Annotated in this window: 45 protein-coding genes (1 of these 45 only partly in view); 28 read left to right on the top strand and 17 right to left on the bottom strand. The window is 36.4% G+C overall.

Going from position 1 to position 57,671, the window contains the following annotated elements; genetic code table 11:
* A protein-coding gene (locus BBBE_RS04755; RefSeq protein WP_035464673.1) for an SIMPL domain-containing protein crosses the window boundary here: on the top strand, window positions 1-624 show its 3' portion. 117 nt of this gene lie to the left of the window's left edge; the window shows 624 of its 741 coding nt (coding positions 118-741); its start codon lies beyond the left edge, outside the window; the stop codon is at window positions 622-624.
* Window positions 625-671: 47 nt separating this feature from the next.
* Here the strand turns inward: BBBE_RS04755 and BBBE_RS04760 are convergent, their stop codons facing one another.
* The 3 genes from BBBE_RS04760 to dnaG all read right to left on the bottom strand — a co-directional run bounded on the left by BBBE_RS04760 (window position 672) and on the right by dnaG (window position 6,093).
* Window positions 672-1,133, bottom strand: a complete 462-nt coding sequence (locus BBBE_RS04760) for a YcgN family cysteine cluster protein (RefSeq protein WP_010701421.1) — start codon at window positions 1,131-1,133, stop codon at window positions 672-674.
* A 679-nt stretch (window positions 1,134-1,812) separates the two neighbouring features.
* Entirely contained in the window at window positions 1,813-3,816 is a 2,004-nt protein-coding gene (gene rpoD / locus BBBE_RS04765) for an RNA polymerase sigma factor RpoD (RefSeq protein ID WP_010701422.1), read from the bottom strand.
* Between the two features lie 339 nt (window positions 3,817-4,155).
* On the bottom strand, window positions 4,156-6,093 hold the full coding sequence (dnaG, locus tag BBBE_RS04770) for a DNA primase (protein WP_010701423.1): 1,938 nt from the start codon (window positions 6,091-6,093) through the stop codon (window positions 4,156-4,158).
* Window positions 6,094-6,225: 132 nt separating this feature from the next.
* Between dnaG and BBBE_RS04775 the strand changes: the two genes are divergently transcribed.
* The 4 genes from BBBE_RS04775 to carA all read left to right on the top strand — a co-directional run bounded on the left by BBBE_RS04775 (window position 6,226) and on the right by carA (window position 11,081).
* Complete coding sequence (locus BBBE_RS04775) at window positions 6,226-7,452, top strand: mechanosensitive ion channel family protein (RefSeq protein ID WP_010701424.1); 1,227 nt, start codon at window positions 6,226-6,228, stop codon at window positions 7,450-7,452.
* Between the two features lie 540 nt (window positions 7,453-7,992).
* Window positions 7,993-8,244, top strand: coding sequence for a GlsB/YeaQ/YmgE family stress response membrane protein (locus tag BBBE_RS04780; protein ID WP_010701425.1), 252 nt, complete (start codon window positions 7,993-7,995; stop codon window positions 8,242-8,244).
* 560 nt (window positions 8,245-8,804) lie between these two features.
* Complete coding sequence (gene ubiC, locus BBBE_RS04785) at window positions 8,805-9,323, top strand: chorismate lyase (RefSeq protein WP_010701426.1); 519 nt, start codon at window positions 8,805-8,807, stop codon at window positions 9,321-9,323.
* Between the two features lie 558 nt (window positions 9,324-9,881).
* A complete protein-coding gene (gene carA, locus BBBE_RS04790) occupies window positions 9,882-11,081 on the top strand; it encodes a glutamine-hydrolyzing carbamoyl-phosphate synthase small subunit (protein ID WP_010701427.1) in 1,200 nt (399 codons plus the stop codon).
* A gap of 98 nt (window positions 11,082-11,179) precedes the next feature.
* On the opposite strand, the gene BBBE_RS04795 is transcribed toward carA, so the two are convergent.
* The gene (locus BBBE_RS04795) at window positions 11,180-12,463 is read right to left on the bottom strand and encodes a TCR/Tet family MFS transporter (protein ID WP_010701428.1); all 1,284 of its coding nucleotides are present in this window, start codon (window positions 12,461-12,463) and stop codon (window positions 11,180-11,182) included.
* Between the two features lie 625 nt (window positions 12,464-13,088).
* Here BBBE_RS04795 and carB point away from each other — a divergent pair.
* The 3 genes from carB (at window position 13,089) to BBBE_RS04810 (ending at window position 18,656) form a co-directional block, all read left to right on the top strand.
* Window positions 13,089-16,574 (top strand): carbamoyl-phosphate synthase large subunit, encoded by a 3,486-nt coding sequence (gene carB, locus BBBE_RS04800; protein ID WP_010701429.1) that lies wholly within the window; start codon window positions 13,089-13,091, stop codon window positions 16,572-16,574.
* A 253-nt stretch (window positions 16,575-16,827) separates the two neighbouring features.
* A complete protein-coding gene (locus BBBE_RS04805) occupies window positions 16,828-17,037 on the top strand; it encodes a cold-shock protein (protein WP_010701430.1) in 210 nt (69 codons plus the stop codon).
* A 416-nt stretch (window positions 17,038-17,453) separates the two neighbouring features.
* Entirely contained in the window at window positions 17,454-18,656 is a 1,203-nt protein-coding gene (locus BBBE_RS04810; protein WP_010701431.1) for a pyridoxal phosphate-dependent aminotransferase, read from the top strand.
* A 277-nt stretch (window positions 18,657-18,933) separates the two neighbouring features.
* Here the strand turns inward: BBBE_RS04810 and BBBE_RS04815 are convergent, their stop codons facing one another.
* Window positions 18,934-19,839: a LysR family transcriptional regulator gene (locus BBBE_RS04815; RefSeq protein WP_010701432.1), complete on the bottom strand. Its 906-nt coding sequence runs from the start codon at window positions 19,837-19,839 to the stop codon at window positions 18,934-18,936.
* Window positions 19,840-19,891: 52 nt separating this feature from the next.
* Complete coding sequence (trxB, locus tag BBBE_RS04820; protein WP_010701433.1) at window positions 19,892-20,845, bottom strand: thioredoxin-disulfide reductase; 954 nt, start codon at window positions 20,843-20,845, stop codon at window positions 19,892-19,894.
* A 308-nt stretch (window positions 20,846-21,153) separates the two neighbouring features.
* Between trxB and BBBE_RS04825 the strand changes: the two genes are divergently transcribed.
* A complete protein-coding gene (locus tag BBBE_RS04825; RefSeq protein WP_010701434.1) occupies window positions 21,154-22,542 on the top strand; it encodes a TrkH family potassium uptake protein in 1,389 nt (462 codons plus the stop codon).
* 605 nt (window positions 22,543-23,147) lie between these two features.
* Here BBBE_RS04825 and BBBE_RS04830 read toward each other — a convergent pair.
* Both BBBE_RS04830 and greA read right to left on the bottom strand, forming a co-directional pair.
* Window positions 23,148-24,206, bottom strand: coding sequence for a glycosyltransferase family 4 protein (locus tag BBBE_RS04830; RefSeq protein WP_010701435.1), 1,059 nt, complete (start codon window positions 24,204-24,206; stop codon window positions 23,148-23,150).
* 5 nt (window positions 24,207-24,211) lie between these two features.
* The gene (gene greA, locus BBBE_RS04835; protein ID WP_010701436.1) at window positions 24,212-24,685 is read right to left on the bottom strand and encodes a transcription elongation factor GreA; all 474 of its coding nucleotides are present in this window, start codon (window positions 24,683-24,685) and stop codon (window positions 24,212-24,214) included.
* A 325-nt stretch (window positions 24,686-25,010) separates the two neighbouring features.
* On the opposite strand from greA, the gene BBBE_RS07245 reads away from it, so the two are divergent.
* The 3 genes from BBBE_RS07245 (at window position 25,011) to BBBE_RS04845 (ending at window position 29,455) form a co-directional block, all read left to right on the top strand.
* Window positions 25,011-25,322, top strand: a complete 312-nt coding sequence (locus tag BBBE_RS07245; RefSeq protein ID WP_081632656.1) for an SH3 domain-containing protein — start codon at window positions 25,011-25,013, stop codon at window positions 25,320-25,322.
* 315 nt (window positions 25,323-25,637) lie between these two features.
* Complete coding sequence (uvrB, locus tag BBBE_RS04840) at window positions 25,638-28,103, top strand: excinuclease ABC subunit UvrB (RefSeq protein ID WP_010701437.1); 2,466 nt, start codon at window positions 25,638-25,640, stop codon at window positions 28,101-28,103.
* Between the two features lie 779 nt (window positions 28,104-28,882).
* On the top strand, window positions 28,883-29,455 hold the full coding sequence (locus tag BBBE_RS04845) for a BA14K family protein (protein ID WP_010701438.1): 573 nt from the start codon (window positions 28,883-28,885) through the stop codon (window positions 29,453-29,455).
* Window positions 29,456-29,515: 60 nt separating this feature from the next.
* Here BBBE_RS04845 and BBBE_RS04850 read toward each other — a convergent pair whose 3' ends face one another.
* Window positions 29,516-30,160 (bottom strand): MBL fold metallo-hydrolase, encoded by a 645-nt coding sequence (locus BBBE_RS04850; RefSeq protein ID WP_010701439.1) that lies wholly within the window; start codon window positions 30,158-30,160, stop codon window positions 29,516-29,518.
* Window positions 30,161-30,306: 146 nt separating this feature from the next.
* Here BBBE_RS04850 and BBBE_RS04855 point away from each other — a divergent pair, with 146 nt between their 5' ends.
* Window positions 30,307-31,011, top strand: a complete 705-nt coding sequence (locus tag BBBE_RS04855; RefSeq protein WP_010701440.1) for a response regulator — start codon at window positions 30,307-30,309, stop codon at window positions 31,009-31,011.
* An 8-nt stretch (window positions 31,012-31,019) separates the two neighbouring features.
* Window positions 31,020-32,360: an ATP-binding protein gene (locus BBBE_RS04860; protein ID WP_010701441.1), complete on the top strand. Its 1,341-nt coding sequence runs from the start codon at window positions 31,020-31,022 to the stop codon at window positions 32,358-32,360.
* Between the two features lie 53 nt (window positions 32,361-32,413).
* Here the strand turns inward: BBBE_RS04860 and BBBE_RS04865 are convergent, their stop codons facing one another.
* Together BBBE_RS04865 and BBBE_RS04870 are read right to left on the bottom strand one after the other, a co-directional pair.
* Complete coding sequence (locus BBBE_RS04865) at window positions 32,414-32,914, bottom strand: type III secretion system chaperone family protein (protein WP_010701442.1); 501 nt, start codon at window positions 32,912-32,914, stop codon at window positions 32,414-32,416.
* Between the two features lie 409 nt (window positions 32,915-33,323).
* A complete protein-coding gene (locus BBBE_RS04870) occupies window positions 33,324-33,563 on the bottom strand; it encodes an accessory factor UbiK family protein (RefSeq protein ID WP_010701443.1) in 240 nt (79 codons plus the stop codon).
* 221 nt (window positions 33,564-33,784) lie between these two features.
* Here BBBE_RS04870 and lgt point away from each other — a divergent pair, with 221 nt between their 5' ends.
* The 6 genes from lgt to pth all read left to right on the top strand — a co-directional run bounded on the left by lgt (window position 33,785) and on the right by pth (window position 39,410).
* Complete coding sequence (gene lgt / locus BBBE_RS04875; protein ID WP_010701444.1) at window positions 33,785-34,642, top strand: prolipoprotein diacylglyceryl transferase; 858 nt, start codon at window positions 33,785-33,787, stop codon at window positions 34,640-34,642.
* The gene (locus BBBE_RS04880) at window positions 34,642-35,730 is read left to right on the top strand and encodes a class I SAM-dependent methyltransferase (protein ID WP_010701445.1); all 1,089 of its coding nucleotides are present in this window, start codon (window positions 34,642-34,644) and stop codon (window positions 35,728-35,730) included. Before lgt ends, BBBE_RS04880 begins: the two co-directional genes overlap by 1 nt.
* 71 nt (window positions 35,731-35,801) lie before the next feature.
* Window positions 35,802-36,587 carry a peptidoglycan editing factor PgeF gene (pgeF, locus tag BBBE_RS04885; protein WP_010701446.1) on the top strand — a complete coding sequence of 262 codons (786 nt, stop codon included), beginning with the start codon at window positions 35,802-35,804 and terminating at the stop codon, window positions 36,585-36,587.
* Between the two features lie 300 nt (window positions 36,588-36,887).
* On the top strand, window positions 36,888-37,820 hold the full coding sequence (locus BBBE_RS04890) for a ribose-phosphate pyrophosphokinase (protein ID WP_010701447.1): 933 nt from the start codon (window positions 36,888-36,890) through the stop codon (window positions 37,818-37,820).
* 313 nt (window positions 37,821-38,133) lie between these two features.
* Window positions 38,134-38,748 carry a 50S ribosomal protein L25/general stress protein Ctc gene (locus BBBE_RS04895; protein WP_010701448.1) on the top strand — a complete coding sequence of 205 codons (615 nt, stop codon included), beginning with the start codon at window positions 38,134-38,136 and terminating at the stop codon, window positions 38,746-38,748.
* An 86-nt stretch (window positions 38,749-38,834) separates the two neighbouring features.
* Window positions 38,835-39,410 (top strand): aminoacyl-tRNA hydrolase, encoded by a 576-nt coding sequence (gene pth, locus BBBE_RS04900; protein ID WP_010701449.1) that lies wholly within the window; start codon window positions 38,835-38,837, stop codon window positions 39,408-39,410.
* A 205-nt stretch (window positions 39,411-39,615) separates the two neighbouring features.
* Here pth and BBBE_RS04905 read toward each other — a convergent pair whose 3' ends face one another.
* A complete protein-coding gene (locus BBBE_RS04905; protein ID WP_010701450.1) occupies window positions 39,616-40,269 on the bottom strand; it encodes a L,D-transpeptidase in 654 nt (217 codons plus the stop codon).
* A 307-nt stretch (window positions 40,270-40,576) separates the two neighbouring features.
* On the opposite strand from BBBE_RS04905, the gene ychF reads away from it, so the two are divergent.
* Window positions 40,577-41,680 (top strand): redox-regulated ATPase YchF, encoded by a 1,104-nt coding sequence (gene ychF / locus BBBE_RS04910; protein ID WP_010701451.1) that lies wholly within the window; start codon window positions 40,577-40,579, stop codon window positions 41,678-41,680.
* 124 nt (window positions 41,681-41,804) lie between these two features.
* On the opposite strand, the gene BBBE_RS04915 is transcribed toward ychF, so the two are convergent.
* Window positions 41,805-42,242: a PRC-barrel domain-containing protein gene (locus BBBE_RS04915; RefSeq protein ID WP_010701452.1), complete on the bottom strand. Its 438-nt coding sequence runs from the start codon at window positions 42,240-42,242 to the stop codon at window positions 41,805-41,807.
* A gap of 604 nt (window positions 42,243-42,846) precedes the next feature.
* Between BBBE_RS04915 and BBBE_RS04920 the strand changes: the two genes are divergently transcribed.
* Window positions 42,847-43,323 carry a tRNA (cytidine(34)-2'-O)-methyltransferase gene (locus tag BBBE_RS04920; protein WP_010701453.1) on the top strand — a complete coding sequence of 159 codons (477 nt, stop codon included), beginning with the start codon at window positions 42,847-42,849 and terminating at the stop codon, window positions 43,321-43,323.
* A gap of 36 nt (window positions 43,324-43,359) precedes the next feature.
* Here BBBE_RS04920 and BBBE_RS04925 read toward each other — a convergent pair whose 3' ends face one another.
* On the bottom strand, window positions 43,360-44,613 hold the full coding sequence (locus tag BBBE_RS04925) for a CCA tRNA nucleotidyltransferase (protein WP_010701454.1): 1,254 nt from the start codon (window positions 44,611-44,613) through the stop codon (window positions 43,360-43,362).
* A 248-nt stretch (window positions 44,614-44,861) separates the two neighbouring features.
* Here BBBE_RS04925 and BBBE_RS04930 point away from each other — a divergent pair, with 248 nt between their 5' ends.
* The 4 genes from BBBE_RS04930 to BBBE_RS04945 are packed head-to-tail and all read left to right on the top strand — an operon-like array spanning window position 44,862 to window position 51,698.
* Complete coding sequence (locus BBBE_RS04930; protein ID WP_010701455.1) at window positions 44,862-45,893, top strand: AAA family ATPase; 1,032 nt, start codon at window positions 44,862-44,864, stop codon at window positions 45,891-45,893.
* Window positions 45,893-46,804 (top strand): DUF58 domain-containing protein, encoded by a 912-nt coding sequence (locus BBBE_RS04935; protein WP_010701456.1) that lies wholly within the window; start codon window positions 45,893-45,895, stop codon window positions 46,802-46,804. The genes BBBE_RS04930 and BBBE_RS04935 overlap by 1 nt, the downstream gene beginning before the upstream one ends.
* Complete coding sequence (locus BBBE_RS04940) at window positions 46,801-49,605, top strand: DUF4159 domain-containing protein (RefSeq protein WP_010701457.1); 2,805 nt, start codon at window positions 46,801-46,803, stop codon at window positions 49,603-49,605. Before BBBE_RS04935 ends, BBBE_RS04940 begins: the two co-directional genes overlap by 4 nt.
* The gene (locus BBBE_RS04945) at window positions 49,602-51,698 is read left to right on the top strand and encodes a glutamine amidotransferase (RefSeq protein ID WP_010701458.1); all 2,097 of its coding nucleotides are present in this window, start codon (window positions 49,602-49,604) and stop codon (window positions 51,696-51,698) included. The genes BBBE_RS04940 and BBBE_RS04945 overlap by 4 nt, the downstream gene beginning before the upstream one ends.
* A 65-nt stretch (window positions 51,699-51,763) precedes the next feature.
* On the opposite strand, the gene BBBE_RS04950 is transcribed toward BBBE_RS04945, so the two are convergent.
* Window positions 51,764-52,315, bottom strand: a complete 552-nt coding sequence (locus BBBE_RS04950; RefSeq protein WP_010701459.1) for a GNAT family N-acetyltransferase — start codon at window positions 52,313-52,315, stop codon at window positions 51,764-51,766.
* A 258-nt stretch (window positions 52,316-52,573) separates the two neighbouring features.
* On the opposite strand from BBBE_RS04950, the gene BBBE_RS04955 reads away from it, so the two are divergent.
* Window positions 52,574-53,470 carry a metallophosphoesterase family protein gene (locus BBBE_RS04955; RefSeq protein ID WP_010701460.1) on the top strand — a complete coding sequence of 299 codons (897 nt, stop codon included), beginning with the start codon at window positions 52,574-52,576 and terminating at the stop codon, window positions 53,468-53,470.
* A 278-nt stretch (window positions 53,471-53,748) separates the two neighbouring features.
* Here BBBE_RS04955 and BBBE_RS04960 read toward each other — a convergent pair whose 3' ends face one another.
* Window positions 53,749-54,657 (bottom strand): cation diffusion facilitator family transporter, encoded by a 909-nt coding sequence (locus tag BBBE_RS04960; RefSeq protein ID WP_010701461.1) that lies wholly within the window; start codon window positions 54,655-54,657, stop codon window positions 53,749-53,751.
* A gap of 854 nt (window positions 54,658-55,511) precedes the next feature.
* Between BBBE_RS04960 and BBBE_RS04970 the strand changes: the two genes are divergently transcribed.
* Complete coding sequence (locus tag BBBE_RS04970) at window positions 55,512-56,327, top strand: TrmH family RNA methyltransferase (RefSeq protein ID WP_010701462.1); 816 nt, start codon at window positions 55,512-55,514, stop codon at window positions 56,325-56,327.
* 52 nt (window positions 56,328-56,379) lie between these two features.
* Here the strand turns inward: BBBE_RS04970 and mnmA are convergent, their stop codons facing one another.
* Window positions 56,380-57,609 carry a tRNA 2-thiouridine(34) synthase MnmA gene (mnmA, locus tag BBBE_RS04975; RefSeq protein WP_010701463.1) on the bottom strand — a complete coding sequence of 410 codons (1,230 nt, stop codon included), beginning with the start codon at window positions 57,607-57,609 and terminating at the stop codon, window positions 56,380-56,382.
* Window positions 57,610-57,671: the final 62 nt, after the last annotated feature.

Consider the following 57,671-nt stretch of genomic DNA (forward strand, 5'->3'; position numbering starts at 1 on the left):
AATTCAACTATTGTAGTTACTGCAATAGGTGAAAGCCAAGCAACACCAGATATGGCAATTATCAATCTATCTATTGTTACTTATGACAAAACCGCTCAAAAAGCATTAGCAGATAATAACAAATTTATGAATAATGTTATGAGTTCTTTTAAAAACAACAACATTCAAGAACATGACTTACAAACATCAAATTTATCTATTTATCAGTCTAGCTCGGATAAACAGAAAGAACAAAAAAACCATGAAAATCTTTATGAAGTTTCCAATTCTTTAACAGTGCGTATCCGTGATCTTTCTAACGTTGGTAAAATATTTGACCAAGCAATATCTCTTGGTATTAATTCTGTTCATGGCATTACCTTTACCAATGCCGATACAAAACCTTTTTATAAAGAAGCACGTAAAAAAGCTATTGCTGAAGCTATTGAAAAAGCAAAAACTTTAGCACAAGCAGCTAATTTAAAATTGGGTAAAATCATTGAAATTAATGAAAATAATAATAGCTTTCACCCAACACAGCGCTTAAACAGAAGTGCACAATTTGCAAACTATGCAGATACAAATTTCTCAAGTGGTGAATTGAACTATAATGTCAGTGTAACTGTAACATTTTCTATAGACTAAAGTATCGTCTTCAATTCCTACATAAAACGCATACATAAAAAATCACATCACCGGCCCTCATATAAAATGCCGGTGATATACTGAAGATAAGCCTCTTCAGATGATAATTCATCTTCGTGAATTTCAATCTTTTCGCGTGCAGAAAATTGCGCTTGATGCACCGTTTGACGATTTCCTGATATCAATGGATGCCACCAATGAAGATCTTTTCCTTCATTAATTAACCGATAAGCACAATTTTTAGGAAGCCAATGAGCTGTTTTTACTGTTGCAATATCTAATAATATACAGTCTGTAACTATTGATTTACGATGAGCATAATCTTGACACTGACAAGTTTTCATATCTAAAAGACGACAAGCAACACTGGTTGTATAAATATAACCGGTGTTTTCATCCTCTACTTTATGCAAACAACAAAAACCACAGCCATCACAGAGACTTTCCCATTCAACAATGGACATTTCTTCTAATTTTTTAACTTTCCAAAAGGGAGCTTCTTTACTCATAAAATTGGCTATATTCTTTTTCTAAAACACAAGAAAATCTACGCAAAACGCAAAATAAGTACAATTTTGTTTCTGTAACATTATACATCTTCCACCTAGCTTAATACCATCCATATGCGACTTTATCTTGGAAGAATCTTTCCAAAGATTAATTCAACAAAGATAAAAGACATCTCTAAAAAAATCTCATATAAAAAATAATGTTATACAAATATCTTTGTCACAGATAAAATAAACCTTTGAAATAATACCCAATTGTAAATATCCTACAGCCTAGAACACTGAAAAAACTAAATGAAATTTCTCATACAGCCTTATACTTGTATAAGCCACTTTTATGAATTTTTTTGTAAAAAAGAGATTTTTTGCGTTTATCTATAATTTGACACACTTCACAAGCATCTTCAATACATCACCCCCATTGATTCACATACATGTATAAGTAATGGTTTACAATGCCACTTATTTCTTCGCAGACTATCTTCACGACTTTGTACTACCCTTTTTTTACAAAGCCGTAGTAATAAATATTTAAGTTATTATATTACTTGAGCAATGAGTTTTCTTTAATTGTTCGGTATGCTTTCTTTTATCTTTTTCTAAAAAGCTCCTCAAAAATGAAACAGTAAACCTTTCACCTACAATAAACGGCGCATTTTTAAAACGTGTTATAGTACTATTAAGAATCAAGAAAACTGCGTAATTTCCGTGAACGGCTAGGATGCTTTAATTTACGAAGCGCTTTTGCTTCAATTTGACGGATACGCTCACGTGTAACTGAAAACTGCTGACCAACTTCCTCCAACGTATGATCAGTGTTCATCCCAATACCAAAACGCATTCGCAAAACACGTTCTTCACGCGGCGTTAGTGAAGCAAGTACGCGAGTTGTTGTATCCCGTAAATTAGCTTGAATGGCTGCATCAATCGGCAATAATGCATTTCTATCCTCAATGAAATCACCTAAATGAGAATCATCCTCATCACCGACTGGTGTTTCAAGTGAAATAGGCTCTTTTGCAATTTTTAGCACTTTTCTCACTTTTTCTAATGGCATAGAAAGTTTGCTAGACAATTCTTCCGGTGTAGGTTCTCGCCCAATTTCATGTAAAATCTGACGTGATGTACGAACAATCTTATTAATAGTTTCAATCATATGAACAGGAATACGAATGGTGCGCGCTTGATCAGCAATCGAACGCGTAATTGCCTGACGAATCCACCATGTTGCATAAGTTGAAAACTTGTATCCACGCCGGTATTCAAATTTATCGACCGCCTTCATCAAGCCGATATTGCCTTCTTGAATAAGGTCAAGAAACTGTAAACCACGATTGGTGTATCTTTTGGCGATTGAAATCACAAGACGTAAATTAGCTTCCACCATTTCCTTCTTAGCGATTGTTGCTTCACGCTCACCTTTTTGTACTTGCGTAACAATTCGACGAAATTCCCCAATTGAAATAGCAGTTTCTTGTGCAAGGCTTTGTATTTCACTTCGCAAACTTTGTATTACCTTGGCTTCACAAGTTGAAAATTCTTTCCAACCAGATCCCGGCAAAGTCGCAATATAATTAATCCAATCTGCATCTAATTCACGACCTTGATATTCCTTCAAAAAATCTTCGTGTCCAACTCCGTAATTGTTAGCAAGCCGCTTCAATTTACCTTCATTATGAACCAACCGCTTATTGATGTCATAAAGCTGTTCAACCAATGCCTCAATACGATTTTGGTTCAAAGAAAGAGACTTTACCGCTTCAATTAAATCAGCTTTTAATTGAGAGCACTTCTTCTTTTGAGAAGAGGAAAGAGCGTCCTCTTTACAATCTGCTAAACTACTTTCAACATGCTGATCTTGTAATTTTCGCAATTTTACATACGTCTCAGCAATAAAATCTAAAGTTTCCATAACCTGAGGACACAATTCATTTTCCATTGCTGCAAGCGATAAGTTAACTTCATCCTCCTCATCATCTTCAACACAAATGTCTTCTGCAAGATCATCTACATCATGCATACTAGAATGCGGCATTTCTTCTTTTATCTTTTCTACTTCACTACGTTCAATAGCAGGAGCCTGCTTGGCTTCTGGACCAGCATAAGTCATTTCAAGATCAATAATCTCACGAAGAAGGATACGCTTTTCATTTAATTCTTCACGCCATATAATTAAGGCTTGAAATGTTAAAGGGCTCTCACATAACCCTGCAATCATTGTTTCACGCCCCGCTTCAATACGCTTAGCAATAGCAATTTCACCCTCACGTGAAAGCAGTTCAACTGCTCCCATTTCACGCAAATACATGCGCACCGGATCATCAGTCCGATCTGTTGCCTCACGTTTCGATATCGTCGCAATTGATCGGTTGGTGGCTTCCACCAAATCACCACCTTCTATCGTAATTTCTTCCTCATAAGGCTCAGAATCGATCTCATCTTCATCGTCTACAACATTAATCCCCATTTCAGACAGCATGGCCAATGTATCTTCAATTTGCTCAGATGTAACTGATTCAGAAGGAAGAACTGCATTCAATTCATCCATTGTCACATAACCATTTTTCTTGGCGAGTTTAATCATCTTTTTGATGGCATCATCGGAAAAATCAAGAAGAGGACTGTCCAAACTTACTTGGTCCGTTTCTGCCACGCTATCTTTTTGTTTAACCTTTGTTGCCATACCATTAACTCCACTTGATCACTACATAGATTTCATGTGACCAGCTTTTTGCGTTTTCATTTAGCGCGTCAACAATTTCTCATATGCACTTCATCCTAGGATAAAATCCTTACTTTCAAAGGCACATTATATACACTTTTATCCACATAAAAACACGGGAAAACTGCAGAAGTTTCCCCGATACTTTCAGCCCTTTTGAGATAATCTCTATTCTCCATAGTAAGAATCAATTTCCGCTCTTTTTAAAATTCATTCGCCATTCTTCACAAAAATGCCGTCTCTTACAATAGATTTTTTCATATTAGGGCTTTGGTGACTGATTCGCTTTAAAAAAGCGAATCATTTTATCTCATTTGGCTTAATCTCATCTGTTTCTTCATCAAACCAACACCCAAATCCTTCAATTAAAGCTTCCGTTGCTCGCATTTGCTCTAACTCAGTTTTAGTCTCACGCAGTAGATCAAAAACCTCATTGTTAGGATTTTTCATGAGTTGTTCCTCAATATCCTGTAATCTCTTATGTAGGTGGTGTTCTCGAAGATGCAAGTAGATAGCTTGTTTTAATACAGCGCGAGCATCTTTTATGGGAGCTTTAGTAAAAGTAGTACGCATACCAACGCTTTGCACAAGATTTCTCATACGTTCTAAAATAGCCTTTTGCCCTTTTTCTTCTAAAAGCGTAATCATTATCGTTTTATCGTGAATCTGCTGGCTTCCAAGAATTTCTAGCATCGATTGATGGAAATTTATTAATTCAGTATTTTTTAATTCTAGTTCAGAAAGAACTTCAAAATTCTCATAACAAAGATCAGGATAGTGAGCTAAAATTAGTAAAATAACTGCCTCACGCAAAGGAATAGAATGTGGCAAATTGCGCACCATATCAGAATTTTCTAAAATGGAAAAAGAGTGTCTCTTAAACATCTCATCTTTTTGATTTCTATCATATCCTCCTACATTCTTTTTTTTCAAAAAAGGGGGACAAAAAAAATCATAAAGCCGTTTTTTTATATCTTGAAAATAATAACGACGTACATCTTCATCCTTAATTGTAAAAATCTCTTGTTTAAGCCTTCTTTCCAATGCTGCTCGTGTTTCTGGTGTTTCAAAACGTTGTCCATAGGTAGCACGCCACCATAAAAGCTCAATTAATGGCATTGATTTTTGCAAAAAAGAATCAAAAAGAGAGACACCACCAGCACGAACAATTTCATCTGGATCTTTACCTTGCGGCAATAAAATAAAACGTACAGACACCCCCACCCTTAAAAGAGGTAGCACACGATCAGCCACACGAAAAGCAGCTTTTAAACCAGCATCATCTCCATCAAAACAAAAAACACAATCAGGTTCTATCTGCCATAAAAGCGCAATTTGTTCCTCTGTTAATGCTGTACCCAAAGGAGCTACCACCTTCTCAAAACCAGCCTTCGTTAACGCAATCACATCCATATAACCTTCAACGACAAGAATAGAACGCGCTTTTTCTTCTCTCATGGAATGATTGCTTTTGCGAGCAGAAGCTGCATTATAAAGCATATTCCCTTTATGAAAAAGTACCGTTTCAGGACTATTGAGATATTTCGCCCGCATGTTTTTATCTAAACTGCGACCTCCAAAAGCCACCACACGTCCACGTAAATCTTCAATAGGAAATATGATACGATTTCTAAAACGATCGTAGGGAACTACAACATCCTCACCCGATATAAGAAGACCACAATCTTCCATCTGCTTTATTGAAATACCATGTGTACTTAGCATTTCTTTTAAAGCTGTACGCCCTGCCGGAGCAAAACCAATGCGAAATCGTTTTATAAGTTCTGGCGTAACACCACGCTCATTAAGATAATAACGCGCCTGTTCTCCTCCTTTATCATGTAAGCTAGATTGAAAAAAATCCGCAGCTATTCCCATCACATCATAAAGACTAGCTCTCTGCATTTCACGTTCATGACTTTGTGGATCAAGGAGAGGTAATTTCATACCTGCAAGATCAGCCAAACGCTCTACAGCTTCCAAAAACTGCAATCCATCAAATTTACAAAGAAAAGTGAAAATATCACCGCTCACACCACAACCAAAACAATAATAACAGCCTTTACGATCATTACAGTGAAAACTAGGAGTTTTTTCACCATGAAATGGGCAACAAAACCAAAAATCTCCTCGTGCAGGCTTGCTTTTTTGAGGATCAAATGTCACCCTTTGGCTAATAACCGTTGAAATTGGCAATCGGCTGCGGATCTCATCAAGGAAATCAGGTGGAAAACGCATTATCTCTCACAGAGTTTAAAATTCTTTTTTATATGTTTAACTACTTTGAAGCATAATTCCAATATTTCTCTTAAATGGTTGATAAATTTCAAATGATCAACCCAAAATAATTTGAGAAATGGAGATAGAAAAGTGACTGAATTTCTTGCTCAACATCCATTGCTAGAGGCTATTTCTTGGCTTGTTATCCTTACTCTTATTGCTCTTTTAATTAATATTTTAGCGCGAAAACTGCTTATTCATAAAGCAAAACAGCTTTTTTCTTTTCTTCCTGCAGATACAACTGATGACACTGAGTATATCATTCGGCACATGGCTAATACTGCTTCAGCCTTTATTTTTTCAATCGGTGTTAATTTTATCCCTACATTGCCAAATCCACTTAGTACCATTATTCGCAATGTTTCTAACGCCTTTATTATTTTTGTTATTGTTTTAATAATTTCTGCGCTTCTCAATATTGTTAATACTCTTTATGAACAACGGCCAACATCGCGGTTAAAACCGATAAAAGGTTATATTCAAATCGCTAAAATTGCACTTTTTACTGTTGCCACTGTTTTAATATTAGCTAAATTGATTGACCGCTCCCCTCTTATTCTTTTTTCCGGTCTTGGTGCGATGGCGGCTGTTTTGATTTTGGTCTTCCAAGATACGCTGCTTTCTCTTGTTGCAAGTATTCAAATTTCATCTACCGATATGGTGCGTGTTGGCGATTGGATTGAAATTCCCAATCTCGGTGCAGACGGTGATGTAATTGAAATTGCACTTCATACTGTTAAAGTTCAAAATTTTGATAAAACGATTACCACCGTTCCTATTCGTAAACTTGTAACCGATCCTTTTAAAAATTGGCGCGGTATGGAAGAATCAGGTGGAAGACGTATCAAACGATCTCTTTTTATTGACCAATCCAGCATCCGATTTCACAAGGAAGAAGAACAAGAATATCTGATGCAATTTAATCTGTTAGAAAACTATTTTGCAAAAAAAATACCAGAAATCAATGAATGGAATGCTAAATTAGACAAAAACCGCGATATACCAGCCAATATCCGCTATTTAACCAACATTGGAACCTTCCGCGCTTATGTTCTATCCTATTTACAAAATCATCCAAATATTAAAAAAAATATGACTTGCATGACACGGCAATTATCCCCTACGCCGAATGGTTTGCCTTTAGAAGTTTATTGTTTTACTAACACCACTATTTGGATAGAGTATGAACAAATTCAAGCTGATATTTTTGACCATCTTTATTCCATTCTTCCCAGTTTTGGTCTTAAGCTTTTTCAAAACCCAAGCGGTTATGATTTTATTCATGCATTTAAAACCACGCAGAATCATAAGTTCTAATTATATCAATTCTTTAAATCAAACCCCATTCTTAACGTAAAGAAGAAAGTAAAATATCATGAATAGTTTATCGATACACTCCTTCATCTTGCAGGTGCTATTTCTCTACCTTCTGTGAATTTACATTCATGGTGTGAACAAAAATTGAACGTGTCTACTATGATAGGTTGAAATATAAATTACGCCATGTCTTATTCTAACTCTAGCCTAATTTGCATATTGTATTTAATGCTTTTGTCTTACGTGATACTCACCATGCCGCACATTCATTAATATAGAAAGATAAGCTCCGTAATTTAGAAAAATGAGTTTAAAACATTTCAAAAGTAATGTCCTAAATATAGAAGCATTTCATCTGCACTTTGATACTGTATGTGATCTAAAACAAACTAATTCTCTTCTCACTTCTATAGTCTATTCCATTTTAGAAGATCTAAAGTTCCCGCCTGCATAACTTTTCTGAACAACAAACGAGACTTGACCTTTAAAAAGCTTACCCTAACTAGAGTTTACAGTTTAATTCAGGCAAAGGAGAGCGTAATGGAAGATGCAAACATCGGCTGGGTTGCAGCTATTATTATTGGTGGTCTTGCAGGTTGGGCTGCACAATATTTTATGAATAGTAGGACAGGAATATTTTTAAACATCATCTTAGGAATTATTGGAGCATCATTGGCTAGCTTTCTTTTCGGCCTTTTTGGTGTCACTTTCGCTGGTATATTTGGCTACCTTATTTCAGGTTTTATTGGCGCCTGTATTCTCATATGGATAGGTCGAAAAATCCGGTCATAAAGCATTTAATTTAAAAAGGCACCACAAGGTGCTTTTTTAAGCGGCCCAAAATTTTATTGTAATTTTAAAAATTGTAACCTAGATACAGGCAAGTAACCATTCATTACAATAACCCTTCTGTATTATCATTACAGTGCTTAGCAAATGATCAGCAAACTATTGTAGATTCATTTCTAATATATATCTAAATTGAATGATACATTAACACTTGCAACAACTTCTACTACAATATTTATGTGTTATATTTTAATGTACATCAAAATTGTGGTTATAAATCGTAGAAATACAATCAAAATAATTTAAAGCTCAATTATTAGTACAGCAGTAGCAACTCAATTTCAGCTTTGGCAAATGCTATAAGGCTGCTTAAACAGTGACTATGTCCAGAAAGTTTTCTATTTCCAAAACACTAAAAACTGTAGTCATAAAATCCAATAATTCGCTTTTTATGCAACATCTTTAGTAGCTTGCTGCTTTTGTATTTCTACACTATAATTAGAAAGCTTTATAATAGGCATTTAACAATCTGTATTATCTAGCACAACATACAGTTTTAAATCATGTCGAGTACTAGAACGAGCAATTCCATTTTACCACCGCTCAAGTGGTTATCTGATCGAGATCGTTCAGTGCCTATTAATGTCAAAGATTGGTTGATGGAACCAGGCTCTATGACCCGTCGTTTTGAACGTCATTGTGCTCAAATACACATTGACCCGCAACGTGAATGCTTCATTACTTATGATAAACTAGAGGAAGAGGCTGAGCATTTACCTAAAACCTCCCGTTATTGGCTACGCGAAATTGTACTGAGAGGAGACAATCAGCCGTGGCTTTTGGGGCGCACAGTGATCCCACAAGAAACTCTAGATGACCACAATCAACTAACAAACTTGGGGAAATTACCCCTGGGGCGTTATTTGTTCAACAGTAAAGAGCTAACCCGTGATTACATTCATATTGGTCGAAAAGATGCACTGTGGGCGCGTCGTTCTCGTTTGCGGTTAGCAGACAAACCATTATTACTGACTGAGCTGTTTTTAATTGCTTCACCAATATACAAAACTGATCCTATATAAATTAGAAGAATCAATGTATTGAAAAATATAGTGTACAATAAATAACAAATATCTTATTCGTTGTCCTCTATCAATAAAAATCACTAATTTGACTAACTCCTACCGAGTCTCCCGTAATATTTTATAGCCTAGTATTGATTTCTAATAACGTTCCATCATTTTTGTTAAAATAGAATGTTTCTGGCTATCATCCACTTTTAGTTTTTCTTCACCATCATTAAATACTTTGATAATCCTTAATCACATAATATCCATTAAATGAAATAGAATAAAATGCGTTGTCTCTTTCTTCTACAAAATTATTTGGAAGTACTCTATTAAGCTAATCAACAATATAAATTTATCTAATTTTTTCAAATGGATACATATTTTTTCAGCATTCTTTAATATCTTATAATGCATAATAATAACAAAAGTATTAGAAAATCTAAAAATGGGGCTTTACCTATCTATGGAATAGACTTATACCTTTTTAATTAAGCAAAACATTGCAAGAGTAATATACAGCGTCTGCTATAGCTGCGGTTTTCGTATGACGTCGAACTGTGAGCGCACACTATGACACAGCCCACCCTATCTCCCAAACCTTGGTGTACGAGCAAGCCTACAGCTCTTTTAATATTAGCTGATGGGACCGTTATTGAAGGAAAAGGTGCAGGGGCTACAGGTATTGTTGAAGCAGAAATATGTTTTAACACTGCCATGACAGGTTATGAAGAAATTCTCACCGATCCATCATACACTAAACAAATCGTTAATTTTACCTTTCCTCATATAGGCAATGTAGGTATAAATAGTGAAGATATTGAAGATCTTATACCAATCAATCACCATGGTGCAGTTGGTGCTGTTTTTAAAGCAGACATTACTCATCCCTCTAATTACCGTGCAAACGAAAATCTAAATCAGTGGCTTAAAGCGCGTCAAATCATTGCAATTTGCGGTGTCGATACACGTGCACTAACCGTCCTCATCCGTGAAAAAGGTGCGCAAAATGCCATTATTGCGCATAACCTAAATAGCAATTTTGATCTCAATGCTTTAAAGAAACGTATGCAAAAATGGTCAGGAATCACCAATCTCGACCTTACAAAAAAAGTGACATCACAGCAGTTGATGGAATGGAATGAAAAAGCATGGACTTGGAATCAAGGTTACAGTGCAAACAGTAAATGCAATTTTCATATTGTTGCGATTGATTATGGCATTAAGCGCAATATACTCCGCCTTATGGCAACACAAGGTGCACGCGTTACTATTGTTCCAGCACATACAAATGCAGAAGAAATTCTGGCAATGAATCCTGATGGCGTTTTTCTTTCCAATGGGCCAGGAGATCCGTCTGCCACAGCCGCATATGCAGTCCCGACTATAAAAAAGCTAATTGACTGTAATGTCCCACTTTTTGGCATATGCCTTGGCCATCAGCTCCTTGCTCTTTCTGTTGGAGCTAAAACCATAAAAATGCATCAAGGACATCATGGAGCAAACCATCCTGTAAAAGACCTTACCACTGGAAAAGTGGAAATTACGTCAATGAATCATAGTTTTACCGTAGATGCAGCATCTCTACCAAAACATGTTGAAGAAACACATATCTCTCTCTTTGATGGCTCAAATTGTGGTATTCAGATTATTGGAAAACCTGTTTTTTCTGTTCAGCATCATCCTGAAGCTTCTCCTGGACCACAAGACAGTCAATATCTCTTTCAACGTTTTCATAATCTAATCGTAGAGTATAAAAAACAGCCTAATTAATTTGAATTTTCTGACAAATATTTTGCTTTTTTACTGCATTCAAATACATCAGCTCTTAAAATAACAAAATGGTTAGATTCGTTTATAGAGTACAAGAATTATATTTTATCGAATTGTCTCGGTAAAATATTTTCAGGAAGCTCTTTTAGAGACTGTCTCACCCAAAAAGCAAACACTAAAATTGCTAAAAAAAGTACACAGAAACTCCCCGCAAAAGGTGCACCAGAAAAATGAAATACTGCACCTTTATGTGTAAATTGTTCAAAAAGAAATGTATAAAAAATGGGCCCAATTATCAAGCTTAACGAAGTAATAGATGTCATTGCTCCCTGTAATTCCCCTTGTGCATTCGCCGGCACCTGTGCTGCAGCAATAGAACGCATAGGTGCATGAACAAGATATTCAAGCGCCGTACACACAAAAACGACATAAACCATCCACCCTTGCGCCGCAAACATATAGCCAAGCATAGCAATTAACGCAAAAAGGAGTCCTACCATAGTCATGCGCCAATCACTCCAGCGCTTAGAAAGATACGGTAAAATAAGAACCATTACACAAATCTGACCTACACCGAAAACACTGTAAGATAATCCAATAGAAAATGTGCTCCAATCATAACGTTCTTTAGCAATAAATGCCCAAACACTCGGCCATACGGCTTCTGCAAGCCAATAAAGAAAAAAAGCTAATAATACCCAAATAACCGCTGGATATTGTCTAAGTTGCAAAAATGCACCTAAAGGATTAGCACGTTTTATATCAAAGCAGCGTCTATCACCCACAGCAAGAGTTTCTGGAAGCATAAACCATGCAAAAACAAAATTAACAAATGAACAAGCAGCTGCAAAATAAAAAGGCAACCGCAACTCAAATTGGCCCAGAAAACCACCAATAAGAGAACCTATAATAAATCCTACCCCAAATGCCATTCCTATCATACCAAAATTACGTGTACGAGTTTTTTCATCTGATATATCTGCTAAATAAGCTGAACAAGTTGCAAAGCTAGCACCACTTATCCCCGACAAAAGACGACCAATAAACAGCATAGAATAGCTCCATGCTATAGCGCATATAAAATTATCAATAGCAAAACTAATAATAGAGATAAGCAAAATAGGACGCCTACCATAACGGTCAGAAAGGTTACCAATCAAGGGAGCAAACAAAAATTGCATTGCTGAATAGACTACCAGCAATACACCCCCATTTATGGAAACCTTACTAAGATCCTCTCCAGTCAAATGCCGAAGATATTCAGGCAAAACAGGACTAACAATTGCAATACCAATAATATCTAATAACAAAGTAATAAAAACTAAAATGAGCCCACGATGGATAAATTTCGGATCGAGCTTTCGATCTTTTACAGCCTGCATATTTCTTCGCCTCTGTTTTCTAGACCTTACCTATTTTTAGATCCGCTCAAAAGTATAACTTAGTCTCATATATAATAATAACAAAATAAAAAAAGGTTACACAAAACAATGAAGAAATATGATAACTATTATTATTGTTAAATTTTACAGTCATATTTAAGCTATTTTCCTATACGGAGGAATCTGAACAAATTTCGAAATTTCAGTAGCCATGCATGTACTTTGAAAATATTACCATTTAAAAACTTAAACAATGATAATCATCACATAAGCATGCTACAGCTCTTGCTGTATACAAACAACCTATCTCTATCTATCTCAGTTCTATTTACTATCAACAGTTATTTATAGCTTGTCAAACTCAACAGCCTCCAACACACTGATTTAATAACGTGCTTTTTCCAATGCATTATTGTCTCTTTTGTCAAAAACCACACTCTCATAGCGATATGAAGTTTATCAGCAATAAAAAAGGTATAGATTTTCAATTTTATAAAAAAAGCATGGAAAAAGCATTTTATGGATTACTTTCGCCATTTATTAACCTATAAAGTGAGTTTAGCCTTAAAATGTTCAATATTCTGCCTGCCACAACTGCGCACAGAAATTTGTGATAGGAAAAAACATGCCCAAACGTACAGATATAAAATCTATTCTTATTATTGGAGCAGGACCTATTATTATTGGTCAGGCATGTGAATTTGACTATTCGGGCACACAAGCTTGTAAAGCTTTAAAAGAGGAAGGCTATCGAATTATTCTAGTTAATTCTAATCCTGCCACCATTATGACCGATCCAGATTTAGCTAACGCAACTTATATTGAACCCATCACTCCAGAAGTAGTTGCTAAAATTATTGCTTATGAGCGCCCCGATGCTCTTTTACCTACTATGGGAGGACAAACAGCACTCAATACAGCTTTATCATTAAAGCGTATGGGAATTTTAGATCGCTATAACGTTGAAATGATTGGAGCTAATGCAGACGTTATTGATAAAGCTGAAGATCGCGCTTTATTTCGCAAATCAATGGCAAAAATTGGTTTAGAAACACCGCGTTCTATGTTAGCTAATGCAACTGAACTCAAAGAAGAAGATCGTCGGTTATACGAAAAAAAACGTAATGAACTGAAAACTGACCTTTCCGGTGACGTACTTGAGCAAGAATTAGAAAAACTTGATTACAATTGGTATCATACAGAAACCGATCGTAAACAACGTTATATAGCACACGCTACAGCAAAAGCAGTTCAAGCCCTTGATATTATTGGGCTTCCAGTTATCATTCGCCCCTCATTCACGCTTGGTGGTACAGGCGGTGGTATCGCTTATAACCGCTCTGAATTTTATGAAATCATTGAACGTGGCCTTGAAGCATCTCCCACAACGGAAGTTCTGATTGAAGAAAGTGTTTTGGGGTGGAAAGAATATGAAATGGAAATTGTCCGCGATAAACAAGATAATTGTATTATCGTCTGTTCCATTGAAAATATTGATCCTATGGGTGTCCACACTGGCGATTCTATTACCGTTGCCCCTGCTCTTACCTTAACCGATAAAGAATACCAAATTATGCGTAATGCTTCAATTGCTGTATTGCGTGAAATTGGTGTCGAAACCGGTGGAGCTAATGTACAGTTTGCTGTCAATCCTGAAAATGGTCGTTTAGTTGTTATTGAAATGAACCCACGTGTTTCACGTTCTTCAGCACTCGCTTCAAAAGCAACAGGTTTTCCAATTGCCAAGGTGGCAGCTAAATTAGCGGTTGGCTATACACTTGATGAGTTAAAAAATGATATCACGGGTGGTATAACGCCAGCGTCATTTGAGCCTTCTATAGATTATATTGTCACCAAGATCCCTCGTTTTGCTTTTGAAAAATTTCCTGGTTCATCACCTATCTTAACTACTGCAATGAAATCTGTAGGGGAAGTTATGGCAATTGGCCGTACTTTTCAAGAATCATTGCAAAAAGCACTCCGTGGACTTGAAACAGGTCTTACCGGCTTTGATGAAATTGAACTTCCTGAACATGCTGAAGGTGATGAAAACAATTCTATACGTTCAGCCATCGCAATACCAAGCCCTAATCGTTTACGTTATGTGGCTCAAGCAATGCGCATGGGCTTACCTTTAAACGAAATCCACCAAATAAGTAAAATTGACCCATGGTTTTTAGAACAAATAGCTTCCATTATTGAAATGGAACAGCGCATTCGCACTCATGGTCTTCCTCAAGATGTAGATAATCTACGTATGTTAAAAGCCATGGGCTTTTCGGATATGCGTTTAGCAAACCTTACAGGACAAGAGCCAGATAATATTACTACTTTACGTAAATCGCTTAATGTTAAACATGTATTTAAACGGATTGACACCTGTGCTGCTGAATTTGCTTCACCTACAGCTTATATGTATTCAACCTATGAAACACCTTTTGCAGAGGTAGCACACTCAGAAGCACATGTTTCTAAACGCAAAAAAATTGTCATTTTGGGCGGAGGTCCAAACCGTATCGGCCAAGGAATTGAATTTGACTATTGCTGTTGCCACGCTGCTTTTGCATTGCGCGATGCAGGCTTTGAAGCCATCATGATTAACTGCAACCCTGAAACTGTTTCGACAGACTATGATACATCTGACCGCCTTTATTTTGAACCTTTAACAACAGAAGATGTTTTAGCTGTTTTAGAAACGGAACAGGAAAAAGGTGAGTTGATTGGTGTTATTGTTCAATTTGGTGGACAAACACCGTTGAAATTGGCAAGTGTGTTAGAAAAAAATAACATTCCCATTCTAGGTACTTCACCTGATGCTATTGACTTAGCAGAAGATAGAGATCGCTTTCAACAATTATTGTTTAAGCTTAATTTAAAACAACCCAAAAATGGCATTGCCCATTCAATTGAACAAGCACGCCTTGTTGCTCATGACCTAGGATTTCCATTAGTTGTACGCCCTTCTTATGTTTTAGGCGGACGTGCCATGCAAATTATCCGCGATGAACGTAGCTTGCAAAATTATCTGCTTGAAATAGTTCCGGAATTAATTTCAGAAGATATCAAAGCCTGTCACCCTAATAATACAACAGGTCAGATCAACACATTACTTGGTAAAAACCCACTTTTATTTGATACCTATCTAACACAAGCTATTGAAGTTGATGTTGATTGTCTGTGTGATGGTCAAGAAACGCTAATTGTTGGCATCATGGAACATATTGAAGAAGCAGGTATCCATTCTGGCGATTCAGCTTGTTCTTTACCTGTAAACACACTTTCACGTGAATTAGTTTCTGAATTACAACGTCAAACCAAAGCTTTAGCACAAGCACTCCATGTTGTGGGCTTAATGAATGTACAATATGCTATCAAAGATGAAGTGATTTATATCTTAGAAGTCAATCCCCGTGCTTCACGTACTGTTCCATTCGTTGCAAAAACTATTGGCAGACCAATTGCCAAAATTGCTGCACGTATTATGGCAGGAGAAAAGCTGCATAGTGCACTTCAAGCTTATGGTGGATTACCTTCTGTATCACAAAAACCGCATATCGCCGTCAAAGAAGCAGTTTTTCCTTTTGATCGTTTTCCAGGTGTAGATACGCTGCTTGGTCCAGAAATGCGTTCAACCGGAGAAGTTATGGGGATCGATTACGAATTTGCACTTGCTTTTGCTAAAGCACAACTTGGAGCTGGTGTTGATCTTCCATATGAAGGAACTGTATTTGTTTCTGTAAGAGATGAAGATAAAAAATATATCCTTAATTGTGTCAAACGCTTAACTGAGCTTGGTTTTTCTGTTTTAGCAACAAGCGGAACGCAAAAATTTCTTGACTTTCATGGTGTTAAAGCCCAAAAAATTAATAAAGTACTAGAAGGTCATCCTCATATTGAAGATGCCATTCGTAACCGACAAATCCAATTGATTTTCAACACAACCAATACGGCTAGTGCCATTTCAGACTCTAAATCATTGCGCCAAGCAGCACTCATGCAAAAAGTACCCTATTATACAACAATAGCCGGAGCTGAAACTGCAGCAAAAGCCATTGAAGCCCTCAAATCCAACCACTTGGAAGTGCGTCCATTACAAAGCTATTTTTCTTAAGATTTGAACTGCACCTACAAAACATAATACTTTTTATTTCTTATTCACCTTTTTCTTTATATAAAAACACTGATTAGACTTGTTTCTTATTCAAAAGTCTTTTATCATTATTACAATCGAATTTTCGGTTACGTGACTTTTTTCCTGTGCATACGCATTTTTGACAAAACTTCTCCTGCCTAATTTCGATTTAAAGCCATATTGAAAGCTTTAAGCTTCAATAGATGATAATTTTATATATAAGGAGTTTCCTATGTCTACAGGAACAGTTAAGTGGTTTAACACAACGAAAGGTTTTGGTTTTATCCAACCTAATGATGGAAGTGCAGATGTGTTTGTACATATTTCTGCTATTGAACGCTCTGGTTTAAGTAACCTTAATGAAGGGCAGAAAATTTCTTATGACGTTGTTCAAGACCGTCGTTCAGGAAAATTTTCTGCTGGAAATCTTGCAATTCTTTAAATTTAAGCTCATTTTGCTCAAACAAATCTCGCCTTCATAGGCGAGATTTTTTTCACAAAATATACTCTACCTTAATAAAGTAACGACTACTTGCAGCATTTTTGTACCTCCCTTAAAATCTGCTCATAATTATCCATAATTTCTTTTTTGTAAAAAGCCTTAAAAAAGTAATAAAGGATATAAAAAATCAGAAAAAAATTCAAAATAAACGCCTGCATCGTTCCAGATAAAAGAAGGCTTTCTTTATATTTTCTTGTGAGAAATTCTCACAGAATTTTAAAATAAAATTATATAATCTGTGTTTAAAGTAAAATTTCCTAAGAGTTTTCTTGTAGTTTTTTACTGCCTACGACATAATTTTTATGGAGCATCTATTATAAAATAATCACTTTCTTATACCACTAAGGATTTAAATTATGGCATTTATTGCTGATAAGCTTTCTCATATCAAACCTTCCGCAACAATTGCTGTTGCCCAAAAAGCACGTAATTTAAAAGACTCAGGTCGTGATATTATTTCCTTAAGCGCTGGAGAACCAGATTTTGATACCCCAAACAATGTTAAAAAAGCCGCTATTGAGGCTATTCAACGTGGGGAAACAAAATATACACCTATATCTGGTATTCCAGAATTGCGAAAAGCAATTTCTGCTAAATTTAAACGAGAAAATAACCTTAACTATACACCAGAACAAATCATTGTCGGTACAGGTGGCAAACAAATTCTTTTTAATGCACTTATGGCAACTTTGAATAAAGCAGACGAAGTCATTATTCCGTCTCCTTATTGGGTGAGTTATCCTGAAATGGTTATTATTAACGATGGCACACCTATCTTTGTAGAAAGTAAAGCAGAATTCTCTTATAAACTCCAACCACAAGATCTAGAAGCTGCCATCACCCCTAAAACTAAATGGTTTATTTTTAACTCTCCCTCAAATCCATCAGGGGCAGCCTATACATATGATGAATTAAAAAAACTAACGGACGTTTTAGTAAAATATCCTCATATTTATATCCTCACCGATGATATATATGAACACTTAACATATGGAGATTTTACTTTTGTCACTCCAGCTCAAGTAGAACCAAAGCTTTATAATCGTACATTAACAATGAACGGTGTTTCAAAAGCCTACTCAATGACAGGTTGGCGAATTGGCTATGCAGGTGGGCCTCAGGAATTAATTAAAGCTATGGATACAATTCAGGGGCAACAAACTTCCGGTACAAGTTCCATTTCACAATGGGCAGCTGTCGAAGCACTTAATGGACCACAAGATTTTATTATTCAAAATAAAAGTGTTTTCCAAGCGCGTCGTGATCTTGTCGTTACTATGCTCAATCAAGCTCCTGGTATTAACTGTCCAATACCCGAAGGTGCTTTTTACGTCTACCCTTCTTGTGCAAATCTCATTGGTAAAAAGACATCCGGAGGGAAAATTATTGCAAATGATGAAGACTTTGTAACAGAGCTTTTAGAAGAAGAATCTGTTGCTGTAGTGCAAGGATCTGCCTTTGGGCTCGGGCCAGCATTTCGCATTTCCTATGCAACATCAGAAAAAATACTCAAAGAAGCTTGCTTGCGTATCCAACGTTTTTGTAACAGCTTACTTTAAAAAGTTCTGAATCATTGTTCATATCTAAAAGCAAAAACTGGACATACGCTTAAACTAATTTGCCAGACCTGTAGAAATAAAATCAATCTAACAGATCTTGGGAGATATATCAAAAAAACATAATAGAAGTAGATATAATCAAGAAGTCATAGATTTATACCATTTTACAAAAAATGAAAAGCAATAAAAGCTTAAAGAAAACTGCTATGTAATAAATACATAGTTTACTAAAACTTTTTTGACTTTAAATTCAACAGTTTATAAAAACATCACTCTATTAAAAAGACCATTGACGAGCTTTTAGAAAAATATAATCTCGAAAAGCATTGAGTTTTGCCGAATTTTTCAAAGCATCAGGATAACAAAAGAAGGTATCAAAGGAAGGAATATCAATCATATCAGGAAAAAGGCGTACAAGTCTCTCATTGTTATTTACGATATAATCGGGAAGCACAGCAATACCAAAATCACGCATAAGTGCGTTCTTGATTGAAATAATATTATTAATTTGTAAAACTGAAATACGCAAAGAGCCATCACTTCTCCCTGCTTTTTCCAACCAATTCAAACCAGACAAATAAGAGGGAACAGGTTCACCAAATGAAATAATGCGGTGTTTATCTAGTTCAGATAATTTCTCTGGCTTTCCATAAGTTGCAACATAATTTACTGAAGCATAAACATGCATATGAACCGTAAATAATTTTCTTTGTATAAGACCGGGTTGTTGGGGTTGACGTAAGCGAACTGCGCAATCTGCATGACGCATTGTTAAATCAATCTCTTTATCATCAAGCAAGAGTTGTACCTGCATATCGGGATAAAGGCTAAGAAATTCATGCACACGCTCTGCAAGCCACCCTGCCCCCATTCCAAAAGTTGATGTAACGCGTAAACGCCCTGTTGGTTTTTTGCTACTTTCGTTTAATTGTGAACGCGCATTTTCAAGCTTCATTAAAACATCATAAGCAGTACGATAGAGAATTTCACCCTGCTCTGTTAAAATTAAACCACGCGCATGACGTTGAAACAAGGGAACGCCAACATCCTGCTCTAAAGCAGCGACTTGTCGTGAAATTGCTGATTGAGACAAATGAAGCTTTTCAGCTGCATGCGTAAAAGAGCCCGCCTCTGCTGCAGCATGAAAAACTCTTAATTTATCCCAATCCAATGGTGAAGTCACAATTTTTTCTCTAATCTTTTTTACTAATTAAACAACTATTTTTTAAAAACTCTTATGTCTGTGAAGCTAAAAATCGTTCTGCCTCTAACGCAGCCATACATCCCCTTCCAGCAGCAGTCACGGCTTGACGAAATACATCATCTGCAACATCTCCTGCAGCAAAAACACCAGAAATGCTTGTAGCTGTTGAATCTGGTGCCGTCCATAAATAGCCCCCTGGTTTTTGTTTCAATTGTCCTTCAAATAAAGAAACTGCAGGCTCATGCCCTATAGCAATAAATATTCCATCCGCATCCACTTTAAGTTCTTGACCCGTTTTAATACTTTTAAGACGCGCTCCTGTCACAACAGCACCCATTGATGAATTAGCTGGTAAACCAACAATTTCTTCCACTATATGATCCCAAATAACACGCACATTATCACGAGAAAATAATCTATCTTGCAAAATTTTTTCCGCACGAAAATGGTCTCGCCGGTGAACTATACTAACACTTTTAGCCAATTGTGATAAATAAAGAGCCTCTTCAACAGCTGTATTTCCACCACCTACAACAATAACGTCTTTATCACGATAAAAAAAACCATCACACGTAGCACAAGCAGAAACACCACCGCCCATAAAGGTTTGTTCGCTTTCCAAGCCCAACCAGCGAGCTTGTGCTCCCGTTGCAATAATCAACGCATCACAACAATATTGTGTTTCTGAATCCCCGTATAAAATGAAAGGACGTTTTGATAAATCAGCTTTTATAATACTATCATAAACAATTTTCGTACCCATATGCTCAGCTTGTTTTGCCATTTGTTCCATCAACCATGGCCCTTGAATTGCATCAGAAAAACCTGGATAATTTTCAACATCAGTTGTAATTGTTAACTGTCCTCCCTGCTGCACCCCTGTAACCAAAACAGGTCTAAGCATTGCTCTTGCCGCATAGATTGCAGCTGTATAACCAGCTGGCCCCGAACCAATAATAAGAACGCGAATACGCGATTTTGCCATAAAATCCCTTCCTCTTTTAATCCTCTTTGAGATCGATAAATTATGATGAAAAATGTAGCCTTTTAAAAATATTTCTCTTACAATTCAAATTATGATTTACTTGTATTTTTTTCAAGGTTTATTAAAAGTTGATTACCAATTTATCATAGCTTACTTACTATAGAGACTAACTGCATCTTATAAACGTTACGTATATACACACTAATAAGTACAAAACCATAAACAAAATAAAAAAGAGACAGGAAACGGCCATTTTTCAATTTATTATCAATATCTGTGCACGTTTTGCATTAATTATGGGAGCAACCATGTTTTTGCCTGCTCTTGCAGATCTGCGCGATGGAAACCACAATTGGGCAGCCTTTCTTTATTCTTGCACCATAACTACCATGCTAGCAACGTTGATTCTTTTAGCAACCAGAGGTGCTAAATGTCGTTTTTCAGCGCGCTTTGGTTTCACACTGACTATTTGCCTTTGGTTAACAGGTAGTATAGTGGGTGCTCTTCCTCTTTATCTCTCTCCACTCCCAATTTCTTTAGCAGGAGCAATTTTTGAATCTGTCTCTGGAATTACAACCACAGGTTCCACTGTAATCACAGAACTTGATAAGCTACCACGAAGCATTTTGTTATGGCGTTCTCTCATCTGCTGGATCGGGGGTATTGGTTTTATCGGATTAGCTTTATTACTTCTGCCTTCACTTCGTGTTGGGGGAGTACAGCTTTTCCATATGGAATCATCAGATAAATCTGAAAAAATATTACCTCGTATTAATCAAATCGCTAATGGAATTATCATTGCTTACATTGGACTAACGCTTGCTTGCATGCTCTCTTATTTTGCTGCTGGCATGACCTTATTTGATGCCATCAACCATGCAATGAGTACAGTAGCAACGGCTGGGTTCTCAACCCATGATGCCTCATTTGGTTATTTTTCTGATAAACCAGCTATCCTGGTTGTTTCCACAATCTTCATGTTACTTTCTGCTTTACCCTTTGTGCTTTATGTAAAACTAGTGCTTCCTGGCCACTCAAAACGCTCTATTGATCCACAAGTTATCGTTTTTCTAAACATTGTTTTTCTTCTCAGCTTCATTTTAGCTGCATGGTTGCGATCTCAGAATCATCTTACCTTTCATCAGGCTTTTCTTGATGTTATTTTTCACCTTGCATCTGTTATTAGTACCACCGGCTATAGTGCTGAAAACTATCAGCTTTGGGGACCTTTTGCATTTGGTATTTTCTTTATTGTTTCTTTTACAGGTGGGTGCGCTGGTTCTACGTCTGGTGGTATAAAAATCAATCGTTTAATTATTCTTTGGCGTATTGCACAAACAAATATGGCAAAACTCCTTTCCCCTAATGCAGTTGTAAAAATTCGCTATGATCATTCAAATATATCTAGTGATATTGCTCAGTCTGTCTTACTTTTTGTATGCCTTTATATGTTTTGCCTTCTTATAGGTACTACACTTTTACTCACCACCGGACTTGACTTTACTTCCGCTTTTACAGGCGTTTTAACCGCACTTTCAAATATAGGTCCAGGTTTTGGAGAAATTATCGGCCCTTCTGGTAATTTCGCGACAATTAATGACAATGCTTTATGGACTTTAAGCTTTCTCATGCTAGCTGGTCGCCTTGAAATTATAACCATATTTGTATTTTTCATCCCCACTTTTTGGCGTGAATAGTTTTTATGCTTAACACCTAACTTTGTAATAAAAGAAACTTACAAGTCTAAGCAAAAAAAATAAACAACATGCACGTTAAGGTTAATCCTAAAAAGACAAAAATACAAAGCAGCATTATTAAAAAATCTTAAGCATTGGTACAACGACTTTTCATATTGATTAAAATTTATAGCATTTTGTTTTATAGGTCTTTTTTACCAATCCAAAACTGATCTACACCATTTTTCTGTTATGATGTGTAAACAGCCCTTAATCTGTAAGCATAGTAAGTTCTACTGAATTTGATTTGTCTATATTATGTTATGCTTGATATCAAAATTTTTCAAAGCTTTGTTTGTTTACAAGTCGTCTTTGCTTCTTGTATTGAATCAGTACCAAAAAGCCTTCATTAACTGCACCTTCAAAGAAGAACTACCCTATATCCTTAATTAAAACTATAAGAAATAAGACGATAATTCTAATACAACCTTTCCTGATATAAACAATCTAAATTAGATACTAATGAACAATATCTAAAATCACTCTGCAAACGGTATACGACACTTCTTTTAAGGTACCTATTTTCCCTTTTTCAAAATAATTATTCTAAAGACTTTAGGGTATATTTAAAATATCTTTCCCTCAAACATCATCTTATAGACATTCCCAATCGCAGCTGCTTCCTTCTCCAAAGGAAAATGAGTGCGAACGTGGGCTAAAGCCTTTTTCCCTGCAGCTAATGTTTTATCTAAATCAGCAAAATAAGACTCAATTGCAGCAGTTAAAGCTAATCCATCTCCTGCTTTAACAACTGTTCCTGTTCCTTCTACTACTAATTCTTCATAAGCACCTGCATTACTGGTCACTACAGCTGTTTGCGATGCCATTGCCTCTAATGGTGTTAAACCAAAACCTTCCACACGAGAAGGTGCCACATAAAGTGATAGACGGCGGTACCATAAAGGTACATCCAACACCTCACCAAGAATAATAATGCGATCACTCAAACCAGCACGAGCAATTTTCTGACGTAATTTCCTTTCAAAAGAATAATGTTGCGCTGTAGTGCGACCAGCGATAATTGCCGTCCAATCAGGATAGTGTGGTAATAATTTTAACATTGCATCCACAAATAAATCAGTGCCCTTAAAATAGCGCACACGCCCAAAACACCCTACTGCATACTTTCCTGGTAATCCTGTTGCTACAAAACAATCATTAACAGTTTTTGGTGGTGAAAAACGCTCAAGATCCACCCCATGCATAATAACTTGATAAGGAACTTCTAGATAAGTTCCAGCACGTGCACTAGTAGCAATAACTTTATCCATGCAACGAATTAGCCATTTTGTAAAAGGTTTATGCTGACGTTGAGATGCAGACGTAAAGATGAGTTTAAGCTTCATACGTAAAACATCGCGAAAAAAGATACCACAAAGCATTTCAATATTGCGCCGCGCATGCCAGATACGAAATGGCTTACTTGCTGGATTTTTCCAAAGCCTAAAAAGATCTTTAAATGAAAGAGCCGGAAAATTTTGCGGCAATCCCCATCCTAAAGTAGATATATGTATGCCCTGTTTTCGTTGCAATGGAATCAGTTGAATAACTGTAGATGTTACTCCTGACATACGTCTTTTAAAGTGAGGAGTAATAATATCAATTTCTTCCAAAGACGTATACATAACAATTAGATATATTGAATTTTAATAATTTCATAATTATGTGCTCCACCTGGAGCATTGACTTCAATTACATCACCCTCTTGCTTACCAATAAGCGCACGTGCAATAGGTGAAGAAATAGAAATTTTACCAGTTTTTACATCGGCTTCTTGATCACCAACGATCTGATAAATCTTTTTTTCTTCAGTATCTTCATTCAAAAGTTTTATAGTAGCCCCAAATTTAATTCTATCACCTGAAAGGCGAGAAACATCTATAACTTCTGCCCGCGCAATGTAATCTTCAAGTTCATTTATACGCCCCTCATTATGACTTTGCGCTTCTTTAGCAGCATGATATTCAGCATTCTCTGACAGGTCACCATGCGCACGCGCTTCAGAAATTGCTTCAATAATCCGTGGACGTTCTTGCTGTTGGCGCCAACGCAACTCCTCTTTGAGATTTTCAAAACCGGTTGTAGTCATCGGAACTTTTTCCATGATCCGTCCTTTCTTTTATACAGAAGGCCTTATAAAAAACAAAAACGGCTTCCAAAATTACCTTTGGAACCCGAGCATTACAATCATTCTTATTATATAGGACAATAACCTCGTTTTCCATATAAAAAATAAAATAACATATAGATATCTGGGATTCTTTCAGATAAAATTTATATTTTTGGCTTTAATACTCCCCCCAATACCTATCATGATGGACACATCAAAGGAACAATTATAGTTTTCTATTTTATCATTAACTTAAACAAAAAAGACATTGTATAAAATTAGAAGAATAGAACCATATAAGAATTCCATGAGGTCAATAATGAAAAAATTGATTGTTTTTTTTGTGCTCAACTTTTTCTTCCTGACTACAACAGCAAGCCAAGCTACAAACGCCATAGTAACAAGAAATCTTAATCTTAGAGCAGGACCAAGTACTCATTATGCACTTCGAAGCCTCATCCCCGCGGGAAATTTAATAACCGTCTATAGCTGCAGAAACAACTGGTGCCAAATTAATTATGACTCACAAACTGGTTGGGTGTCATCTCGTTATCTATCATTTAAAAATGGAAATGATCTCTACCATACATATACAATACCATCATCTCCAACCGTTTACCATTATTATTGATAGCAGTTGGGTGAATTCAAACAATCTCCACACCTTATATTCTTAACCACTCATCCCACTACCGGCTATAGCGCTTTAATCTTTCTAAGCTAACTGTATTTCTATCAAAACGATAACTATCAGTTAAGTACCATAGTCATAAAAACCAAATACAACCATCACCCACAACAAATACACGTGAGGTACAAGCAACTCTAGTGTTATCAAATTAAAAATGCTACAACCCTCTTACAATAGGTGGAATACAAGCTGATGATCACAGTGAAGCCTCTTTCACCTTATTCTTACGATAAAAACTCATAAAATGTTCCTATAATGTCGTACCAAAAAACTAAAAGACCTGCCCAAAAATCTAATAAAACATCCTGTAAGATAAAAACAGGCCATGCTGCAATTGCTAAACAACCTTCTGCTACTAGTCCTAGCTCAGCAATAGAGCCTGATATTTCCTTTAAAACTGCAAGTAATTTTACATCTCAGAATGCCACAATAAATGGTGTTACAGCAACAGTTGAAGCTCTTTCTACACTTATTGCTTCGGATAATCCCCTTTTTAAAAATGGTACAGTATGGACACCTCATCGCCCTATTCGTCCTGAAAAATCTGAAGGTGGAATTCCATTTCAAATAAACACACCTTTTGAACCTGCAGGAGATCAACCAGCAGCAATTAAAGCTTTGGTCGAAGGCATTGAGAGAAACGAGCGCACTCAAGTACTTTTAGGCATTACCGGTTCAGGTAAAACCTACACAATGGCTAAAATCATTGAAAAGACACAGCGCCCTGCTTTAATTCTCGCACCAAATAAAACTTTAGCTGCACAGCTTTATGGAGAATTTAAAAGCTTCTTTCCCCACAACGCTGTCGAATATTTTGTTTCTTATTATGACTATTACCAACCAGAAGCCTATGTTGCACGCTCTGATACTTATATAGAAAAAGAATCATCTATTAATGAACAAATTGATCGTATGCGCCACGCCGCAACACGTGCCGTACTTGAACGTGATGACGTCATTATCATTGCATCTGTATCCTGTATCTATGGAATTGGTTCAGTAGAAACTTATACCGCTATGACCTTCCAAATGCAAAAAGGTGATAAGTTAAATCATCGACAATTATTAGCTGATTTAGTTACCCAACAATATCGCCGACAAGATATAAATTTTACGCGCGGTTCTTTTCGTGTACGAGGTGATACAATCGAAATATTTCCTTCTCACCTTGAAGATCGTGCTTGGAGAATTTCGCTATTTGGTGATGAAATTGAAACAATTACTGAATTTGATCCTTTAACAGGACAAAAAACTGGAGATCTTCAATCTATTAAAATTTATGCAAATTCACACTATGTCACACCACGACCAACATTAAATCAAGCAATAAAAGCAATTAAAATGGAATTAGCTCAACGCCTTGATGAATTAAATTCTGTTGGTCGCCTTTTAGAAGCACAACGTTTAGAACAGCGCACAATATTTGATTTAGAAATGTTAGAGACGACTGGTTCTTGCGCCGGAATTGAAAATTATTCACGCTATTTAACGGGCCGTAATCCTGGTGAACCACCTCCAACTATGTTCGAATATATTCCCAACAATGCTCTTATTTTTATAGATGAAAGCCATGTAACAATTCCCCAAATTGGTGGGATGTATCGGGGTGACTTCCGACGAAAAGCAACCCTAGCTGAATATGGATTTCGCCTACCCTCTTGTATGGACAATCGTCCCTTACGTTTTGAAGAATGGGATGCTATGCGTCCGCAAACAATTGCCGTTTCTGCAACACCTGGACGCTGGGAAATAGAACAAACATGCGGCGTTTTTGTTGAACAGATCATTCGTCCAACAGGGCTCATTGACCCACTAACACAAGTGCGTCCCGCATGCACACAAGTTGATGACGTTATGAATGAAATTCGCAAAACAATCAAAAAGGGCTATCGGACATTAGTAACTGTTCTAACCAAACGTATGGCTGAAGATTTGACAGAATATCTCCATGAACATAACATTCGTGTGCGCTATATGCATTCTGACATTGATACATTAGAGCGTATTGAAATTCTTCGCGATTTGCGACTTGGCACTTTTGATGTTTTAATTGGCATTAATCTTCTGCGAGAAGGATTGGATATTCCAGAATGCGGCTTTGTTGCTATTCTAGACGCTGACAAAGAAGGTTTTTTACGCTCAGAGACCTCTCTTATTCAAACAATTGGGCGAGCTGCGCGTAATGTAGATGGCCACGTTATTCTTTATGCCGACACAATCACCAACTCCATAGAACGAGCCTTGCAAGAAACTACACGACGCCGACAAAAACAAATAGCTTACAATGAAGAGCATCATATTACACCTACCAGTATCAAAAAAAATATCGGCGATGTCCTCAATTCAGTTTACGAAAATAATTATCATGCAGATATTCCTGATTTTGTCACACAAAATAATAAAGTAGACAATAATTTAGCCAATCATATTCAACATCTCGAAAAATCAATGCGTGAAGCAGCTGCGAATCTTAACTTTGAAGAAGCAGCTCGACTTCGTGATGAGATAAAACGGCTACAAAAAATAGAATTAACAATTGCTGATGACTTTTTAACACATAATGATGAATATTCCACTAATGAGACCATAACACAGTCAAGTCTTTTCTCTAAACCCGATCTTGACCATATGGAGCCAACTATGGATGTTGGTCTTTTAGAAAGTCATCAAATTAAAAAAAAGATTCACAAAAAAACTTTTGATAAAAAAATAATAAAATAAGTAGAAGCCTCTTCAACTAATAGTTCAAAAAATAATTCATCTTCAAATAAATTCTAGCACTTTTACAAATACCCCTCATATAACTAGAAAACGCAAGCGCTTTATAAAAAATGGTTGCCCAAAACATCAGTAAGCTATCTTAACTGAAACAACGATATAAGAAGGTGGATTGTACGGATAAAACTCTTACTAAAATATTTTTTTAAAAAACTTTGCTGCATTTAAAGTTATAAGCATCAAACAATTATAAAAGAGCTATTCTCCAATTTTGAAACAAGCAAAAAATAATAAAGAGAGAGTTTTATATATCAGAAGCTACTCTAATATACTAATTTGTATATAAGTATTAGGACATAAGTTTATTATCTACCTTTTAAAAAATAACATAAAAACACTCTATGCTTTAAACCGACAGGTAAAATTTAAAATAATAATAAGAGTTTTAATTTCATTAACTTCAATAATAGTAACGTTGATATTTTTACTATATATCTATTGTCTAAACTTCAGATATTATCAGATAAAGGATGTATAAAATATGTTCGACAGTAAATGACCACCATAGTAAAAAACAAAACTTTAAATATTAGCTCTATAATGTTAATCTGAGTGTAATATGTTTTATGCATATCAGATTTTCAGCGTAATTTTATTTTGTAATTTATTCTCAACCAAATGGTTTCTTTATCCGTTCTATTAAAAAATTTAAAATCGTTCAGGTTACATTCAGCTTAATACATATAAAGTATGAATAATATAAATTTTAAAGGGAGTATGTTATGAAAAAATTGACCCAATCAGCAGTATTATTAGCAATAACAACTGCAACCATCTCAACACCACTAACTACAGCACTTGCCCATAATGATTATGTGTACATTCAGCAAAATGTAAATAGCATCCCTCAACACCATACTCAATATCATCGTGAACAACGGCACATTCATCACAAAAACCCAACACGCTACTATCATCATCACGAACAAACAATACATCACAATATTCACCAATATCATGTGAATCGCCCTAATAACACGAGTGATGCTTTAGCGGCAGGTGTTCTCGGCCTTGCTACAGGCGCAATTCTTGGTAATGTTTTAACGAAACCTGCGCAGCCACAAATCATCTATCAGGCTCCATACCCTCAAAACCAGGTGATTTATCAAGAAATACCACAACCTCAAGTAGTCTACCAAGTATATCCAACAGTGACCTATCAACCCACCTACCAACCATGGACATCACAATGGCTTCAATATTGCACCCAAAAATACCGCTCATTTAATCCTAAAACAGGTACTTTTCGTGGTTACGACGGCTTAGACCATTTCTGTCATGCTCCATTACAATGACCTTTAAGCGATATTGAAAAAACCCCGTTTTAAAGCGGGGTTTTTTCTTTTACTCAATTATTAAATTCCTTGAAGAAAAGGATTGAAGCGGCGTTCATAGCCTATTGTGCTTCCTGGTCCATGGCCAGAAATAAAGCTGACGTCATCACCTAAGGGTAAAATTTTTTCTTTAATGGATTTCATCAATTCCTCGTGAGAAGATAATGGAAAATCAGTACGCCCAATAGAACCACGAAAGAGAACATCACCCATCAAAGCCAAACGCTCTTTCTTGTTGAAATAAATAACATGTCCAGGGGTGTGGCCAGGGATATGCAGAACATCATATACATATCCAGCACAATCAACGCTGTCACCATCCTCTAACCATTGATCGGGTACACAAATACGCACATCCGGCATACAATAGGCTTTTGCCCTTTCAACTACGTCTTCCATAACTGGTTTATCACTACAATGTGAACCAATAATTTTAACATTAAGCTCCTCTCTAGCTTGCATCGCTGCTCCTACATGATCAACATGACCATGTGTTATCCAAATAGCCTCAATACTAACACCTATCTCTTGAATTGCTGCTTGAATTTTAGGCCAGTCACCACCCGGATCAACTATAACTCCCTTTTTACTTTCATCATCAAAAAGTAAAGTACAATTTTGTTGGAAAGATGTGACTGGAACAATATGTGCCTTCAGATTACTCATAATATCCTTAAAAAAATAAAATATTTATCAAATAAATAACATTTTTCATGCATTTATAAAATCAAAAATTGCCTGCTCGACAGCTTGACACAACTTATGTAGATTGGATCTTATTGGAAATTGAATTTTCGTCAAGGTTTTAAATAATGACCGACCACGTTCATGTCTTATGTGATGATGCCCCTCATCTCCTTGTTATTGATGATGACACGCGCATTCGTAGCCTCTTATCTCAATTTCTTATTAAAAATGGATTTCGTGTTTCAGTTTCTGCTAATGCTGATGAAGCCAGACGTCAACTCACAAGTATAGATTTTGACCTTCTTATTGTTGATGTGATGATGCCTGGTGAAAATGGTATTGACCTTACCCTTTCACTGCGCCAAACAAAAAATGTCCCCATTTTAATGTTAACGGCTTTGTCAGAAATAGATAACCGTATCCATGGGTTAGAAGCAGGAGCAGATGATTATCTAGCCAAACCCTTTGATCCTCGAGAACTCTTACTTCGTATTAACGCCATTTTACGGCGTGGTCTCTCACCTAACCAACCCAAAATCGAACAAATTGTTTTTGGGCCCTATATGTTTTCAATTTTACGACGCGAATTGAAAAAAGGAGGAGAAATCATCAAATTGACAGATAAAGAGCAAGAAATGATGGTTATTTTTGCCCAACATGCAGGTAATACAATTCCACGCCATAAACTCGCAACAGGTGATTGTGAAATAAGTGAACGTGCCATTGACGTACAAATCAATCGTTTACGCCGCAAAATAGAAAAAGACCCGGCAACTCCTATATGGCTTCAAACTGTGCGAGGGGTTGGTTATAAACTCTCAATTGAATAGACGTAATAATGATTAAACTCGCAAGACAATTTGCTCGGTGGTTAACGAGGCAAATGCCTAAACGCCTTTACGCCCGCTCTTTGATTATTATTATCGCTCCCATGGTACTCCTGCAAACAGTGATTGGTTATGTCTTTATGGAGCGCCACTGGCAAATGGTAACTAAACGTCTCTCAACTGCCATTGTCCATGATATTGCTGCCATTATTGATATAATTGAAACATATCCGCAACAACACAACTATGAAGATATCAAACGCATTACACAACAACGCATGGGGTTAAATATTTCTATCCTACCCCCTGATCCCCTGCCCCCTCCAGGCCCTAAACCATTTTTTGCAATTCTTGATTATTTTCTTAGTGAAGAAATCACTCATCAAATTAACCGCCCTTTTTGGATTGATACAGTAGGCGATTCTAATCTTGTTGAAATCCGTATCCGTCTTGATAACAGTATTTTGCGTGTCTTTGCTATGCGTAGTCAAGCTTATGCCTCCAACACCGGTATTTTTTTAAGCTGGATGGTAGGAACAGCTCTTGTTTTATTATTGATAGCCATTTACTTCTTACGTAATCAAATCAAACCTATCCAACAACTTGCTGAAGCAGCTGAAAGTTTTGGACGGGGACGTCCCTTACCAAAAGATTTTCAACCACAAGGAGCTGATGAAGTGCGTCGTGCTGGTATAGCCTTTTTACGTATGCGTGAACGCATTGAGCGCCAAATTGAACAACGCACTATGATGCTCTCAGGTGTAAGTCATGATTTAAGAACGATTCTTACACGTTTTAAGCTTCAACTGGCCTTAGCAAGTACAGATTTTGATATCAGTCCGCTTGAGCAAGATGTTAGTGATATGCAAAATATGTTAGAAGATTATCTCGCTTTTGCACGCGGAGAAAATGGTGAAAATGTTAGTTCTCTTGATTTAAATGCCCTTATGCAAAAATTCTCTACCGAAGCTCAGCTTCACAAACGTCAATTCTCTTACACAATTGAAGGCCCCACACAGATACAAGTACGCCCCCATGCTTTTACGCGTTTGGTTAGCAACCTTGTATCAAATGCATTTCATTATGCAAACACTATCACGCTAATAGCTACATCCCAACAAGAATCGTTTATTATCATTATTGATGATAATGGACCCGGCATTCACAAAGACATGCGTACAGAAGTATTTAAACCATTTTTTAGGCTTGATAAAGCACGTAATCAAGATGCAAGTGGAACAGGTCTTGGTCTTGCTATTGCTCAAGATATCGCTCGTAGCCACGGAGGAAATATTCAATTAGACAACAGCCCATTAGGAGGCTTACGCGCTATTATTGATATTCCTCTATAAAATATATCCAAAAAAGCCTTGATAAAAATTAATCAGAAAATAAATTGAATTATTTAAGCGTTTCCTACAGTTTCAAATAAAGCATATTGCAATGCCTTATAAGCACTTTCACCCATCCAAGCTACCATTTGAAAAGCAGTATAATGACTTTCACAAACTTTAAGCGCGTGAATTAACAATGTTTCAACTTGTACACGGGATGGATGCACCCCACCAGCTAAAAGAAGACCTTGCCGATAAATAACTGAATTGTCTCCTTGCCAATAATCAAAATGCCCTAATAATAATTTCTCATTAATTGCCAGTAATAAGCGGTGCATTTCCGCTGTTCGAGTACTTTCAATAGAAAGATCAAATGCACAAGCTAAATGAAGAGCTTCTTGTTCTCCCATCCATGAAAAAGCAAGACTATAATTAGCCCATTTTCCTTCTACACAAACATTAATTTCATCTTCTGCACTCCGCTCAAAAGACCAGTCGTACTTATAGGCAATCTGTTCGATAAAATCTACTGGATGCTCTTCTCTTTCCGCGGCGCTAAAGGCAAGCCTCATCATTAATCCCCAAAATTTAAGAATGTTATCAATACAGCGTAAAACGCTTACAATTGTAATATTTACTACAATTAAACCTTTACACTAAACAAATACACACTAGAACGTAGACAACACACGATACCTAGAAATACAACAAGTGATATTTTCCATGATACATAGCCTGATAAAGACAAAACGAATCATCAAGCCTTTTCAGTGTATTGATACAATCTCATAGTGCCAGCCCCCTGATTCAAAAAAAATGCTTTTTTATAAAAAACGAATCCAACAATAAATTAACGATTTGCTTTAACAGATTCAGAATTAAGCATTTTTCAGCTTCGTGTATACTATTGAAAAATTGGGGATTATTTTTTTGAGAATATAATTTTTGTACTAAAATTATTTTAGTTTCTATTCATGGGTTTTATTTCTCTAAATCATCAAGACGTTTTGCCAAATTAGCGCTTTCCGCACGCGTTTTAAGTACCATTTCCTTAACCACTTCAAATTCCTCACGTGAAACAAGATTAAGCTTATTGACTAACTTCTCAGCTTGCGAACGAAAAACTGTTTCAGCTTCATGCCGTACACCTTGCGCAACACCAGCTGCATCTGTCATTAATTTTGCTAATTCGTCAAGAATACGGTTGGACCCATCATGCATGAAATTTTTCCTTAATTTTAATCAACTACGTATGCATTATACGTGCATTTTTAATACACAGACATTGTATTTGTTTCTTTTACAAAATCCACCGTAATTTTTCTATCCTCCTCTCACACCTCTAAACAATAGCAATCTATTTCTCTTCTTACCTTGACCATTGTGTATTCATCTGTCATGCTTAAACAATTTATAGCTTCATAAATGTAAAGCGCTTCCTAATGAACGACTTTCTTTTTTGTCCTGCCATTAATTTTCCTTCCTTTCTTGATCCTGTTATTATCCATTTAGGCCCCATAGCACTACACTGGTATGGGCTTGGTTATGTCGTAGGTATCCTTTTTTCTTGGTGGTATGCACAAAAATTATTGACAAAAAAATTCTTGTGGCATGCAAACCAGCCTCCTATGGATCAACATAAAATAAGTGATTTTGTTATCTGGGCTACTATAGGTATTGTTGTTGGCGGTCGTTTGGGACAAGTGTTTATCTGGGATCCCACTTATTATTTTAACCACCCCAGTGCCATTATCGCAGTGTGGACTGGGGGAATGTCTTTTCATGGCGGTCTTATTGGCACCACCATTGCAATGATCTGGTTTGCTCGCAAAAATAACATTAATATCTGGGCAATGTTTGATACAATTGCCGTAGGTGCCCCTGTTGGCATCGGTATTGTGCGGGTGTGTAATTTTATTAACCAAGAATTATGGGGTAATATTACCACTGTCCCTTGGGCTATTTGCTTCAACAATGATCCCCAATATCTACCACGCCACCCAAGCCAACTTTACGAAGCACTGATGGAAGGACTTCTTCTTTTTATTATATTAGCTATTGCTATTTTCACTTTTAAAGCATTAAAACGCCCTGGAACAGCAACTGGAATATTTATTTTAGGTTATGGAGTAGCGCGTAGTGTTTCAGAAATTTTTCGTGTTCCTCAAGAAGATCCAGAATGGTTTTCTTTCCTCTTTTATTCTACTGGATTTACCTATGGAATGGCATTATCTTTTCCCATGATTCTTTTTGGCTTTTATGCACTTTTTCAAGCTTTTAGAAATCATTCTATAAAATAATGGCCACTCTAAGAGAGAAAATTAAAGAAATTATTGCTGTCAATGGACCAATAACTGTCAGTCAATATATGACATTAGCCCTCACAGATCCACAATTTGGCTACTATCAAACAAAAACACCTTTTGGATCCACTGGTGATTTCATCACCGCACCTGAAATAAGTCAATTATTTGGAGAGATGATTGCTATTTGGGTCCTTGCAAGCTGGAAAGCTCAAGGAAATCCCAATCCTTTTATTCTGGCTGAAATAGGTCCAGGACGTGGAACACTTATGAATGATGTTTTACGTACCATTCAAAAATTATGTAAAACAGCTTTCAATGCTGCTGAAATTTTTCTTGTTGAAATAAGTCAACGCCTTGCAATAGAGCAAAAAAAGCGCCTTTCATCTTATCAAAAACACATTCACAATATTGAATATTTTAATCAAATACCTTCAGGACATCTCTTTCTCATTGCTAATGAGCTCTTTGATGCACTCCCCATCCACCAATATATCAAAATCAACGGAGAATGGAGAGAGCGCTGCATTACACTTGATCAAGATGGTCATTTCACCTTTATAGCTGGGGTGCATAAATTTTCTGCTGATGACTTACCAGCCTATTGTGCTAAAATGCCTAACGGAACGATTTGGGAACACGCCCCCTTACGTAACCAACTGATGCAACAAATTAGTAATCGCTTAATACAAACTAAAGGATCTGCTTTGCTTATTGATTATGGTGCTTCTGATTGTGCATTTGGAGATACACTGCAAGCTATTTCAAAACATAAATTCCGTGATGTTTTTGCAAACCCAGGTGAACATGATTTAACATCACATGTTGATTTTTTCTCTTTAAAAACAATAGCTCTTCAACAAGGTTGTTTTGCTGAAATTCTAGAACAAGGAGATTTCCTTTTTAAAATGGGAATTCTTGAACGTGCAAAACAGCTTAGTATTAACAAAGCTATCTCAATCCAAAATAAAATTCGTCAAGACATCGAACGACTTGTTAGCTCAGATCAAATGGGTAAACTTTTCAAAGTTCTCCATGTCAGTGATCAACCTACTACTATCTCTAACTTTCTTGACTCACAATAATGATAAAGAATTGACAAGCGCTGCTGTCTCTTAAACACCATTGCCTACCCAAATAATTATGTGGAGCTTTCATGAATCCTGTTCTTAAGCCTATCCTTGCAAAAGATCTTCTCGCTTTACATAAATACGGGATAAAACATGGTTTTTTTACGCGTCAAGGCGGAGTTTCACAAAACCTTTATCACAGCCTTAATGTCGGCCAAGGCTCAAATGATCATCCTAAACATATTGTGCAAAACCGCACATTAATCGCAAATTATTTTGACATTGAGATAAAAAATTTAATCACTGTCAATCAAGTACACTCATGTGATGTAGTAGTAATTGATCAAGCTTTCATCGGTAAACGTCCTAAAGCTGACGCTCTTGTTACAACTACAAAAGGTTTAGCAATCGGCATTCTTACAGCCGATTGCGGACCAGTTCTTTTGGCTGATCCGCATGCAGGTGTCATTGGTGCTGCGCACGCTGGTTGGCGAGGAAGCTTGAATGGAATTTTGGAAAAAACAATTTTAGCTATGGAAGAACAAGGTGCCAAACGACAATCAATAACAGCAGTGCTAGGACCTTGTATTGGTCCTAGTCATTATGAAGTAACAAACGAATTCTATAATCAATTTATGAAGCGTAATAATCAGTTTCAAAAATATTTTTTAAAAACAGATAAAACAAACTGTTTTCATTTTAATCTATGGGCATTCATTATCAACCAATTAGAACAAGCAGGCCTGAGTGCTTCTTGTCTAAAACTTTGCACTTATCAAGATGAACAACGCTTTTTTTCCTACCGTCGTGCAACACATCGCAATGAATCTGATTACGGGCGACAAATTTCCGTTCTTATGCTAGAAGCATAAAAAATAAGTTTTTACCTCAGAAACATATTGTACACTGCAAAATAAAATTTCTTATCCAAATGAAAAAATACGCTCGATCATGTTTTTTTCTTTCATGAAATAAGCTATAGGTTCGTAGGTTATAGTAATTTATAGAATCTTGTTTGTGAATACTTGACTTGCCATAACCAATAGCAAAATAATTATTTTTAACCCACACTAGATAAAATTATAATGCTTTGGTAATTGTTCCTTTGCAATCTGATAATAACAAGTTAAAAGCTGTATCAAATTTTATCATGATTATTCAGGGGTTCTATCATGAAACTTTTCTATGGCAATTCTAACCCACATCTTTCTGAAAATATTGCAAATTATTTAAACATCTCTCTAGGTGAAGCAACCGTCAAACGTTTTGCTGATCAAGAAATTTTCGTAGAATTGCATGAAAATGTGCGCGGAGAAGATGTATTTGTACTGCAATCAACCTCTTATCCAGCCAATGATCATTTGATGGAATTACTCATCATGATTGATGCACTACGTCGTTCTTCAGCACGTCGTATTACAGCTGTTATACCTTATTTTGGGTATGCTCGCCAAGATCGTAAACCTGGACCACGTACCCCTATTTCCGCAAAACTTGTTGCCAATCTGATTACTCAAGCGGGTGCCCATCGCGTTTTAACATTAGATCTCCATGCAGGACAAATCCAAGGTTTTTTTGATATTCCTACCGACAATCTCTATGCTGTTCCTGTCATTTCTCGTGATGTCAAAACGCGTTATTCTCTTGAAAATGTTATTGTTGTTTCACCGGATGTTGGTGGTGTGGTACGTGCACGCTCCTTAGCCAAGCGCTTAAACAGTCTACTTGCCATTGTTGATAAACGTCGTGAACAACCAGGTGAATCAGAAGTGATGAACATTATTGGAAATGTAGCCGGAAAAGATTGCCTTTTATTAGATGATATTGTTGATTCAGGTGGCACTCTATGCAATGCAGCAAGCGCTCTTCTTAAGCATGGAGCAAATAGTGTCACTGCTTATATTACACATGGCGTTCTTTCTGGAAACGCTATTGAACGCATTACCAACTCAGAAATGAAAGAACTAGTCATTACCGATTCGATTATGCCAACAACAAAAATTGAACAAGCACATAATATACGCGTTTTGACTATTGCCGACTTAATTGGGGAAGCAATCGCAAGAACAGCAGCAGAACAGTCTGTTTCAAGCTTATTTGACTAAAATAGTGCCTTTAGATTTCCTGCTACCCTATCTAAATTTAAACTAGAAAACATCTGATGTGTTTACTGATAAATCAATACGCACAACGCAAAATTCACACTTTCCAAAATAAATTAAAAATTAGATGAACGGATTTTTCTACAACTCTTGCATCTCCAAAGGGTTTGAATTATAGAATAAGCTTCTGCGTAGACACCCTTGGAGGCAACGCAGAATGGAGCTAATTGCTGCTTTGCAGTGCATATCTTCATATTCATGTAAAAACTATTAGTTGTTTTTGATGAATCTCCAATCATGTAAGAAGGATTTAACCATGAGCAAGAGTTATACTCTTAAGGCCGAAATACGCGAGCGGGTTGGTAAGGGGTCCTCCCGTGAACTTCGCCGTAACGGTCTTATTCCAGCAGTCATTTACGGTGACAAACAGCCTCCTTTGGCAATTGCAGTTTCTTATAAGGAAATTTTCTACAAAATTTATGCCGGTGGTTTTCGCACTACTGTTGCTACCATTGAAATTGACAAAGACAGAATTCAAGTTCTACCAAAAGATTATCAGCTTGATCCGGTTCGTGATTTTCCTATGCACGTAGATTTTTTACGTATTTCAGAAAAATCAGTTGTGCATGTAAACATTCCTGTGCATTTCCTCAATGAAGATACAGCTCCAGGTATTAAACGAGGTGGTGTTTTAAATATTGTTCGCCATGAAATTGAATGTACTGCACCAGCAAATGCTATCCCTGAAGCAATTAACATTGATCTTTCGAGTTATTCTATTGGTGACTCTATCCATATTTCGGCCGTGCAGTTACCAGAAGGTGTAACCCCGGTTATTCAAGATCGAGACTTTACCATTGCAACCATCGCAGCTCCTGCGAGTGCAAATGTGAGCGATAACTCAGAACAAGAGAATGATGAAAATAATTAAAACCTTATAAATTTCAGTAGGTGGGAAAAACTTCCCACCTATTTTAAGGTATTTTGTTAATCATTTATATTTTATTGAAAGTGCATATGTTGCTCATTGCTGGTCTTGGCAACCCTGGTTTATCCTACCAAAATAATCGCCATAATATTGGTTTTATGGTTGTCGATACTATTCATCAGTCCTTTTCTTTTTCTCCATGGTCAAAAAAATTTCAGGCTGAAATCTCTAATGGCCTCATAAATGGTGAAAAAATTCTTCTTATCAAACCTCAAACTTTTATGAATTTATCTGGTCAAGCCATTAGCCAAACCTTGCGATTTTATAAATTAGAATTGAACAATCTTATTGTTTTTTACGATGAACTAGATTTACCTCCTGGAAAAGTGCGTATAAAAATTGGAGGTGGAAGTGGAGGACATAACGGTATAAAATCTATTGATAGTCATTGCAGTAATAATTATTGCCATGTACGTTTAGGGATTGGACATCCCGGTTCTAAAGAATTGGTTCATCAACATGTTTTAGGCAATTTTACAAAATCTGATCAAGAATGGTTATCTATTTTATTAGATACAATCGCGAATAATATTGCTACTCTAATAAAGGGAGATGCTAATCAATTTATGAACAAAATTTCATTGGTAATGGAGAAAAAAGCTTAACAATAAAACATACTCTCCTTTAAGAAGATGAAGTAACAAACAGTTTTTTATGATTTTTTTAATGACCTTTACATATAATATACTCTCTTTTTAAAGAGAATGTTAATATAGAGTTCATCAGACAAAACCATCCAAGTCTATATTGGCCATTTGGAATTACAAAGAAGTTATCTGATGAAAATTTATAGTACAGTTTATTATGGAGCTATAAAACCACCACCCGTGAACCATTAGGAACACGGTCATAAAGATCAATAATATCTTGATTGAGCAAACGGATACACCCACTTGAAATAGCCTGACCAATTGACCATTCTTCATATGAACCATGAATACGGAAAAGCGTATCCTGACCATTTTTAAAGAGATATAATGCCCGTGCACCTAATGGATTATCAGGTCCTGGCGGCAACCCTTTCCCCAAATGACCGTATCGTTCTGGTTCACGAGTCATCATTGCCGCAGTTGGAGTCCAAGACGGCCACCGACGCTTATATTGTACAACTGCTTCACCTTTAAATTCTAAACCTTCCTTGCCAATGCCAATGCCATAACGCATAGCTTTTCCATTTTCACCAACAAGATAAAGAAAGCACTCCTCAATATCCACAACTAACGTACCAGCCGGATAAGAAGTATCATAATCTACTTGTTTGCGTAAAAATTTTGGATCAATTTCTGCAAGATCGATTGCAGGTAATAAATAAGGCTCATTCGTTACAGGGCCATATAAAGCCCGTACTTCCTCTGGAATGAAGCGAACTTGTTGAGAAGAAATAAAAGACTCACTTGGCTGATGTGTAGCACAACCAACCAATATTAGAGAAACAACAATTAAAAAAGTACAACGAGACAACAACTTACATTCCTGCAATTATTTGATTTGATATAATTATTTGATTCTACCGCTTTCTATACTATAAAAAACTTAGCACACTGTTAACATTGATTTATAATTTCATAATTATTAAAATAAGGAATGTTTAGGATTTGTCGATTAAAAAATAACAACAATTAGCTAAAATCATCATAATTGTTTTGGTTTATCTTTTTTACCACCACAAAAGCTAAAAACTAGAACTCTTCTTCAACATGCTATAAAAACACCAATAAAATATATTTTGGTCATTATAAATAAATCAAAAGTCTAATAAGAAAGATAACCTATGGGTTTTAAATGTGGTATCGTCGGGCTGCCCAATGTTGGTAAATCAACCCTTTTTAACGCGTTAACAAAAACAGCTACAGCACAAGCAGCTAATTATCCTTTTTGTACAATCGAGCCTAATACCGGTGAAGTTGCTGTACCAGATCCACGAATAGAAAAAATCGCCTCTATTGTTGGTTCAAAAGAAATCATCCCTACACGTATCAATTTTGTTGATATTGCAGGACTTGTTCGTGGAGCTTCAAAGGGTGAAGGTTTAGGCAATAAATTTTTAGCCAATATTCGCGAAGTCGATGCCATTATCCATGTACTACGGTGTTTTAAAGATGAAGATATTACCCATGTAGAAGGAAGAATCGATCCTGTTTCTGACGCTATAACTGTTGATACAGAACTTATGCTCGCAGACCTTGAAAGTCTTGAACGACGAATCATACAAGTTCGTAAACGTGCAATTGGAAAAGACAAAGAAGCTTTAGCAATTCTTCCTATAATGGAAGCAGCATTAGAATTATTACAAAAAGGAGAGCCTGTACGGTTATTGCTTAAAAATATTTCCTCTGATGAACGACGTATTCTTCATGGTTTAAATCTTTTAACCTCAAAGCCTGTGCTTTATGTTTGTAATGTCAGCGAAAATGAAATTTCTCATGGCAATGATTTTACTAAAGCAGTGGAGAAAATAGCTGCAGAGCAAAAAGCGCAAAGTATTACTATTTCTGTTTCCATTGAATCTGAGATTGCTCAACTTTCTGACGAAGAAGCTATAGAATATCTCCATGTATTAGGATTATCTGAGCCTAGTTTGAATCGACTCATTCATGCTGGTTATCATCTGCTTGATTTAATTACTTATTTTACTTGTGGGCCTAAGGAAACACGAGCCTGGACAATCACCCGTGGTACCAAAGCACCTCAAGCAGCTGGTGTTATTCACTCAGACTTTGAACGTGGCTTTATTCGCGCACAAACTATTAGTTACAAAGATTATATTACCTTAGGTGGAGAAAACGCAGCAAAAGAAGCAGGAAAAGCCCGTGATGAAGGTAAAGAATATATAGTACAAGATGGTGATATTATGTTATTTAAACACAATACTTAATATCATTATCTTTTTACATATTTTTGCATAAAACTGTTTCCGTATTCTCAAAGAGCACTATTCAACAAAAACAGCCGCATTATGAGAGCGACTGCTTTGTTTATCAAAGATAGAAATACAAAAACTAACGTATCAAATAGTCTTCATATTTAAACTTTGGAGCTTCTTTCAAAGCATTCTTTGTCACATTGACCATAAGCCTCCACTTACCATCATCACGTTTCATCTGGAGTTTTTCTGGAGAAATGGCAACATAATGCTCACCCATACCGAAAAAACCGCCAATACTAACAACAATCCCATCAATCTTATTCTGACGTAAAATAATATCTTTTACCTCACCAATTTCTTCATTTTCTATATTATATATATTCACACCTATAAGGTTTGAAGCAACGAAATCAGTTGTTAAAGGTGTAGCATCACCTGCAACCATATCTGCCTTAACTCGTACAATACCTTCTGCTAAAACCTTTTCATGTTCAGAAGACAACGAAAATTGGGCATAAGCACTAGAAACCATTAAAATTGACGTAAGAGCAGTGATAGCAATTTTTTTCATTTTACATTCTCCATTTTTACTTTTACATGCTCTCAATGCACAATAATTTGATTTGTTCCCTATGTGCTTTAAGATTAGCTACTCTCTCTTTGTGTATTCCCTCAATTATATGGTTTTTTCGAATTTCTTATCTCAATCATGCAAAATTAGTTTTTATAAGACAACAACGCCCCAAATATTGACCAGTTTTAAAAGAACATGTACCTGTTATAAAACTTGTATAAAAATCATAACTCAGCAGAATTTATGTGTATTACAAACACCGTGCACAAATAATGGTCAACAGTGTTGAAATAAGCCAAAATTAAATCTTTTTATTAGTAAAGATAATAAAAACTAATCTTTTTGAAAAAATACCAAGCATTCATTGAAACAATGTATTTTAGATCATTTTGATATGCGTAATACCTCTACGTTCTTTGAGACATAAATATATTTAAAATATATACTTCCTCTATTTATTGCATATAAATAAAAGCCTGTGTAAATAACCCTCTCTCAATTTCAAAATAAACAGCTACAAAAAACAACACCTTTATTCTCTAGGGAGAGAATTATATAGATCCTCTTACAAAGAAATATGTAAAGCTATACGGAATAATATATGACACTTCACATTGCTCTTTTTCAACCAGATATTGCTGGTAATACTGGAACAATTTTACGCCTCAGCGCTTGTTTTGGTATACACGTGCATATTATTGAACCAGCAGGCTTTAACTTATCAGATCGTAACCTTAAACGAGCAGGTATGGATTATCTTGAATATGTTTCGTTGGAACGTCACATTGATTGGCAGCACTTTATTGAAACTATGAGACATTTTAATCGCCGTCTTTTGCTTTTGAGCACAAAAGCAAAAACATGCTATACAGATATACACTATCAAAAAAACGATGTTTTACTTTTCGGTCGTGAATCAGCCGGTGTTCCTAATTATGTTTATGAAACAGTTGATCATGCATTAACAATTCCTATGCAGCCATACGCACGTTCTTTGAATCTCGCAATGAGTGTAGCCATAACAACCGGAGAAGCCCTTCGCCAAATTGGTTATAATGAGATAGAAAATATCGTCTAAACAAAGAAATAGAAAGTTGCGTATAAAAACTTAGTATTATTGTTCAATTTTTTCTAATAACTCGTTACGATCCATTAAAAATCCGCTTTTAACCCAGGTATTTTCTAGCTCTTTAAGCTTTTGACCTAAAAGTACTCCATGAACTAAACCTTTTTTCATCAAATCTTTACCACTTATAGGAAAAGTTGGAATCTGCCATTGTTGAGCCAAGTGATAAAGTTGAAGATAATATTCTGCTTTTTGCAAAATTTCGTTTTCATCTAAAATACCAACACAGACAGATGCTAAGGATAAAGATAATTGATCTAAAACGGGTTGTCGTCCATGAAAATAAATCAATTTTTTCACACAAACATCTGAACAGTTTGATTTGATCATCTCCAACTTTGCCCATTCCTGTAATCGCTTTTTCTCTTCATTAGATAAACGCAAACGATGAGCCATATCATGAAGACGTACGCAATCAGGAGGTAGTAAACTTTCTAACCGTAGCAATGGGTCTGCTTTCCAACCAAGGATACGCTCTATTTTCACAAGTGGGTGGATTACATCAATACCCCATTTTTCTGTTTCAGGTAAAATGAGTGTTAAAATACCACTTTGACGCATCCATAAAAGAGCACGCGTTGGATCTGAAGCAGTAAGAAGTTTTTTCATTTCTCCCCAAATACGCTCAGATGAAAGTTTGTGCAGACCTTGTTTCAAAGAAATGCATGCTTTCAACCCTTGCGTATCAGGTCGCCCTTCCCCATACCAAGCAAAAAAACGAAAAAAACGTAAAATACGTAAATAATCTTCACAAATACGATCCTTCGCAACACCTATAAAACGTATCGTTTTGCTTTCAATATCATTCAAGCCTCCCACTTCATCATAAAGTTGACCAGATGCATCACAATAAAGCGCATTGATGGTAAAATCTCGTCGTTGAGCGTCCTTTTTCCAATCGCGACAAAAGGAAACTTTTGCATAACGACCATCTGTTTCAATGTCAGAGCGAAGCGTTGTAACTTCATAGCAACGAGATTCGATGACGACTGTCACTGTACCAAAATCAACACCTGTAGGAATAGCTTTAAATCCTTCTTGTTCTACACGCTTTATAACCTGCTGCGGCAAACAGGTCGTAGCAATATCAATATCGCTAATGGGTTGATTCAAGAGTTGATTACGTACTGCACCACCAACAATACGTGCCTCTTCACCATCCAATGATAAAATGCAAAGAAGTGTTTGGATATGGTCATTCTGCAACCAACCAACTTGTCTGAAATTTTGTGGTATGCTCATCCACTTAACCTTTTGAACAAATTCTTAACACTTCTCTCTATTTAGTAATCTTATCGCACAATAATTTGTAACACGTTTCTTATGAGCTATAACTCCTCCTTCATTAATACACTTCTCCATCTGTGCACGAATAAAAAAAACATCTTACCATACTTCTTTTCTCTTCATTTTCTGTTACAAATTATACAATATTTATTATCGTATAAAAGAAATCACTACTTTGCGACAACTGTCTTTAAGGAAACAATATGAGTCAAGATGATACGTTATCTAATTCCACCGAAAAGATTAATATAAATAAAGATATCAAATCGATCGTTGATGATATTGATGCGGCCTATAAAAAATTAGTCACCCTACAAAAAACGATTGACAAAGTTATTTTCGGTCAAAGTCACGTGATTGAATATACTTTAACAGCCATTTTGGCTGGGGGGCACGCCCTTCTTGTTGGTGTTCCAGGGCTGGCTAAAACACGCCTTGTTGAAACATTAAGCCTTGTTCTAGGGCTTGATGGAAAACGTATCCAATTCACACCAGATTTAATGCCATCAGATATTATCGGTTCTGAAATTATGGACTTAGATAAAAACGGTAAACGCTTTTTTCGTTACATCCAAGGCCCTGTTTTTGCACAACTTCTTATGGCAGATGAAATTAACCGTGCTTCTCCTCGTACTCAATCAGCTCTTTTGCAAGCCATGCAAGAATATCACGTCACTATTGCCGGTACTCGTTATGATTTGCCAAAACCTTTTCATGTATTTGCAACACAAAATCCTCTCGAACAAGAAGGAACCTACCCACTTCCTGAAGCACAACTTGATCGCTTTTTGATGCAAATTGATATTGATTATCCTGATCTTACTACGGAACGGCGCATTATTTTAGAAACAACAGGTCAAAAAAGCCAAACTGTAAAACCAGTTTTATCAACCCAAAAATTACAAACAATTCAAACAATCGTCCGCAAAATACCTATTTCTGAAAATATTGTTGAAGCCATTTTGAAACTAGTGCGTTCAGCTCGTCCAAACGAGGACAATCCCTTTGCAAATACTTATATTGCTTGGGGACCTGGACCTCGAGCTTCACAAGCTCTTTCACTTTGTGCTCGCGCCCGTGCTCTTTATCACGGACGTTTATCCCCCTCACTTGACGATATTAAAGCATTAGCTTATCCTGTATTACAACACCGCATGGCACTTAATTTTTCTGCACGTGCTGATAATATAGCTGTCAAAGATATTATTGCTAAGCTTGTGAAAGATACTCTTTAATGGCTATTGGCAAAAAAGTTTCTAAGAAAGACCCACTATCGTTTATTGCAAAACTGCATAAAGATGTAGGAAATATGCCTCATCTTCTTTTACAAGCACGCCTTATTGCTAATACACTAATGGCTGGTTACTATAGCCAACGTAAACGTGGTAATGGAGATAATTTCTGGCAATTTCGTCTGTATGTCGAAGGAGAATCCACAACACATATCGATTGGCGTCGTTCTGCACGTGATGAACACACTTACTTACGTGAACGCGAATGGGAAACAGCACAAACAGTTTGGATTTGGCCAGATCAAAGTGCTTCTATGCATTATTGTTCACGCTTTTCTAAAATTTCCAAAGGCAATTATGCGATTATTCTTTCCCTTGCACTGGCAACACTTCTTGCACGAGATGGTCAATATATAGCTATTCCTGATCTAATGGCTCCCACCATAACATCTAATGTAGCAGAACGCATGGCAATGGCTTTAACAAATCATCAAGTTGAAAATTCATTTCCAGATTTCTCGGCTATTAACCGCTTTTCACAAGTCATCATAATTAGCGATTTTCTTGATCAGTCTGAAAAAATCATTCAACATTTAAGAATTTTGGTGGCAAAACAAGTGAATGTGCATTTAATTGAAGTTGCAGATCCTGCAGAAGAGAGCTTTCCCTACAAAGGACGTACAGAATTTTTCGACCCTGAAACTAAGCAAAAGCTTCTTTTAGGAAAAGCAGAAAGCTTCCGTAAACATTATTGCAAACTCTACCAAAAAAGACGGGAAAAATTAATAAATTTCTGCTCACACCAAGGGTGGAGTTACCATGTAAACACAACTGACCGACCTTTAAAAGAAACTATCTTGCAACTTACAAATAGAATGAATGCCTCTGTACCTTATACAGGGAGGGCACTTTGAGTTTTGAAGCTCCCTTAGTTTTGCTCGGGCTTTTGGCCTTACCATTTATTTGGTGGTTGTTGCGGACAACACCTTCCACGCCTCATAAAGAGCTTTTTCCTCCTTTGCGCCTCTTGCTTAAACGAACTAATCAGCAAGAAACAGCCAACCATACACCTTGGTGGTTGTTATTGCTACGGCTCATTATAATAGCATTAATTACTATCGCCTTAGCACTCCCTATATGGAACAAAAATCCTGTTATTCTTTCGGGATCTCAACCGTTGGCACTTATTATTGATAATGGGTGGGCTTCTGCTGAAGAATGGAAAAAACGTATTACCGTTGCAAAATCCCTACTTGTACAAGCAGAAAAACATAAAAAAGATATTTATTTACTTGCAACAGCTGAAAACAACACCCAAGAAATTGGCCCCCTTTCTGTAGAAGTTGCAAGGCAACATTTAATGCATTTGCAACCTCACCCCTGGCCTGTCAATCGTGTGCAAGCATTTAAAAAGCTTATTGAAAAAACTGGCAAAAAACCTCTTGATATTGCTTACTTAAGTGATGGTTTACAAACAAATGAAGATAAACAAATCTTCACTTTCATTGAACAATTAAAGCCTAAAACACTCCTATGGTATTCAGCTGATATTTCTAACTTGATTGGCATAACAGGCATAATCAATAACGATGGAAATATGGCAGCACGCGTTATTCGTGCAGCCACTCATGATAAGTCTATGACAACATTAAGCCTTTATGATTTCAAAAGTCAGCTTCTTGGGCGTTTTACGGTAAACTTTCATGAAGGAGAAACAACAGCCCTTGTTCCTCTCAACTTACCGCTTGAATTACGTAATGACATTGCATGGATAAAAATTGATAACCACGCTCAAGCTGCTGCGACTTTTTTAATTGATAGCCGTAACCAAATAAGTCGTGTTGCTCTTCTGTCACCAAATATTAATGAAATGGTGCAGCCTTTACTGTCTCCACTTTACTATGTCATAAAAGCATTGCAGGAACATGCACAGATTATAACAGCTGGCGGAAGAGAACTTTCAATTGATATTGATCATTTACTCAAACAAAATCCGTCTGTTTTCATTATGGGTGACATTGCTAATATGTCAAAAACAGCAGAAAAAAAGCTATCTAATTTTGTGAATAAAGGGGGGGTGCTTATCCGTTTTGCTGGAGAGAATCTAAGTTCTGCAGAACAATATGACAGCTTACTACCTGTGCCATTACGTTCTGGTGAACGTTATCTTGGAAGTACTATGTCGTGGGCAAAACCACAAAAATTAGCACCTTTTGCAAAAAATAGCTTTTTCTTTGATCTTCCTTTTCCAGAAGAAGTCACTGTTTCACGTCAAATCTTAGCAGAACCAAGTTCAGATCTTTTTGAAAAAACATGGCTCAGCCTTGCTGATGGAACCCCCCTTCTCACAGCTGCTAACTATGGAAAAGGCGTACTTATTTTTGTCCATATTGCACCTGATCCTACATGGTCAAATCTTCCGCTTTCTGGATTTTTTGCACAAATGTTGCAAAAACTTACCACACTTAGTGCATATGACCAAGAAGCCCCTATACAAACACAGACCATAACTGCACAAAGCCCTTGGCGAACATTAAATGCTGATGGTCAACTACAAATACCCTCCCCCCGTATCGCTCCACTTGTCATTGATGTACAAAAACCACCCCTTCCATCCTATGATACCCCACCTGGATTTTATGGTTCTAAAAATAATCTTTATGCATTGAATTTATTAAATCATTCATCAAATTTAATGAAACAATTGTCACTACCCGCCTCCTCAGGTAATGATCTGTTATCTTACGATACACAAGAGAAACATCTTGTTGGACCACTTTTAGGGCTAGCTAGCTTATTTTTAGCTCTAGACAGTTTTTTAGTTTTATGGATAGGAGGAGCTTTTCTTTTTAATAGACGAAGTAATATGTTCTTCCTACTTCTATTAATAGCAAGCTTCATTACCTTATTATCCCATCTACCAACCACTCATGCACAAACTATGGAAAAGCATGATGAAATCATGGTGCAAGCAGCTGGTGTCACCCATCTTGCTTATGTTGTAACTAATAATCATGAAATTGATACAACAAGTAAAAGTGGATTAGAAGCACTCAGTCAGTTTATTGCAGAGCGTACAATGCTTTCGCCTGGTTCTGTTGTAGCACTTGATCTTGATAAAGATGAACTTTCTTTCTATCCTCTTATTTACTGGCCTATTGACGCTGATAGCCCTATGCCAACGCAAAAAAGTCTTGAAAAAATAAATGCTTTTATGAAACATGGTGGTACAGTTTTATTTGACACCCGTGATCAAATAAGTACCAACCTTAACCTTGAAGAAACTGCTACCCCAGCTACACAAAGATTGCGTGCTATTTTAAGCGGATTAAATATTCCAGCCATTGAACCGGTATCAGCTGATCATGTTGTTACTCGTTCTTTTTATATTATGCCTGATTTTCCTGGACGCTATCGTGGTTCACCTTTATGGGTTGAATCATCATCAATAAATAAAAAAAATAAAAACTCTATTGCCACTGGAGATAATGTTAGTTCTCTTCTTATCACTGCCAATAACTTCGCTGGTGCTTGGGCACTAGACGAGAAAGGTACATGGAAATACCCACTTATTCCCAATGACCCTATGCAACGCCTATGGGCATTTCGCGCAGGACTCAATATTGTCATCTACATGCTTACAGGCAATTACAAGGCCGATCAGATTCATGTGCCTGCATTGTTAGAGAGTTTTAACAGAAAAAAAAGCCAATGATACCATCGATCACTTTTCAGTCTCTTCTACCCATCCCCTGGCTTCTTTTTTTAGCGGGTCTTTCTACCTTTTTTATCATTATCGGCATCATTACGCAACGCCCCGGAGCCTTGTTGCGTCTTATCGCATTAAGCTCAATTATTCTTGCTTTGCTTAATCCAATGATAATAAAAGAACAGCGTCAACCTGTTAAAAGCACTGTGGGTATTGTAATTGACCAAAGCGAAAGTCAAACATTTGGTACACGTGCACATGATAGTCATAAAGCACGTGTACAATTAATAAATGAGCTATCCCGCTATCCACAATTTGATCTGCGTTTTATTGAAGCTGGAAAACTTTCTGAAAACCATTATGCGCCATCAACAAATTTATTTAATGCTCTAACACAAGCTATAGCTGATATACCCCCATCTCGTTATGCAGGAACAATTTTGATCACAGATGGACAAGTGCACGATATTCCAAAATTATCAGAACTTCATGATAGTGCACCAATCAATGCTCTTATCACAGGAAGAGCCAATGAATTTGACCGACAAATTAAGTTTATTTCTCCTCCTCGCTTTGCTCTTATCAATAAACCACAAGTACTTTCCATCTTGGTAGAAGATAAAGGCCAACCTAAAGAATCTATACCAGCACAAGCAAATATTTCTATAACCGTTAATGGCCAAGAAGTTGGTCGTTATTCTGTAACCCCTGGTACTATTTTCCAAACTGAAATCACTCTTCCTCATGCTGAAAAAAATATCATTCAGGCTACAACCGATACTTACGAAGATGAATTAAGCTTTGATAATAATCGTGCCATTGCTGTCATTGAAGGAATTAGAGAAAACTTGCGTGTTCTTCTCATCTCAGGTGCACCTTATAATGGTGAACGTACATGGCGTGATCTTTTAAAAAGTGATTCTAATATTGATCTTGTTCATTTTACTATTTTGCGCCCCCCTGAAAAAGCAGACAATACACCTTTAAGCCAATTGTCACTTGTTGTTTTTCCTACAACCCAGTTATTTGTTGAAGAAATCAATAATTTTGATCTCATTATTCTTGACGGTTTCCAACACTCTAATGTGTTACCATTGATTTATTATGATTACATTACTCAATATGTACAAAAAGGTGGTGCATTACTCATAGTAACAGGGCCTGAATTTGCTAATGAACAGTCACTTGCTAAAACACCTTTAATAAGTGTCTTACCAGCATTACCCAATGGTATTATTATTCAAAAGCCTTTCCGCCCTACTTTAACTAAAGAAGGTGAACGTCATCCAGTTACGCGAGGTCTTGCCACAGCCACCCACCCAGCTTCTCAATGGGGGCGATGGTTACGACAAATTGCAATTCAAAACACAGACAAAAGTGTTCCAATTATGAAAGGAGCTGATGAGCAACCACTTTTGCTTCTCTCCCATATGGGTAAAGGTCGAGTAGGCATGTTGCTTTCTGACGAAAGTTGGCTGTGGGCTCGAGGTTTTGAAGGAGGGGGACCTTACGCTGCTCTTTATCGTCGAATTGCTCATTGGCTTATGAAAGAGCCAGAACTTGAAGAAGAAAGATTAAGTACTATAAATGATCATCATCATTTAACAGTTCGTAGACAAACACTTAAAGAGCAGCCAGAGCCAGCCGAAGTAATCTTCCCCTCTGGCAAGAAACAAAAGATCATTCTTACAAAAGAGCAAGAAGGTGTTTTTACAGGAACTGTAAATACTGACGAAACAGGAATCTTTACCATTCACAATGGTGATCAAACGGTATTTTCTCCTATAGGCGCAATTGATAGTCTTGAATTTTCTGATTTAATTTCAACAGAAGAAAAACTAGCCCCTATCAGCCAACATACTGGCGGCCACGTAATACGTCTGCATCATGAGAAAAAAGATAGTATTCACCTTCCTCCTATTAAATTGATTCAAACGAAAACAAAATCAATATCTCCTCGTACTCAATCAATTGTTTTGAAAGAAGCAACAGAAACTTGTTTGGTTAATGCTTCCTATTTTCCAATCTTTTCCGGATTTTTAGCTCTGATCACATGCTTTTTACTACTCAGCAGCATGTGGTATCGTGAAAATCACTAAAAAATTCTAAGCGACTTTTAATCGCTTTAAAATAAGTTAAATCTATTTTACAGAAAAAATATATATTAGCTACATGAACGATAATGTACTTTACCATGTGCTGTTTTTAACGTATCTTTTTGTAATTCCAAAACTAGCAATCGGTGTGGGTTCACTGGCGCAGGCATTTGTATTTGCTTATGTTGTACATTTTTAAAATTGAAACGGCCATAATAATCTTTATCCCCAATCAAAATAACCAAAGGAACATTGCAATTTTCTGCCGCTTGTAATGCCATACGTACTAATTTGCTACCTATACCAACATTTGTATGATCAGGTAGAACAACAAGAGGACCTAGCAGATAAGCAGTTTGTATACCAATGTATATAGGAGTCATCCTCACAGAACCAATAACATAGTCTCCCAAACAAGCAACAAAAGAAAGTTGACGATCATGCTTACTATCTTCTCGTAGTAAATAACTTGCACGCACAAAACGACCAGGACCAAAAACTACTTGATTGATTTGCTTAATTTGAACATCATGATCAACTGTTTCAGATACATAACTTATCATATTATCAGCTGTAGAAAAAGGAGCGCAAAATTGAGAAGTAGAGGATGAGTTTACCATAGATCGTTCCTAAAAATTAATATGCAAATAAAAAGCTAATTATTTTAGTTTAAAAAGTTTTGATTCATTATCACTAATTTTTTCACACATTATCCACCCCACTTGAACAATGCTCGCTTTTAGCACTCTTTTCTAACATCGTAAATGCTTGAAGTTTTCTTAAAACTTTCTGAGAAAACTGTTTTTACCTTATATCTCTCTATAGTTTCCAACAATAAAGCGGTTCATTTTTCTATTGCTTAAATTGTTTTCAGCACTATGCTAACATTTATGTTTTATCTTGCCCATATATCGGATGTGCACCTGTCACCTCTCCCACAACCTTCTTTATCTGAACTGTTTGGAAAGCGCCTTACTGGCTATTTTAATTGGCAAAAAAAACGCAAAAGCCAAATGACAACCAATGCTTTAGATGCTTTAATGCATGCACTGAAAAAAGAAAAACCTGATCATCTTGTGATCTCTGGTGATCTCGTCAATCTTTCTCTAGATAAAGAATTCGAACAAGCGTGCCGTTGGTTGCATACACAAGGCCATCCTAAAAATATTTCTTTAACACTTGGTAATCATGATGCTTATGTTCGCGGAGCATTTCAAAAAGCCTGTGTCGCCTTTCAACCCTGGATCACAGGTGATCTTCCTCAAAATAATGCTTTTCCTTATATGCGCGTTCGTGATAACATAGCCATTATCAGTGCTTCTTCAGCTATTGCTACACCATTTTTCCAAGCCGCCGGTTATTTTGATAAAATGCAAGCACAGACTTTATCTCAACTTTTAAATGAAGCTGCAGCATGTGATCTGTTCCGTATCGTGATGATACACCATCCCCCCTTTCGCAATGCAACTTCTTGGTACAAAAAATTATGGGGTATAGAAAAATTTCTAGACGTTATAAAACACCACGGCTGCGAACTTATTCTCCATGGCCATACCCATTTACCTACATTAAACTTCATTGAAGGAACAATGAAAAAAATTCCTATTGTCGGTGTTTCTTCTGCATCACAAGCCTTTGGAAACAAAAAAACACCCGCTAATTTCAACTTGTTTGCTATTGAGCGCTCTCATAAACAATGGTACTGCCAATTACAACGTTATAGTATTATTAATCAAAACAATGAAATAACGTGCACTGAAAAAACTGATCTTTAGCATTTTAAAAACTACTAATCCCAAGCATATTCTGTAGTTCGCACTTTCTAAAACAATACTATAATCAACTACAAAACTCACAGTTGTCAATATAACAACTATGATATCCTTATCAATTATAAGATCTAATATTTTACTGATGCGTTACTGTTATATAACACCTCGTGATTACAGCAAATCCCTGCTAGAATAAATATTTATAATAACCCATAATTGACTATTTCTATACTTAAAAATTCAATCATGCATTGTTCATGGAAAAAATAAAAGAAAATCTCTTATGTAAAAGGAATAGTCATTGTACCAGGAAGAAACTTGGCCTCATTTTCAGGTTCTATATGAATAGTAATGCGTGCATTTTCAAATTCTACTTTAAGCGCTTCCTCAATTTTATTACAAATCTGATGCGCTTCTCCCACCTGCATCATAGTTGGTACAACTAAATGAAACTCTATAAAAATAACCCTACCAGCAACACGCGTCCGTAAATCATGTATTTCAATAGCACCACACGCATTTGCTAAAATAAGATCACTAATCTGCATGGTTTCATTTAATTCAACTCCAACATCCATTAACCCTTGAACAGAATTATGAATCACTTTCCAACCTTGCACAAAAATATGAATAGCAACAATGATTGCCAAAATCGGATCTAAAACAGCCCATCCACTTACGAAAGCAGTAACGAGCCCTATTAAAATACCAAAGGAGGTAAAAACATCCATCATTACATGTGCTCCATCAGCCTTAAGAGCCGGTGAATGATGAATTTTCCCTTGTCGAATAAGAAGCAAACCCCATAAATAATTTATGATACAGACTGAAAGATTAATACCAATCCATATTCCAGGTTGCTGCGGTAATTCAACGGTTGAAAAAGAGAACAACGCTTTTCTTAAAATCATAATTGCCGCAACAATAATCAATATACCTTCAAGAATAGCAGAAAAATATTCTGCCTTATGATGCCCAAAAGGATGATTTTGATCAGCTGGCTTTAAACTTATTTTAACAGCCCACCATGCCGCTAATGCAGCAATTATATTTACAATTGATTCCAAAGCATCAGAATACAGTGCAACCGAACCGGTAATCTGATAAGCCCAATATTTCAAAGTAAAAACGATACAAGCCACTAAAATAGACCATAGTGTTAATTTTTGTATCTTTATTTTTGTACTCATAACCACACACCATTCTTCGTTAAATGAGTCACAACATTTTGAGTTGCATACCTATAACATACCGGTATGTCTTCCAATATTTTCTCAATATCAAATGGCGTCAGGATAAAATAAAACAATTATTGCAGACTTATTATTTGCGCAACAATCGTCGCACAACAAATCATACTATATCAACTACAACGGCTTGAATTTCTTCCATAAAAGAAAATACAACTCTCAAGAGAGTCAAATATGTATCAACTCAACCGTTATAATTGCTTATTGAGTAGATTTAACGTTCTTGCTACCTTATAATTGAGAAACAATCTTCTCAAACACACTTTATGCTTATGTATTTCTTATTGCCATTTTTATTTATCATAACATTACTGTATAAAGCACAAAAAAGCCAATTAATATTTCTGTTGTGATTTTATTCCTAAATATATCGAAGTCTTATGATTGCTATAAATAACTCCATCAAAAAATAATCGTAAACTGACAGAATACTCATCAAAATTTTTATTTTGTGGTCTATATGCTTGCAACCTAAAAATCATTTTTAGCAACGGAAAAAGTTTTTTATAAATGCCATTCCATAAAAAAAAGAATCTGGGCATTGGGGACCCAGATTCTTTTCCCCTAAAAAGGGACTACAGTCTTAGAAAATAGCGGGGACCTAAGATCCTGTACCCGAATAAAACACTCTCGTGTGCTGCATTCGGTATTCATGTTTTATACCTAAGGTTGTACAATGTCAATATATATTCTACTTTAAATTTAAAAAATAATTCATCTTTTTTACCCATTCAATAACGAAGACAGTATTCACTATGCTGGTGATTTAGAAAAAATAATGTTAGAAGCTCCACATGACTCTGAATATCACCACAATCCACGAAACTGATGACCCACGCTTGGAAGCTTATCGTAATATTCGTGAAAAAGATCTCGTTGGACGACAACATCAATTTATTGCCGAAGGTAAAGTAGTATTGTCAGCATTGCTACATTCAAAAGATTTTTCTGCTTTGTCATTACTTATTGTCGCAGCACGTCTTCTTGGAATTATGCCCATTTTAAAAGCAACAAAGCCAACCTGCCCCATTTATTGCGTTCCACAAAAAGTCATGGATGATATTGCTGGTTTTCATGTTCACCGTGGTATGCTCGGTATTGGTAAACGTAAAACTTTACCATCATTAAAAAAGTTCTTACAAAATATTCCAGAAAAAGCTTTGATTCCAGTTTTATGTGGCATTTCTAATCATGATAATATGGGAGCCATTTTTCGCAATGCGGCCGCTTTTGCTAGTAATGGCATTATTGTTGATAAAACTTCATGCGATCCACTATATCGAAAAGCAATCAGAGTTTCCGTTGGTGCTGCGCTAAAAATACCTTATACACAAGGTGCTAACATTGATAGCATTATTGAAGCTTTAAATGATGCGGATTTTCACCTTTATGCCCTTTCTCCTTCTGCTCCGCGCTATCTCAAAGAAGCAAAATCAACAAAACGCACTGCAATTATTTTGGGAGCGGAAGGTGATGGTTTACCAACTCATATTTTGCAAAAATCAGAAACCTTACGCATTCCCATGGCTTATGGTTTCGATAGCCTCAATGTTGCAACAGCATCGGGCATTGCATTAGCACATTTTGCTGATTTTGATAAACTCAACTAAAAGTGAGAACACTTTTAGTTATAAATACACAACCTTTATCAGCTTCCCTATTTTATTTGCACGCAATAGCTTCTTTCGTCTGAGGGAAAGTAATAGTTTTTGTTTCTAAATTATGCAAAACTTTCTTCAACATTGCCTCAGCACCTGCAGAACGTTCTGAATGTGTAATAAACCCACCCCCAAGGACACGCGCCTCATTACTATTTTCATTATAAAAAACACAGGCCTGCCCAGGAGCAACCCCACTCTCGCTTTCTAATAAATCAACGGAAAAGACACCCTTTTGATAATACAAACGAGCTGGACGTGGAGGACGTGTTGAACGAATTTTGACCACCACATCAATACCATTAGGAGGAAAATTTTCTAATTTCTCATCACCGAGCCAATTTACATCACGCAAAAAGAGTTTATGCGTTTCTAACATCTCACGCGGACCAACAATAACGCGCGCATTTTCCGCGTCAAGATGAACCACATAAAGTGCCTCACCAGTTGCAACACCAATGCCGCGACGTTGACCAACAGTATAATTGATAATTCCTGAGTGTTCGCCCAAAACCTGCCCATTGATATGCATAATAATTCCAGGATTTGTGGATTCTGGACGCAATTTTGTGATAACATCAGAATATTTTCCTTGCGGAACAAAACAAATATCTTGGCTATCATGCTTATCGGCAACAACAAAACCCATTTCTGCGGCTATTTCACGAACACGTACTTTTGGAAGATCTCCAAGTGGAAAACGCAAATAATCAATTTGCTCCTGCGTTGTGGCAAAAAGAAAATAACTCTGATCACGATCAGTATCAAGAGGGCGAAACAATGCTCGGTGCGCACCACGAGAACGGCTGCGAATATAATGACCTGTTGCCAAAGCATCTGCACCTAATTGGCGTGCAGTTACTAATAAATCAGAAAATTTAACAGTTTGATTGCAAGCCACACATGGAACAGGTGTTTCTCCATGTGTGTAGCTTTCTGTAAAAGGATCAATTACAGCCTCGCGAAATCGTTCTTCATAATCAAGAACATAATGAGGTATCTCTAATGTTTCTGCTATACGACGCGCATCTTCAATATCTTGTCCCGCACAACACGCCCCCACACGATGCGTTGCAACACCATGATCATAAAGTTGCAATGTAATGCCAACTACATCATAACCTTCTTTTTTTAAGAGGCCTGCCACAACAGACGAATCAACCCCTCCAGACATTGCAACAACAATACGAGAGTTTCCTGGCTGTCCTGGTAAATCAAGACTATTTAAAGACATATACTCATTCTCTACTTAAAATATGCGTTAGTGAGTGAATATTTCATATACACACTATCCAT

Origin of the sequence: Bartonella bovis 91-4 (assembly GCF_000384965.1) — a bacterium.
Lineage (GTDB): Bacteria > Pseudomonadota > Alphaproteobacteria > Rhizobiales > Rhizobiaceae > Bartonella > Bartonella bovis.

Bases quoted from the DNA above. Each gene is read 5' to 3' on its own strand.
- BBBE_RS04760 (WP_010701421.1), bottom strand. From the start codon at position 1,133: ATGAGTAAAGAAGCTCCCTTTTGGAAAGTTAAAAAATTAGAAGAAATG.
- rpoD (WP_010701422.1), bottom strand. From the start codon at position 3,816: ATGGCAACAAAGGTTAAACAAAAAGATAGCGTGGCAGAAACGGACCAA.
- dnaG (WP_010701423.1), bottom strand. From the start codon at position 6,093: ATGCGTTTTCCACCTGATTTCCTTGATGAGATCCGCAGCCGATTGCCA.
- BBBE_RS04780 (WP_010701425.1), top strand. From the start codon at position 7,993: ATGGAAGATGCAAACATCGGCTGGGTTGCAGCTATTATTATTGGTGGT.
- ubiC (WP_010701426.1), top strand. From the start codon at position 8,805: ATGTCGAGTACTAGAACGAGCAATTCCATTTTACCACCGCTCAAGTGG.
- carA (WP_010701427.1), top strand. From the start codon at position 9,882: ATGACACAGCCCACCCTATCTCCCAAACCTTGGTGTACGAGCAAGCCT.
- BBBE_RS04795 (WP_010701428.1), bottom strand. From the start codon at position 12,463: ATGCAGGCTGTAAAAGATCGAAAGCTCGATCCGAAATTTATCCATCGT.
- carB (WP_010701429.1), top strand. From the start codon at position 13,089: ATGCCCAAACGTACAGATATAAAATCTATTCTTATTATTGGAGCAGGA.
- BBBE_RS04805 (WP_010701430.1), top strand. From the start codon at position 16,828: ATGTCTACAGGAACAGTTAAGTGGTTTAACACAACGAAAGGTTTTGGT.
- BBBE_RS04810 (WP_010701431.1), top strand. From the start codon at position 17,454: ATGGCATTTATTGCTGATAAGCTTTCTCATATCAAACCTTCCGCAACA.
- trxB (WP_010701433.1), bottom strand. From the start codon at position 20,845: ATGGCAAAATCGCGTATTCGCGTTCTTATTATTGGTTCGGGGCCAGCT.
- BBBE_RS04825 (WP_010701434.1), top strand. From the start codon at position 21,154: ATGTTTTTGCCTGCTCTTGCAGATCTGCGCGATGGAAACCACAATTGG.
- BBBE_RS04830 (WP_010701435.1), bottom strand. From the start codon at position 24,206: ATGTATACGTCTTTGGAAGAAATTGATATTATTACTCCTCACTTTAAA.
- greA (WP_010701436.1), bottom strand. From the start codon at position 24,685: ATGGAAAAAGTTCCGATGACTACAACCGGTTTTGAAAATCTCAAAGAG.
- BBBE_RS07245 (WP_081632656.1), top strand. From the start codon at position 25,011: ATGAAAAAATTGATTGTTTTTTTTGTGCTCAACTTTTTCTTCCTGACT.
- uvrB (WP_010701437.1), top strand. From the start codon at position 25,638: ATGTCGTACCAAAAAACTAAAAGACCTGCCCAAAAATCTAATAAAACA.
- BBBE_RS04845 (WP_010701438.1), top strand. From the start codon at position 28,883: ATGAAAAAATTGACCCAATCAGCAGTATTATTAGCAATAACAACTGCA.
- BBBE_RS04850 (WP_010701439.1), bottom strand. From the start codon at position 30,160: ATGAGTAATCTGAAGGCACATATTGTTCCAGTCACATCTTTCCAACAA.
- BBBE_RS04855 (WP_010701440.1), top strand. From the start codon at position 30,307: ATGACCGACCACGTTCATGTCTTATGTGATGATGCCCCTCATCTCCTT.
- BBBE_RS04860 (WP_010701441.1), top strand. From the start codon at position 31,020: ATGATTAAACTCGCAAGACAATTTGCTCGGTGGTTAACGAGGCAAATG.
- BBBE_RS04865 (WP_010701442.1), bottom strand. From the start codon at position 32,914: ATGAGGCTTGCCTTTAGCGCCGCGGAAAGAGAAGAGCATCCAGTAGAT.
- BBBE_RS04870 (WP_010701443.1), bottom strand. From the start codon at position 33,563: ATGCATGATGGGTCCAACCGTATTCTTGACGAATTAGCAAAATTAATG.
- lgt (WP_010701444.1), top strand. From the start codon at position 33,785: ATGAACGACTTTCTTTTTTGTCCTGCCATTAATTTTCCTTCCTTTCTT.
- BBBE_RS04880 (WP_010701445.1), top strand. From the start codon at position 34,642: ATGGCCACTCTAAGAGAGAAAATTAAAGAAATTATTGCTGTCAATGGA.
- pgeF (WP_010701446.1), top strand. From the start codon at position 35,802: ATGAATCCTGTTCTTAAGCCTATCCTTGCAAAAGATCTTCTCGCTTTA.
- BBBE_RS04890 (WP_010701447.1), top strand. From the start codon at position 36,888: ATGAAACTTTTCTATGGCAATTCTAACCCACATCTTTCTGAAAATATT.
- BBBE_RS04895 (WP_010701448.1), top strand. From the start codon at position 38,134: ATGAGCAAGAGTTATACTCTTAAGGCCGAAATACGCGAGCGGGTTGGT.
- pth (WP_010701449.1), top strand. From the start codon at position 38,835: ATGTTGCTCATTGCTGGTCTTGGCAACCCTGGTTTATCCTACCAAAAT.
- ychF (WP_010701451.1), top strand. From the start codon at position 40,577: ATGGGTTTTAAATGTGGTATCGTCGGGCTGCCCAATGTTGGTAAATCA.
- BBBE_RS04915 (WP_010701452.1), bottom strand. From the start codon at position 42,242: ATGAAAAAAATTGCTATCACTGCTCTTACGTCAATTTTAATGGTTTCT.
- BBBE_RS04920 (WP_010701453.1), top strand. From the start codon at position 42,847: ATGACACTTCACATTGCTCTTTTTCAACCAGATATTGCTGGTAATACT.
- BBBE_RS04925 (WP_010701454.1), bottom strand. From the start codon at position 44,613: ATGAGCATACCACAAAATTTCAGACAAGTTGGTTGGTTGCAGAATGAC.
- BBBE_RS04930 (WP_010701455.1), top strand. From the start codon at position 44,862: ATGAGTCAAGATGATACGTTATCTAATTCCACCGAAAAGATTAATATA.
- BBBE_RS04935 (WP_010701456.1), top strand. From the start codon at position 45,893: ATGGCTATTGGCAAAAAAGTTTCTAAGAAAGACCCACTATCGTTTATT.
- BBBE_RS04945 (WP_010701458.1), top strand. From the start codon at position 49,602: ATGATACCATCGATCACTTTTCAGTCTCTTCTACCCATCCCCTGGCTT.
- BBBE_RS04950 (WP_010701459.1), bottom strand. From the start codon at position 52,315: ATGGTAAACTCATCCTCTACTTCTCAATTTTGCGCTCCTTTTTCTACA.
- BBBE_RS04955 (WP_010701460.1), top strand. From the start codon at position 52,574: ATGCTAACATTTATGTTTTATCTTGCCCATATATCGGATGTGCACCTG.
- BBBE_RS04960 (WP_010701461.1), bottom strand. From the start codon at position 54,657: ATGAGTACAAAAATAAAGATACAAAAATTAACACTATGGTCTATTTTA.
- BBBE_RS04970 (WP_010701462.1), top strand. From the start codon at position 55,512: ATGACTCTGAATATCACCACAATCCACGAAACTGATGACCCACGCTTG.
- mnmA (WP_010701463.1), bottom strand. From the start codon at position 57,609: ATGTCTTTAAATAGTCTTGATTTACCAGGACAGCCAGGAAACTCTCGT.